General features: G+C 71.9%; 37 protein-coding genes, 1 pseudogene and 1 riboswitch (1 of these 39 running past the window's edge). Of the genes and pseudogenes, 14 read left to right on the top strand and 24 right to left on the bottom strand.

Annotated elements, in window-relative coordinates; genetic code table 11:
- On the bottom strand, positions 1 to 1,975 hold the 5' portion of the coding sequence (locus HKK74_RS20330) for an ATP-binding cassette domain-containing protein (RefSeq protein WP_187244847.1). The gene continues 359 nt to the left of window position 1, outside the view; 1,975 of the gene's 2,334 nt are visible here — the first part of the coding sequence; the start codon lies at positions 1,973 to 1,975; its stop codon lies off the left edge, out of view.
- 172 nt (positions 1,976 to 2,147) lie between these two features.
- Here HKK74_RS20330 and HKK74_RS20325 point away from each other — a divergent pair, with 172 nt between their 5' ends.
- Positions 2,148 to 2,915: a MerR family transcriptional regulator gene (locus tag HKK74_RS20325; RefSeq protein WP_187244846.1), complete on the top strand. Its 768-nt coding sequence runs from the start codon at positions 2,148 to 2,150 to the stop codon at positions 2,913 to 2,915.
- Here HKK74_RS20325 and HKK74_RS20320 read toward each other — a convergent pair.
- The 4 genes and pseudogenes from HKK74_RS20320 to HKK74_RS20305 form a co-directional block, all read right to left on the bottom strand.
- Positions 2,893 to 3,102, bottom strand: a complete 210-nt coding sequence (locus HKK74_RS20320) for an MbtH family protein (RefSeq protein WP_187244845.1) — start codon at positions 3,100 to 3,102, stop codon at positions 2,893 to 2,895. The genes HKK74_RS20325 and HKK74_RS20320 overlap by 23 nt on opposite strands.
- The gene (locus HKK74_RS20315; protein ID WP_312881637.1) at positions 3,099 to 8,807 is read right to left on the bottom strand and encodes a non-ribosomal peptide synthetase; all 5,709 of its coding nucleotides are present in this window, start codon (positions 8,805 to 8,807) and stop codon (positions 3,099 to 3,101) included. The genes HKK74_RS20320 and HKK74_RS20315 overlap by 4 nt, the downstream gene beginning before the upstream one ends.
- A gap of 206 nt (positions 8,808 to 9,013) precedes the next feature.
- Positions 9,014 to 17,797, bottom strand: a pseudogene (locus HKK74_RS20310) (amino acid adenylation domain-containing protein); the annotation flags it as partial.
- A gap of 149 nt (positions 17,798 to 17,946) precedes the next feature.
- Positions 17,947 to 18,981, bottom strand: a complete 1,035-nt coding sequence (locus HKK74_RS20305) for an iron-siderophore ABC transporter substrate-binding protein (RefSeq protein ID WP_187244843.1) — start codon at positions 18,979 to 18,981, stop codon at positions 17,947 to 17,949.
- Between the two features lie 179 nt (positions 18,982 to 19,160).
- Between HKK74_RS20305 and HKK74_RS20300 the strand changes: the two genes are divergently transcribed.
- Genes HKK74_RS20300 through HKK74_RS20290 form a run of 3 tightly spaced genes read left to right on the top strand, consistent with a single transcriptional unit; the run spans position 19,161 to position 22,161 of the window.
- The gene (locus HKK74_RS20300) at positions 19,161 to 20,228 is read left to right on the top strand and encodes a FecCD family ABC transporter permease (protein ID WP_246491802.1); all 1,068 of its coding nucleotides are present in this window, start codon (positions 19,161 to 19,163) and stop codon (positions 20,226 to 20,228) included.
- Positions 20,225 to 21,304, top strand: a complete 1,080-nt coding sequence (locus HKK74_RS20295; protein ID WP_187244842.1) for a FecCD family ABC transporter permease — start codon at positions 20,225 to 20,227, stop codon at positions 21,302 to 21,304. Before HKK74_RS20300 ends, HKK74_RS20295 begins: the two co-directional genes overlap by 4 nt.
- Before the next feature lie 2 nt (positions 21,305 to 21,306).
- On the top strand, positions 21,307 to 22,161 hold the full coding sequence (locus tag HKK74_RS20290; protein WP_187244841.1) for an ABC transporter ATP-binding protein: 855 nt from the start codon (positions 21,307 to 21,309) through the stop codon (positions 22,159 to 22,161).
- Positions 22,162 to 22,256: 95 nt separating this feature from the next.
- Here HKK74_RS20290 and HKK74_RS20285 read toward each other — a convergent pair whose 3' ends face one another.
- On the bottom strand, positions 22,257 to 23,597 hold the full coding sequence (locus HKK74_RS20285) for a lysine N(6)-hydroxylase/L-ornithine N(5)-oxygenase family protein (RefSeq protein ID WP_187244840.1): 1,341 nt from the start codon (positions 23,595 to 23,597) through the stop codon (positions 22,257 to 22,259).
- Positions 23,598 to 23,724: 127 nt separating this feature from the next.
- Positions 23,725 to 25,341, bottom strand: a complete 1,617-nt coding sequence (locus HKK74_RS20280) for an amidohydrolase (protein ID WP_312881636.1) — start codon at positions 25,339 to 25,341, stop codon at positions 23,725 to 23,727.
- A 127-nt stretch (positions 25,342 to 25,468) separates the two neighbouring features.
- Between HKK74_RS20280 and HKK74_RS20275 the strand changes: the two genes are divergently transcribed.
- From HKK74_RS20275 to HKK74_RS20265, 3 genes are all read left to right on the top strand, one after another.
- Complete coding sequence (locus tag HKK74_RS20275; RefSeq protein WP_187244838.1) at positions 25,469 to 26,416, top strand: methionyl-tRNA formyltransferase; 948 nt, start codon at positions 25,469 to 25,471, stop codon at positions 26,414 to 26,416.
- Positions 26,417 to 26,480: 64 nt separating this feature from the next.
- On the top strand, positions 26,481 to 27,245 hold the full coding sequence (locus HKK74_RS20270; RefSeq protein WP_187244837.1) for an ABC transporter permease: 765 nt from the start codon (positions 26,481 to 26,483) through the stop codon (positions 27,243 to 27,245).
- 98 nt (positions 27,246 to 27,343) lie between these two features.
- On the top strand, positions 27,344 to 28,114 hold the full coding sequence (locus HKK74_RS20265) for a S1 family peptidase (RefSeq protein WP_187244836.1): 771 nt from the start codon (positions 27,344 to 27,346) through the stop codon (positions 28,112 to 28,114).
- Between the two features lie 37 nt (positions 28,115 to 28,151).
- On the opposite strand, the gene HKK74_RS20260 is transcribed toward HKK74_RS20265, so the two are convergent.
- From HKK74_RS20260 to HKK74_RS20240, 5 genes are read right to left on the bottom strand one after another with little or no spacing between them, the layout of a single operon-like run.
- Positions 28,152 to 28,316, bottom strand: coding sequence for a hypothetical protein (locus HKK74_RS20260; RefSeq protein WP_222722519.1), 165 nt, complete (start codon positions 28,314 to 28,316; stop codon positions 28,152 to 28,154).
- Positions 28,317 to 28,338: 22 nt separating this feature from the next.
- On the bottom strand, positions 28,339 to 29,184 hold the full coding sequence (locus HKK74_RS20255; RefSeq protein WP_187244835.1) for an energy-coupling factor ABC transporter ATP-binding protein: 846 nt from the start codon (positions 29,182 to 29,184) through the stop codon (positions 28,339 to 28,341).
- The gene (gene cbiQ, locus HKK74_RS20250; RefSeq protein ID WP_187244834.1) at positions 29,181 to 29,918 is read right to left on the bottom strand and encodes a cobalt ECF transporter T component CbiQ; all 738 of its coding nucleotides are present in this window, start codon (positions 29,916 to 29,918) and stop codon (positions 29,181 to 29,183) included. Before cbiQ ends, HKK74_RS20255 begins: the two co-directional genes overlap by 4 nt.
- Positions 29,918 to 30,349, bottom strand: coding sequence for an energy-coupling factor ABC transporter substrate-binding protein (locus tag HKK74_RS20245; protein ID WP_187244833.1), 432 nt, complete (start codon positions 30,347 to 30,349; stop codon positions 29,918 to 29,920). Before HKK74_RS20245 ends, cbiQ begins: the two co-directional genes overlap by 1 nt.
- The gene (locus HKK74_RS20240; protein WP_187244832.1) at positions 30,346 to 31,035 is read right to left on the bottom strand and encodes an energy-coupling factor ABC transporter permease; all 690 of its coding nucleotides are present in this window, start codon (positions 31,033 to 31,035) and stop codon (positions 30,346 to 30,348) included. The genes HKK74_RS20245 and HKK74_RS20240 overlap by 4 nt, the downstream gene beginning before the upstream one ends.
- 34 nt (positions 31,036 to 31,069) lie before the next feature.
- Positions 31,070 to 31,273: riboswitch (cobalamin riboswitch) on the bottom strand.
- 42 nt (positions 31,274 to 31,315) lie between these two features.
- Here HKK74_RS20240 and HKK74_RS40945 point away from each other — a divergent pair.
- Positions 31,316 to 31,687 carry an ArsR/SmtB family transcription factor gene (locus HKK74_RS40945; protein WP_187244831.1) on the top strand — a complete coding sequence of 124 codons (372 nt, stop codon included), beginning with the start codon at positions 31,316 to 31,318 and terminating at the stop codon, positions 31,685 to 31,687.
- A 19-nt stretch (positions 31,688 to 31,706) separates the two neighbouring features.
- On the opposite strand, the gene HKK74_RS20230 is transcribed toward HKK74_RS40945, so the two are convergent.
- Entirely contained in the window at positions 31,707 to 32,702 is a 996-nt protein-coding gene (locus tag HKK74_RS20230) for a DUF6528 family protein (protein ID WP_187244830.1), read from the bottom strand.
- Positions 32,703 to 32,833: 131 nt separating this feature from the next.
- On the bottom strand, positions 32,834 to 33,892 hold the full coding sequence (locus HKK74_RS20225; protein ID WP_187244829.1) for an aldo/keto reductase: 1,059 nt from the start codon (positions 33,890 to 33,892) through the stop codon (positions 32,834 to 32,836).
- A gap of 135 nt (positions 33,893 to 34,027) precedes the next feature.
- Between HKK74_RS20225 and HKK74_RS20220 the strand changes: the two genes are divergently transcribed.
- The 4 genes from HKK74_RS20220 to HKK74_RS20205 all read left to right on the top strand — a co-directional run bounded on the left by HKK74_RS20220 (position 34,028) and on the right by HKK74_RS20205 (position 36,030).
- Positions 34,028 to 34,672 carry a TetR/AcrR family transcriptional regulator gene (locus HKK74_RS20220; protein ID WP_187244828.1) on the top strand — a complete coding sequence of 215 codons (645 nt, stop codon included), beginning with the start codon at positions 34,028 to 34,030 and terminating at the stop codon, positions 34,670 to 34,672.
- 18 nt (positions 34,673 to 34,690) lie between these two features.
- Entirely contained in the window at positions 34,691 to 34,834 is a 144-nt protein-coding gene (locus HKK74_RS20215) for a hypothetical protein (protein WP_222722517.1), read from the top strand.
- A gap of 404 nt (positions 34,835 to 35,238) precedes the next feature.
- Entirely contained in the window at positions 35,239 to 35,604 is a 366-nt protein-coding gene (locus HKK74_RS20210) for a histone-like nucleoid-structuring protein Lsr2 (RefSeq protein ID WP_187244827.1), read from the top strand.
- A gap of 30 nt (positions 35,605 to 35,634) precedes the next feature.
- Positions 35,635 to 36,030, top strand: a complete 396-nt coding sequence (locus HKK74_RS20205) for a histone-like nucleoid-structuring protein Lsr2 (protein ID WP_187244826.1) — start codon at positions 35,635 to 35,637, stop codon at positions 36,028 to 36,030.
- A gap of 182 nt (positions 36,031 to 36,212) precedes the next feature.
- Here the strand turns inward: HKK74_RS20205 and HKK74_RS20200 are convergent, their stop codons facing one another.
- The 10 genes from HKK74_RS20200 to HKK74_RS20155 form a co-directional block, all read right to left on the bottom strand.
- Positions 36,213 to 37,430, bottom strand: a complete 1,218-nt coding sequence (locus HKK74_RS20200; protein ID WP_187244825.1) for a threonine synthase — start codon at positions 37,428 to 37,430, stop codon at positions 36,213 to 36,215.
- 196 nt (positions 37,431 to 37,626) lie between these two features.
- Positions 37,627 to 39,687 (bottom strand): YehQ family protein, encoded by a 2,061-nt coding sequence (locus HKK74_RS20195; protein WP_187244824.1) that lies wholly within the window; start codon positions 39,685 to 39,687, stop codon positions 37,627 to 37,629.
- Complete coding sequence (locus tag HKK74_RS20190) at positions 39,684 to 40,832, bottom strand: VWA domain-containing protein (RefSeq protein ID WP_187244823.1); 1,149 nt, start codon at positions 40,830 to 40,832, stop codon at positions 39,684 to 39,686. Before HKK74_RS20190 ends, HKK74_RS20195 begins: the two co-directional genes overlap by 4 nt.
- Positions 40,829 to 43,150, bottom strand: coding sequence for a DUF5682 family protein (locus HKK74_RS20185; RefSeq protein ID WP_222722515.1), 2,322 nt, complete (start codon positions 43,148 to 43,150; stop codon positions 40,829 to 40,831). The genes HKK74_RS20190 and HKK74_RS20185 overlap by 4 nt, the downstream gene beginning before the upstream one ends.
- 20 nt (positions 43,151 to 43,170) lie before the next feature.
- Complete coding sequence (locus HKK74_RS20180; RefSeq protein ID WP_187244821.1) at positions 43,171 to 44,271, bottom strand: AAA family ATPase; 1,101 nt, start codon at positions 44,269 to 44,271, stop codon at positions 43,171 to 43,173.
- 141 nt (positions 44,272 to 44,412) lie between these two features.
- Positions 44,413 to 47,751 (bottom strand): DUF4132 domain-containing protein, encoded by a 3,339-nt coding sequence (locus HKK74_RS20175; RefSeq protein ID WP_187244820.1) that lies wholly within the window; start codon positions 47,749 to 47,751, stop codon positions 44,413 to 44,415.
- 51 nt (positions 47,752 to 47,802) lie between these two features.
- Positions 47,803 to 48,828: a DUF4132 domain-containing protein gene (locus HKK74_RS20170; RefSeq protein WP_187244819.1), complete on the bottom strand. Its 1,026-nt coding sequence runs from the start codon at positions 48,826 to 48,828 to the stop codon at positions 47,803 to 47,805.
- Positions 48,825 to 51,131 carry a hypothetical protein gene (locus HKK74_RS20165; protein WP_187244818.1) on the bottom strand — a complete coding sequence of 769 codons (2,307 nt, stop codon included), beginning with the start codon at positions 51,129 to 51,131 and terminating at the stop codon, positions 48,825 to 48,827. Before HKK74_RS20165 ends, HKK74_RS20170 begins: the two co-directional genes overlap by 4 nt.
- Positions 51,128 to 52,189 carry a DUF4132 domain-containing protein gene (locus HKK74_RS20160; RefSeq protein WP_187244817.1) on the bottom strand — a complete coding sequence of 354 codons (1,062 nt, stop codon included), beginning with the start codon at positions 52,187 to 52,189 and terminating at the stop codon, positions 51,128 to 51,130. Before HKK74_RS20160 ends, HKK74_RS20165 begins: the two co-directional genes overlap by 4 nt.
- 11 nt (positions 52,190 to 52,200) lie before the next feature.
- Positions 52,201 to 54,477 (bottom strand): magnesium and cobalt transport protein CorA, encoded by a 2,277-nt coding sequence (locus HKK74_RS20155; protein ID WP_187244816.1) that lies wholly within the window; start codon positions 54,475 to 54,477, stop codon positions 52,201 to 52,203.
- Positions 54,478 to 54,679: 202 nt separating this feature from the next.
- Here HKK74_RS20155 and HKK74_RS20150 point away from each other — a divergent pair, with 202 nt between their 5' ends.
- Positions 54,680 to 56,104: an amidase gene (locus HKK74_RS20150; RefSeq protein ID WP_246491789.1), complete on the top strand. Its 1,425-nt coding sequence runs from the start codon at positions 54,680 to 54,682 to the stop codon at positions 56,102 to 56,104.
- Positions 56,105 to 56,276: 172 nt separating this feature from the next.
- A complete protein-coding gene (locus HKK74_RS20145; RefSeq protein WP_187244814.1) occupies positions 56,277 to 57,608 on the top strand; it encodes a threonine/serine exporter family protein in 1,332 nt (443 codons plus the stop codon).
- The last annotated feature ends 63 nt before the right edge of the window (positions 57,609 to 57,671 follow it).

Raw genomic sequence — 57,671 nt, 5'->3', positions numbered from 1 at the left:
CCAGGCCGATGTAGCCGAGGCCCACGTCGGTGAGCCGGTCGAGGATGGTCCGGGCCTGGCCGGTGGTGAAGAAGTCGCGGGCCTCGGTCACCGACATGCCCAAGACCTCGCTGATGTCCTTGCCGCGCAGCTTGTGGGTGAGCACGTGCGGGGTGAACCGCCTGCCCTCGCACTCCTCGCAGACCGACGCCACCGCGGCCATCATGGCCAGGTCGGTGTAGACCAGCCCGATGCCCTTGCAGTTCGGGCAGGCGCCCTCGGAGTTGGCGCTGAACAGAGCGGCCTTCACCCCGTTGGCCTTGGCGAACGCGGCGCGGATCGGGTCGAGCAGCCCGGAGTAGGTGGCCGGGTTGCTGCGCCGTGACCCGCGGATCGCCGACTGGTCGACCACGGCAACGCCGTCCCGATGCGGAAGCGAACCGTGGATCAGTGAGCTCTTGCCCGACCCGGCGACGCCGGTGACCACCGTGAGCACGCCGAGCGGGATGTCGACGTCCACGTCCTTGAGGTTGTGCAGGTCGGCACCCCTGATCGGCAGGTGCCCATTGGGCCGCCGCACCCGTTCGCGCAGCCGGGCACGGTGATCCAGGTGACGCCCGGTCAGGGTGCCCGAGCCGCGAAGCCCGGCGACGTCACCGGTGAAGCACACCTGTCCCCCGGACGAGCCCGCCCCCGGACCCAGGTCGACCACGTGGTCGGCGATCTCGATCGTCTCGGGCTTGTGCTCGACGACTAGGACCGTGTTGCCCTTGTCGCGCAGGCGGAGCAGCAGGCCGTTCATCCGCTGGATGTCGTGCGGGTGCAGCCCGATGGTCGGTTCGTCGAAGACGTAGGTGACGTCGGTCAGGCTGGAACCGAGATGCCGGACCATCTTCACCCGCTGGGCCTCCCCGCCGGACAGCGTGGCCGACTCCCGGTCGAGGCTCAGATACCCCAGGCCGATCTCGACCAGTGAGTCCAGGGTGTCGCCCAGCGCTCCGAGCAGCGGGCCCGCCGACTCGTCCTCGATGCCGCGGACGAAGCCGGCCAGGTCACTGATCTGCATGGCCGAGCACTCGGCGATGTTGCGGCCGTTGATCCTCGAGGACAGCGCGGCGGCGTTGAGCCTGGCGCCGCCGCAGGCGCGGCAGGCGGTGAACGTCACGGCCCGGTCGACGAACGACCGGGCTTGGGGCTGCATCGACTCCCGCTCCTTGGCGAGGAAGAGCCGTCGTACCTTCACCACGAGGCCCTCGTAGGTGATGTTGGTGCCGCCGATCTTGACCTTCGTGGCGGGCTTGTACAGGAGGTCCTCCCACTGGGCGGGGGTGTAGTCCGCCAGCTTCAGGTCGGGATCCACGAAACCGGAATGGATGTAGGCCTGGACGTACCACGAGTCCACGGCGAATCCGGGAATGGTGATCGCGCCGTCGTTGAGTGAACGGTCGACGTCCACGAGCTGGTGGACGTCGATGTCCGATACCCGGCCGAGGCCCTCGCACTCGGGGCACATTCCGTCGGCGGTGTTGAAGCTGAAGGCGGTCGAGGTGCCCACGTGGGGGGTGGCGAGCCGGCTGAAGATGATCCGCAGCATGGTGTAGGCGTCGGTCGCCGTGCCGAGCGTCGATCGGGCGTTGACGCCCATCCGCTCCTGGTCGACGACGATCGCCGCGCTCAGGTTGCGCAGGGCGTCGACGTCCGGGCGGCCCATGCTCGGCATGAACGACTGGATGAACGCCGTGTACGTCTCGTTGATCAGGCGCCGCGACTCCGCGGCGATGGTGCCGAACACCAGGGAGGACTTGCCCGACCCGGAGATCCCGGTGAAGACGGTGAGCCGGCGCTTGGGGACGTCCAGCGAGACGTCCCTCAGATTGTTCTCCCTGGCGCCGCGAACCTCGATCACATCATGACCGTCGGCAGCGTGCCGCCCTCCGGCCGGCACCGTACCGGCCTCGGGAGCGTTCGATTGAACCTGGACCGGTGTGTGCTGCATGAGAACCCTTCAAAGATCGCAGGCGGAAACCGCCGACTGCTCGGTCGGGGGATTTATCCGCTTCAATTCTTTCATTAAGTCGCTCATAGAGGGTTTTCGGCGAAATACAGCGACCGTCCTGCGATTCCATCATCAAAAGGCTCAAATCCACGTGAAGCGATAAGCTCATCGCATGCCGAGCGGAGAGCCACCAGAGGGCGGCGGCCCCGAGGGCAGGTTGCGGGCCACCGATCTCGCTCGGACGGCCGGGATCTCGGTGCAGCAGGTCCGCAACTACGTGGACCAGGAGGTCCTCCCGCCGGTCCAGCGGGCGGCGAACGGCTACCGGGTCTTCACCGGCGAGCACGCCGAGGCGCTCGTCGCCGCCCGGCTGCTGGCCGAGGGCCACGGCTGGTCCCGTACCCGGGAGATCATGCGCGCGGTCCACAGGGGCGAAGTCGAAAGCGCGCTGGCGTCACTCGACCAGAGCCACGCCGAGCTGGACCGCGAGCGCGCCGAGATCGACAAGGTGCTCGGCGCGTTCGAGACCGTCGTCTCGACCTCCGCCGAGGTCGGGCCGGTCCCTCGCCGCGGGCTCCGGATCGGTGAGGTCGCCAGGGCCGTCGGCGTCCGCACGTCGTCGCTGCGGGTGTGGGAGGAGCGCGGACTACTCCGGCCGGGCCGGGAGAAGGGCACGGCCTACCGCGTGTACGACGAGTCCGAGCTGCACAAGGCCCGGATCGTCGCGCTGCTCCGGCGCGGCCTGTACCCGTTCCCCATCATCCAGGCCGTCCTCGACGAGCTGCGTACGACGGGCAGCCCCGAGCGCGTCCGCGCCGAGCTCGCCAAACGCGAGCAGGAGCTGCACCGTCGCAGCATGCGGCGGCTGCGCGGCTCCGCCGCCCTGTACGCCTACCTGGAGCGCGTCGCCCCGGGGGTCACTCGCCCATCGCCTCGATGAGGCTCTTCGGGCGCAGGTCCGTCCAGTTCTCCTCCACGTACGCCAGGCACGCCTCGCGGGAGTCCTCGCCGAACGCCACGGTCCAGCCGGCCGGCACGTCGACGAACGACGGCCACAGGGAGTGCTGGCCCTCCGCGTTGACGAGCACGAGGTAGCGGCCAGCGGGGTCCTCGAACGGGTTGGTCATGAGTCGTTCCTCCTGGAGTCGTCACCCGCAGGTGATCTTCTTGATGGGCCGGCACCGGCGGTGACCGCCGAGAGCGGGCGCTCCGGATGGTCGACCGCGGCCTCGACCGCGAGCACCAGGTCCGCGGCAAGGCGTGCCACGGTCGCCCGGTCGAAGCGGTCGACGGAGTACTCGAGCAGGCAGTGCACCGGCCCGTCGTCCGGGGGCTCGTAGAAGCTGAGGGTCAGATCGGCTCTGAGCGCCCCGGTCGGCACCGGCTCGAACCGCGCGCCGGCCCCGCCGAGATCGGCGAGTCGCGCCGCCTCGTGATGGACGACCATCACCTGGGGGGCGAGCGTGCGCGGTGCGGCCTCGCCCGCGCCGAGCGCCGCCACGACCTGGTCGAACGGGACGTCCTGCCGGTCGAAGGCGCTGAGGTCGGTCTCGCGCACGCGGGCCAGCAGGTCGAGGAAGCGCGGGTCACTGGAGGTGTCCGTGCGGAGCACCAGGGTGTTGGAGAAACACCCGACCAGCCCGCCCAGCGCCTCCTCGGTGCGGCCAGCGACCAGAGTGCCGATCGGCAGGTCCTCCCCCGCCCCTTCGCGGGACAGCAGCGTGGCCAGCGCCGCCTGCAGGACCATGAACATGCTCGTTCCGGTCCGCCGGGCCAGCCGGTCGACGCCGCGGTGCAGCCGCCGGTCGAGCACGACCTCGACGAAGTCGCCGCGATGGGACGGCACGGCCGGCCTCGGTCGGTCCGTGGGCAGCGCCAGCTCGGCGGGGACGTCCCGGAGGGCCGCCCGCCAGTAGCCGATCTGCCGGGCGCACCTGCTGTCGGGATCGGCGGGTTCGCCGAGGAGCTCCCGTGACCACAGCGTGTAGTCGGCATAGCCGACCGGCAGCGGTTCCCAGCCGGGAGCCCGCCCGTCGCCGCGGGCCGCGTAGGCGGTGGCGAGGTCGCGCACCAGCGGCACGATGGACCACTCGTCGACGCCGATGTAGTGCCCGGTCAGCAGCAGCACCTGCTCGCCGCAGTCGCCGGTCAGCAGGCGGGCGCGGAACGGCGGCTCGTGCGCCAGAGCGGGACCGGTACGGACCAGCGCGGCCAGCCGGTCGCCGATCGCGCCGCAGCGGCCGTCGCGGCCGCCGTCGCAGGCACCGTCGCACTGCACCGTCAGCACTTCCGCGCCCGGTGCGGGCGACGCGGCCGCCACCCGCTGCCAGAGCTCCGGATCCGGCCCGTCCGGCCGGTCCGGCCGCCGCGCCCGATGGGGCCGGTGGGGCCGGTCCGTGCCGGTCTCGGCGAAGACGGTACGCAGGGGTTCGTGCCGTTCGACGACATCGCGCAACGCCGCCCGCAGCGCACCGGCGTCCAGAGGCACGGGCGAACGCAACGCCACGGCGATGTCCCAGGGCGCGTTCCCACCGGCGGCGCGGTGCAGCGCCCACTGCCGTCGCTGGGCCGGGGCCGCCGGGAGCCGCTCCGGCCGTTCGACGGCCCTCAGCGGCGGGCGGCCGGCCGTGGCGCCGGCCAGCCGGCCGGCCAGCGCCGCCACCGTGGGGGCGTTGAAGACGTCGCGTACGGTCAGGTCCACGTCGAGCGTCGAGCGGATCCGCCCGAGCAGCCGCATCGCCGCCATGGAGTGGCCGCCCAGGGCGAAGAAATCGTCGTGGACCCCCACCTCGGGCAGCGCGAGGATCTCCGCGAACAGACCGGCGAGCAGGTGCTGCTCGGGTGTCGTGGGCAGATCCTCGCCGGTGCGGGCCGACCAGTCGGGCGCCGGCAGCGCGCGGCGGTCGAGCTTGCCGTTCGGCGTCAGCGGCAGCGGCCCCGGCAGCGCCACGATCGTCGCCGGCACCATGTACTCCGGCAGGAACCGCGCCACGTGAGCACGTACGTCTGCGGTGTCGACCGGCCCGGCCGCCGGGGCGGCGTAGCCGACCAACCGGATCACCTCACCGGCCCGGTGGACCACCACGGCCGCCTGCGCCACGGCCGGATGCCGGGTCAGCGCCGCCTCGATCTCACCGGGTTCGATCCGGAAACCGCGGATCTTGAGCTGGTCGTCCACCCTGCCGAGGAAGTCCAGGGTGCCGTCAGCGCGCCACCGCGCCCGGTCGCCCGTACGGTACATCCGCGCGCCCGGCGGGCCGAACGGGCACGCGACGAACCGTTCGGCGGTCAGACCCGGTCGGCCCAGGTATCCGCGCGCCAGGCCGCGCCCGGCGACGTACAGCTCCCCGGCCACGCCCTGCGGCACCGGGCGCAGGGCGGCGTCGAGCACAAAGGCGCGGGTGTTCGGGTCGGGACGGCCGATCGGCACCGCGCCCCGCCGGCCCCGCTCGGCCGTCCAGAGCGTGGAGTTCACCGTCGCCTCGGTCAGCCCGTACGCGACGAACAGGTTCAGCCGCTCGGCCCACCGGTCGACGACCTCCGGGGGGACGGTCTCGGTGCCGACCAGCACGGTCGAGCCCTCGGGCAGCTCGCAGCCGGCCGGCAGCGCCGACACCAGCGACGGGGGCAGGATCATGTGCGTGACGCCCTGCTCGCGGATGAAGTCGGTGAGCGCCGGGCCCGCGACCCGCGCCTCGTCCGGCATGAGGACGAGGCGGGCGCCGGTGCACAGGGACATCGCCAGTTCGAAGACGGCCACGTCGAAGCCGACCGACGCGAACTGCAGCACCCGGCTGCTCGCCTCGACGCCCATCCGGTCGACGGCGGTGGCGACCAGGCTGCCGATCCCCTCGTGCGGGACGACGACGCCCTTCGGCCGGCCGGTCGACCCGGACGTGTAGATGACATAGGCGGCGGAATCGAGCGGGACCTCCGCGCCGCGCGACTCACTCGCCTGGACGTCCCCGCCCTCGACGGCGCCGTACCCGTCCCCAGCGCCGTCCGGGTCGTCGAGCAGCAGCCGGCTCACGTTCTCGACCTCGGGGATCCGCCCGGTCACGCTCTCGGTGGCGACGACCAGCCGAGCACCGGAGTCGGCCAGCATGTACGCGATGCGGTCGGCGGGATGCGTCAGGTCCAACGGCAGGTACGCCGCTCCGAGCCTCAGCACGCCGAGCACGGTCGCGACCATCTCGACCGACCGGGGCACGGCGACGCCGACGACGCTCCCGGGGCCGGTCCCGTGCCGTTCCAGCCTCCGCGCCACACGCTCGGCCTCGGCGTCCAGCCGCGCGTACGTCACCGACCTCGCCCGGTCGACCGCGGCGATCGCGTCCGGTGTCTCGGCGACCCGCCGGTCGAACAGCGCCGGCAGCGACGCCTCGGGCACCGACCGGTCCGTCGCGTTGAAGACCTCGACCACGCGGTGCCGCTCGGCGGGGCCGAGCACGTCGATCCGGCTCACCGCCACCGCCGGGTCGGCCGCCACGGCGTCGACCAGCCGGCTCAACCGGTCACCGAGACCCTCGGCGGTCGCCCGGTCGAACAGGTCGGTGCGGTACTCCAGCAGGCAGGCGATCCGGCCCGTGGCACCGTCCTCGGCGAAGGAGAACACCAGGTCGAACTTGGCCGTCTCGGTCTCGAAGTGCTCCTCTTCGACGTCGAGCCCGGCCAGCTCGAACCCGCCGCCGATGCGGTTGCGGTAGCCGACCATGACCTGGAAGAGGGGGTTACGGCCGGGTGAGCGTGCCGGGTTGACCGCCTCGACGACCGCGTCGAACGGCACGTCCTGGTGGGAGAACGCGGCCAGGTCCGTCTCGCGCACCCGGGCGACGAGCTCGGTGAAGCTCGGGTCGCCCGAGACGTCGGTGCGCAGCACGAGCGTGTTGACGAAGAAGCCGACGAGGTCGTCGAGCGCGTCGTCGGTCCGGCCGGCGACCGGGGCGCCGAGCGGGATGTCCTCGCCCGCGCCCAGCCGGTGCAGAAGCGCGGCCACCGCCGCCTGCAGCACCATGAACATGCTCGCCCCGGTCTCGCGGGCCAGCCGCCGCAGTCCCCGGCACGACTCCGGGTCGAGCTCGACCTCGAGATCGCCGCCGTGCGACGCGGGCCGCGCCGGATGGGCGCGGTCGGCGGGCAGCTCCAGCTGCTCGGGGGCTCCGCTCAGAGTCTCGCGCCAGTAGTGGAGCTGGCGGGCGGCCAGGCCGCCCGGATCCGAGAGGTCACCGAGCAGCCGCCGCTGCCAAAGCGTGTAGTCGGCGTACTGGACCGGCAGCGGAGTCCAGCCGGGAGCGCCGCCCCTCCGGCGGGCGGCGTAGGCCTCGCCCAGGTCCCTGAGGAACGGCCGGTCCGACCACTCGTCCGTCGTGATGTGGTGCAGCAACAGCACGATGACGTGTTCGTCGGGGCCGGTCTCGGCGATCGTCACGCGCAGCGGCGGCTCGGTGGCCAGGTCGAAGGGCCGGGCGACGGCGTCGCGGACCAGCCGGGCCACTCCCCCGGGCTGCTCGGAAACCTCGGCGGCCGGGATCACCTCGACCACCGGCCGTGCCTCACCGGCCGGAAGCACGCGCTGGTACGGCACGCCCTCGCGTTCGCCGATGAGGGTGCGCAGGGCCTCGTGCCGTTCCATGACGTCGCCGAGCGCGGCGCGGAACGCGGGGACGTCGAGCGCCCCCCGCACCCGGGCGACCAGCGGGAAGTTGTACGCCGCCGAAGCGCCGTCCATCTGCTGCAGCAGCCACAGCCGGCGCTGCGCGAACGACAGCGGCGGCTCGGCCGGCCGGTCGGCGGCGGTCCCGCGGGTCAGCGCGGGGCGGGCCGGCCCGCCGTCCGCACCGGCCCGGACGACCAGCTCGGCGACGGTCGGAGCCTCGAACAGGTCGCGGATCGCGAGCTCGGCGGCGAGTGCCGTGCGCGCCCGGCTGATCAGCCGGGTGGCCAGCAGCGAGTGGCCGCCGAGGTCGAAGAAGCCGTCGTCGATCCCCACCCGGGCGTCGTCGCCGAGACCGAGGACCTCGGCGAACAGCTCGCAGAGGATCCTCTCCTGCGGTGAGCGCGGCGGGCGGCTCCGCGCGGACGCCGTCACCGCCGGCGCGGGCAGCGCGGCGACGTCGAGCTTGCCATTGACCGTCAGCGGCAGCCGCTCGACCGGCATGAGGGCGGCCGGCACCATGTAGTCGGGCAGGCGCGCCTTCAGGTGCGCGCGCAGCGCCGCCGTGAACGCGCCGTCGGCCGAGCCGTCCGCACCACCGGTCGAACCGGTCACACCGTCCGCCGTGTCCGCGAGTTCACCCGGATCGGTCCCCTCGCCCCGGCGGACCACGTAGCCGATGAGGCGCTTGACGGAGCCGGGGCCGGAGCCGTCGGCGATCACCGCGGCGTGGGCCACCTCGGGATGCTCGGACAGGGCGGCCTCGATCTCGCCCGGCTCGACCCGGTAGCCCCGGATCTTGACCTGGTCGTCGGTGCGGCCGAGGAAGTCGAGGTTTCCGTCGGGCGCGCGCCGCACCAGGTCTCCGGTCCGGTACATGCGGGCGCCGGGCACGGCGGCGAACGGGTCGGCGACGAACCGGTCCGCGGTGAGGCCGGGTCGGCGGTGGTAGCCGCGGGCCAGTCCGACGCCGCCGATGTACAGCTCTCCCGGGGTTCCGGGCGGCACCGGCCGCAGCCAGGTGTCGAGCACGTAGGCACGCGTGTTGAAGATCGGCCGCCCGACGGTCGGCGTGACGCTGTCGGCGGTCGCGGCGCCCAGCGTGTTGATGGTGTACTCCGTCGGCCCGTACAGGTTGTACCCGGCCGTTCCCTCTGTCTCGCGCAGGCGGGTCCACACCGTGTCGGCACCGCCTCACCGCCCAGCAGGACCAGCACGGGCCGGTGCCGCCACCCGCCCGCGCCGGCCGCGCCGACCGGATCGTCTGAGCCGCTCGAGCCGCCCGAGTCGTCGCCGGCGTCCGCGGCGTCCGGCCGGTCGTCGCCGGTCAGCAGGCCCTGCTCGATGAGGTGGTGGGCGTACGTGGGCGTGACGTTGACGACGTCGACGCGGTGCCGGTCGCAGTAGGCCACCAGCGCCTCGGCGTCCCGCCTGAGCTCCTCGTCGCAGATGTGCACCTCGTGCCCCTCGACCAGCCACAGGAGTTCCTCCCACGACATGTCGAAGGCGAAGGACACCGTGTGGGCCACCCGCAGCCGCCGCCCGCCGGCCGACGCCACCGCGGGATCGAAGATGGCCTCCCGGTGGTTCAGCTGCATGTTCGTCAGGCCCCAATAAGGCGTGACCACGCCCTTGGGACGCCCGGTCGAGCCGGACGTGTAGATGATGTACGCGGGGTGCTCCATCCGGCCGGGCCGGGTGCGCGCGAACTCCGCCCGCTCGACGCCGGTCAGCGCGCCGGCCGGGACCGCAGCCAGCTCGGCGGCGGTGGCCGGATCGTCGAGCAGCACCGGCCGCGGCACGTTGCCCGGGAGCGACGCGGCGACGGCCGCCGTCGACAGCACGCATGCCGGCGCCGTGTCGGCGAGCATGTGCGCGAGCCGCTCCGCCGGGTGGTCGAGGTCCATCGGCAGGTAGGCGGCGCCGGTACGGAGCACCGCGAACAGCGCCGCGACCATGTCGGCCGACCGCGGCAGGGCCAGCGCCACCACCCGCTCGGGACCGGCGCCGCGGGCCAGCAGCAGCCGCGCGAGCCGGTTGACCCGGGCGTCGAGCTCGGCGTACGTCAAGGTCTGCTCGCCGAAGACGAGCGCCACCGCGTCGGGGGTTCGGGCCGCCTGCGCCTCCAGCAGCTCGGCGACGGTCTCGTCCACCAGCGGCCGCGCGGTGGCGTCGCGCTCGGCGGCGAGCTCCCTGCGTTCGTCCGGCGTACGGAGGTCCAGCTCACCCACCCGCGCCGTGAGGTCGGCGGCCAGCCTCCCGAGCAGGGTCGTGAATCGGGTCAGCAGGGCCGTCGCGGTTCCGGCCCCGATGACGTCGGACCGGTGCGCGAGCATCACCCGCAGCCGCTCGCCGGGGGTCACGACCAGGGTGAGCGGATAGTGCGTGGCGTCCACGCCGCCGACCTCAATGACGCCGTGCCCGTCCCGCAGCTCCGCGAAGGTGTCCTCGCCGCCGACGTTCTGCAGGACGTAGAGCGTGTCGAAGAGCCGGCCGTGCCCGCTCTCGCGCTGGATGTCGCCGAGCCCGAGGTACTCATGCGGCATGAGCTCCGCGCGCTCGGCCTGGATCCGCCGCAGGAGGTCGAGTGCGGTCTCGCGCGGGTCGAGCGTGACGCGTACCGGGACGGTGTTGAGGAACATCCCGATGATCTGGTCGGCGCCGGGCACGGCCGCCGGCCGGCCGCCCACGGCGGTGCCGAAGACCACGTCGGTACGGCCGACGGCGTCCGACAGCACGAGCGCCCAGGCGGCGTTGAGCACGGTGTTGAGGGTGAGCCCGTGCCGACGCGCCTGATCGCGCAGGCGTTCGCCGACCCGCGCCGGAAGCTCGGCCGAGAGGCGCTCGGGAATGGTCGGCTCGAGGCCGCGGTCGGCCGGGTCGACCAGGGTCGGCTCCCGCAGGCCCGACAGCGCGCGGCGCCACGCGTCCGCCGCGAGGGCGGTGTCCTGCTCGTCCAGCCAGGCGAGGTGGTCGCGGTAGGAGCCGGGCCGGGGCAGTCCCCGGTCGTCGCCGTTCCGGTCGTAGAGGGTGATGAGCTGCTCGACGAACAACCGCGCCGACCACCCGTCCCACAACATGAGGTGGTGGGCGACCACGAGCCGGTCGCGTTCCGGGGCCAGCCGGATGAGGATGAGCCGGCACAGCGGTGGGTCGGCCAGGTCGAAGCGCCGGGTGCGGTCCTCGGCCATGATCCGCTCGGCGTGAGCCAGCCGGTCGCCCTCGGGCAGCGAGGTCAGGTCGACGACCTGCAGGGGCGGCTCCGGGTCGGTGCCGATGAACTGCACCGGCCGGGTAAGCCCGTCGCTGGTGAATCCGGCGCGCAGGCCGGCGTTGCGCGCCAGCAGCGTCGCGCACGCCGCGCGCAGCCGGTCGGCGTCGACGCGGTGCGCGAAGTCGAGGGCCACCTGCGCGGTGTAGACGTCGAGGGCGTGCCGGTCGTAGCTGGAGTGGAAGAACAGCCCTTCCTGCAGCGGCGACAGCGGCCAGATGTCCTCGACCGGCACCGGGCTGACGTTCCGTACCCGGTCGAGCTCTTCCTCGGTGAGGGTCACCAGATCGCGGGCCGGCCCGCTCGCACCGGCCGCTCCCAGGCGACCGGAGCCGGCCGGAGACCCCGTGCGGGCCGTCGCGGCGAGCGCCGCCGGGGTCCGCCGCTCGAACACATCGCGCGGGCTGAGGTCGAGGCCGCCGGCACGCGCCCGCCCGGCGACCGTGATGGACAGGATGCTGTCGCCCCCGAGCACGAAGAAGTCCTCGTCGGGACCCACGTCGGCCAGCCCGAGCACATCGGCGTAGATCTCGCAGAGCAGCCGCTCGCGCTCGTCGCCGGGCGCCCGGGTCACCGTGCGCACCGGCGCCGGGGCGGGCAGGGCGTCGCGGTCGATCTTGCCGCTCGGGGTCAGCGGCAGCTCGTCGAGGAGCACGAAGGCGTCCGGCACCATCGGTGCCGGCAGCGACGCCGCCAGTCCGGTCCGCAGCCCGTCGGCGTCGGGCCGCGTCCCGGGCCGCGGTACGACGTAGCCCACGAGCCGCGCCGCACCCGGGCCGTCGTGACGACCGGCCACCGCGGCGGCGGCGACGCCGGGCTCACGGGCGAGCGCCGCCTCGACCTCGCCGAGCTCGATCCGATTGCCGCGGATCTTGACCTGCCGGTCGACCCGCCCGAGGTATTCGAGGACGCCACCGCCGCCCGCCGTACCGTCGGCCGTGCCGTCTGTCGTGCCGTCTGTCAGGTCGGCCGCCCTGCCGTTCGGCTCCGTGCCGGCGCGCCACCGCACCAGGTCCCCGGTGCGGTACATCCGCTCGCCGGGGCCGCCGAACGGGTCGGCGACGAACCTCTCCGCCGTGGCACCTGGCCGGGCGTGGTAGCCGCGCGCCAGCTGGGCACCGGCGATGTACAGCTCGCCGGGCGCTCCGGCGGGCACGGGCCGCAGGCAGTCGTCGAGGACCCGCAGCCGGGTGTTCCACACCGGCCGCCCGATGGGCACGGCCGTCCGGCCGCCCTGGTCGTGCTGCCAGTACGTGACCTGCACCGCCGTCTCGGTCGGCCCGTAGACGTTGTAGAGCGGCACGCCGGTCAGATCGCGCCACCGGTCCGCGACCTCACCGGTCAGGGCGTCTCCGCCGGTGAAGACCCGCCGCAGGTCGGGCAGGCCGTCCACCTCGTCACCCGCCTCGCCCGCGTCTTCGCGGGCGGCGGCCCGCTGGAACGGGGCGAGCATGGACGACACAAGGGTCATCGTGGTGACCCGCTCGTCCCGGACGAGCCGGGCGAGGTACGCGGGGTCGCGGTGCCCGTCGGGGCGGGCCGGCACGACGGCGGCCCCCTCGATGAGCGGCCAGAAGATCTCCAGTATCGAGGGGTCGAAGCCGGCGGACATCTGGTGCAGCACGCGGTCGTCGGCGTCGAGCGGGAAGGTGGCCCGCATCCAGGTGAGCTGGCTCATGATGGCCCGGTGGGCGACCAGCACGCCCTTGGGCCGGCCGGTCGAGCCGGACGTGTAGATGAGATAGGCGGGATGGTTCGGCAGGGCCCGGCCCCCATGCCGGGGGGCGGGTTGTCCGGAGACCGGCTCCCCGGCCGTGGCCGCGTCGGCCCCGGCGTCCAGCAGGAGCCGCGCCGGGCCGCCCTCAGGGAGCCGCGCGGCGGTGTCCGCCGTGGTCACGGCGATGCTCGCCGCCGAGTCGGAGAGCATGAACGCCACCCGGTCGGCGGGATGGTCAACGTCGATGGGCAGATAGGCGGCACCCGCCTTCAGCACGCCGAGGAGCGCGACGATCAGCTCGGCCGAGCGCGGCACGGCGACCGCCACGACGGCCTCGGGGCCCGCGCCGCTCGCTCGCAGGCGCTCGGCGAGCGTCTCCGCCCGCCGGTCCAGCTCGGCATAGGTCACCCGCTCGCCACCGGACACGAGCGCCGTCGCGTTCGGGCACCGGGCGGCCCGGCTCTCGAAGGCGTCGGCCAATGTGGCGTGCGGAACGCGCCGTTCCGCTCCGGTGAGGACGGCCGACTCCAGCCGGCTCTCGTCCGCCGACAGGAGGTCGACGCTCGCGACCGGCCGGTCCGGATCGGCGGCCACCGCGGCCAGGATCCGGGTCAGGCGCTCGGCGATCCGCTCCACGGCGGCGCGGCCGAGCCGTCCGGCGTCGTGCTCGAACCGCAGCCCGAGCCGCCGCCCGGGCAGCACGATCAGCGCGAGGGGGTAGTGGCCGCTGCTGGTGAACTCCTGGCCGGTGATCTCCAGGGTGCCGGTGCGGTCCCGAAGGTCGCCGGCGCTCGCGTAGTTCTCGAAGACGACGAGGGTGTCGAAGAGGTCGACTTGGCCGGTGAGCCGCTGGATCTCCGCCAGCCCGAGGTGCTGGTGGTCGAGCAGCTCGACCTGCTCGGCCTGCAGCCGCTCGAGGGTGGCGCCGAGCGACCCGCCCGGCCGCCACCTCATCCGCACCGGCAGCGTGTTGATGAACAGGCCGACCATCGCCTCGATGCCGTCCACGTCGGCGTCGCGGCCCGAGACCGTGGTGCCGAACACCACGTCGCCGTGGCCGGTGAGCCGGCCCAGCAGAAGCCCCCACGCCCCCTGCACGAGGGTGTTCAGCGTCAGCCCGCGCTCGCGGGCGCGGGCGACCAGCCCGGCGGTGAGCTCCTCGGGCAGGTCGATCCGGATCCGCTCGGGGCGGGCGGTGCGCGCACCGCGCTCTGGACCGGCCGACACCAACCGGGTCGGCCCGTCGAGCCCGGCGAGCGCGGCCCGCCATGCCTCCCGCGCGGCGTCCCGGTCGCGAGACGCCAGCCGGCCGAGGTACTCCCGGTAGGGGGTGACCGGCGGCAACCGCGGCGTCTCCCCGTCCGGGGCGTAGAGCGCGAGCAGTTCCCTGAGCATGATCGGCACCGACCAGCCGTCGGCCACGATGTGGTGGAACACCAGTATCAGGACGTGCCGGTCCGGAGCATGCCGGACCAGGACGCAGCGCAGCAGCGGAGGCCGGCCCAGGTCGAAGGGGCGGGCCCGCTCCTCGGCGGTGAGTGCCTCGAAGCGCTGCGCCCTTGTCGGCTCGTCGCCGCCGGACAGGTCGGCCTCCCGCCACGGGAGGGCGACCGCGTCGGCGGTGAACTGCACGACGCGCCCGTCCGGATGCCGGCGGAAACCGGATCGCAGTGCGTCGTGCCGGGCGAGCAGGGCCTGCGCGGCCCGGCGCAGGGCCGGCGCGTCGACCGGCCCGCGCAGCTCGGCCGTCTGCTGTACGACGTAGACCTCGGCGCCCGACTCGTCGGCCACCGCGTGGTAGAAGAAGCCCTCCTGGAGCGGCGACAATGGCAGCTCGCCTCCGGGGTCCGGCGGGTCCGCGCCCTCGGCCCCGTCCACACCGCGCACGGCGTCGCCGCCGCCACCGCCCGCACCACGGGCGTCGCGCCGTTCGTCGACGGCATCGCCGTGAACGGGACGGTCACCGATCGCCGCGGCGAGTGCGGCGACGGTGCGGTGCCGGAAGACGTCCCCGGGGGTGAGCGACAACCCGGCGTTGCGCGCGCCGATCAGCAGCCGGATCGCGACGATGCTGTCGCCGCCCAGCGCGAAGAAGTCGTCGTCGACCCCGACCCGCGGCAGGCCGAGGACCTCGGCGTACAACGTGCACAGGAGTTCCTCGCGGGCGTCGCGCGGACGCGTCCCCGTGGTGAGCGCGGACAGGTCGGGCGCGGGCAGCGCCCTGCGGTCGAGCTTGCCGCTCGTCGTCACCGGCAGCCGGTCGAGCGGGACGAACGCCGAGGGCACCATGTACTCCGGCAGCCGGTCCAGCGCGTACGACCGCAGGGTCTTCATCAGCGTGCCCACGTCGCGGAACCCGGCGGGCACGTTGGCCAGCGACGACAGGTGCGTCTTCGCCGACGACGCGCGGCCGGGCCGGTACACCTCGTCGTATCCCAGGCCGTACGCCTCGTCGTATCCCCCGCCGTGCGGGTCGCCGTACCCCGCGTCGTCATCACGCACGTATTCGCGGCCACCCGCGTTGTGCTCGGCCGCGCCGTCGTCGCCGGCCCGCATCCCACTGTCGGTGAAGACGCCGTCGGTGAAGACCGCGTCGAGGCGGCCGTCGGCCGATCGGCCCGACCAGGTCACGGCCACCTGGTAGCCGAGTTCGGCACCGAGGTCGTACAGGTCCTCCGGATCGACGGCGGTCCAGGAGACTCCGCCGGACGAGCCGTGGGCATGGTCGTCGGGGATCAGCGCACGCAGCGCTTCGAGGTCCTCCGTCAGCCGCGCGTTCGGCACCTCGGTCAACCGCAGCCGGCCCGGGCGCCGCTCGGTCAGCCACGCGGCCAGCTCGGTCAGCCCGCCGATCCCCTGTGCCCAGCGCAGCACGTGCTCCGGCATCGCCAGATGCGGCCCGCGCCGCCGGCCGGCCGTGCCGGGGCGCTTGCGCAGGACGACGTCGTAGCGGTAGCGGGTCAACTCGTTGTGGTGGCGACCGCGCTTGACGCGCAGGTCGAGACCGTCGATGTCGGCCACGGCGCGCCGCAGGGCCGGGAAGAAGTCCGGGTCGAGCAGGAGTTCGCCCTCCCGGCTCACCGCCTGGTCGACCGCCGAGCGTACGGCGGGGTCGGCGCCCTCGGTCGCTTCGGCATCGCGCCGGCGCAGCTCGACCGCGCTGCGCAGGCACCGCAACAGCCGCAGGTTGCGAACGTCGCCGACGAAGACCGACCCGCCCGGGACGAGCAGCCGCACCGCCTCGCGAAGCACGTCGGCGAGGTAGCCGGCACTCGGGAGGTACTGCGCCACGGAGTTGACGACCACCGTGTCGAAGAACCCGTCCGGCAGGCCGTCGAAGACGTGCGCGGGCTGCGCTCGCAGCTCGACGCGCCCGGTGAGCTCGGGTACCTCGGCCACCTGCCGCCGCAGCGTCTCGATCGCCTCCTCGGACACGTCGGTGCCCCAGTAGGCGTCGCAGCCGGGGGCGACGCGCGACAGGATCAGGCCGCTGCCCACGCCGATCTCGAGCACCCGGCGCGGCCGCAGCGCCGCGATCCGCTCGACGGCGGCGTCGCGCCAGGCCCGCATCTCCTCCAGCGGGATCGGCATGCCGTCGTAGGTGCTGTTCCAGCCGGTGAAGTTCTCGGCGAGGCCCTCCGACCGCGCCGCCGTGTAGAGCAGCTCGTGCAGGCCCTTCCAGGCGCCGACCTGTTCCCGCTCTCGCCGCTCGTCCCGGTCCGGGCCGGATCGCCGGCCCGCCGCCGGCACGATGTAGGCGGTGAGGCGCTTCTCACCCGGCCGGTCCTCGCGTGCCAGCACCGCCGCCTGAGCGACCGAGGAGTGCGCCTCCAGGATCGACTCGATCTCGCCCGGCTCGATGCGATAGCCCCGGATCTTGACCTGGTCGTCGGACCGGCCGATGAACTCCAGCCGCCCGTCCGCCCGCCACCGCACGAGATCGCCCGTACGGTACAGCCGCTCTCCAGGCGTGCCGAACGGATCGGCCACGAACCGCTCGGCGGTCAGCCCCGGCCGGCCGAGATAGCCGCGTGCCAGGCCGAGCCCGCCGAGGTACAGCTCGCCCTCCGTGCCGGCGGGCACCGGTCGCAGGGCGGCGTCGAGCACGTAGACGCGGGTGCCCGGATCGGGCCGCCCGATGGGCACCGACGGGCCGGTCCGCGTGTCGGGGTCGCACTCGCCGAGCGTGGAGTTCACCGTCGCCTCGGTCGGCCCGTACGCGTTGAACATCCGCCGGCCGCGCCCCCAGCGGGCGACGAGTTCCGGCGACACCCGCTCGGTGCCGGCGAGCAGCGTGGCGTGCTCGGGCAGCGCGCAGTCCTCGGGCATCGCCGCCAGCAGCGCCGGAGGCAGGATCATGAAGGTGACGCCGTGCTCACGGGCGTAGTCGGCCAGGGGCGTGCCGGGCACCCGCCGCTCGGACGGGACGACCACAAGGCGCCCGCCGGACAGCAGCCCGAGGCACAGGTCCCAGAAGGCGACGTCGAAGCCGGGCGAGGCGAACTGCAGGATCCGGCTGTCCGGGCCGACGCCGAACCGCTCGGTCTGGGTCGCGACCAGCTTCGCCACGCCGGTGTACGAGAGCACGACGCCTTTGGGCCGCCCGGTGGAGCCGGACGTGTAGATGACGTAGGCGGCGTTGAGCACGCTCAGAGGGCCGAGGCGATCGGCGTCGGCCGGGTCCGCGCCGGGGCGGGCGGCCACCTCGGCGGCGGTCCGCGGGTCGTCGAGGACGAGGCACGGCGTCGCGGTGTCCGGCACGCGCCCCGTCAGCGCGGCGGTGGTGACCAGGCAGGCCGGGCCGGCGTCGGCCAGCATGAAGGCGATGCGTTCCGCCGGGTGGTCGTGGTCGATCGGCAGGTAGGCGCCACCGGCCTTGAGCACGGCCAGCTCCGCGACGGTCATCTGCACCGACCGCGGCAGCGCCAGCGCGACCACGCGCTCCGGTCCGACGCCCCGGCCGATCAGCTCGTGGGCCAGCCGGTTCGCCCGCGCGTTCAGTTCCGCGTACGACAGCTCGGTGTCCTCGAACACCAGCGCCACCGCGTCCGGGTTCCGTTGCACCTGGGTTTCGAACAGCTCCGGCAGGGTCGCCGGGGGCACGCGGCACTCGGTGTCGTTCCAGTCGACGAGGATCCGGTGGAGTTCCTCGCCGGTGAGCGCCCGTCGCCCGCCGGTCATCTCTTCGTCAACGGACACGCTTCGCCTTTCCGACACAGTGCCGATCGAGCACACTTCGCCTGTGGGCATGGTTCATCCACGACCCAGGGACATTTCACCGTTCATCGCGGTCCCGGCGGTGGGGTCGCCGCCGCCGGGACCCCGTGGAGTCAGCTCGCCGGGGCGGTGAGGAGCGGAATGATCTGATCGATGGCGTAGGGCACGCTGAGGACGGTGTTGAACGACAGCGCGGCACCGACGGGCGGGTCCTCGTACGGCGCGAACAGGGCCCGCTTCTCCTTGGCGACCTCGAGGGTGCCGAAGACCTCGTCGGCCTCGACCCGCTTCCGCGCCGTCGGATCGCCGGTGAGGAACACGAGCCGGTCCACGTCCACGAGGTCCAGCCGCTCGGAGCCGATCTCGGCCGCGTACTCCTTGCCGACCGCCTTGGTGACCTTCTCGGGCACGCTGAAGCCCAGGGACGTCATGAACACCACCTTGGGGTCGCTGGGGGCGAAGACCGCGTACTTTCCGGCCTCGTAGGGATCGACGACGGCAGTCGTCTTCCCGGCGAACTCCGGGTACTCCTCGCGCACCTGCGCGAAGCGCTGGTCGATCTTGGTGATCAGCTCGTTCGCGCGGGCCTCCATGCCGAGTGCGCGGCCGGTCATCCGGGTCATCTCCTGCCACGGAGCCGCGTAGTCGTCGTACTTCAGTGGCTGCCCGACCGTCGGCGCGATCCTGCTGAGCGCGTCGTACTGCTCCTTCTTCATCCCCGAGTAGAGCGCGATGATGAGGTCGGGCTCGAGGACGGCGATCTTCTCGATGTTGAAGTTGTCACGCTCCCCGACGATGGTCGGCGGCGAGGCTCCCCAGAGCCCCTGGGTCCACGCCCACTTGCCGTAGGGACGCTCCTTGAACCAGTCGACTGCACCGACCGGCTTGATCCCGAGCGCGAGCACCGCGTCCTGGTCACTGAGGCCGAGCGTCACGACGCGCTTCGCCTGCGCGCTGATCTCGGTCGTGCCGTACTTGTGGTCGATGCGCACCGGGAAGGCGCCCTGACCCTTGGCCGGCTCGGCCCGCGGGGCCGCGTCGTCGTCCCCGCTCCCGCAGGCGGCGAGCACCAGCGACAGCGCCAACACCAACGTCAGGACCAGGATCGGCGGCCGGACGCGCTCGGAGAGCGGTGCAGCAGTGGACATCGGCTTCCCTTCGGAGGTGCGGACCGAGGGCATCCGTCGCCACCACCCGGCGATCGCGACACTAAGGTAAGGCTTGCCTAATTACAAGACCACGCCATCCGCCGGTCGACCCAAGGCTGGCAGGGGGCGCGGACCTATGAGTAAGGTATGCCTAACCTAAAGATCAAGTTGGGGGCGTGATGCTCGACATGGAGCCGCCGGCCGGCGGGCTCACCCAGCGCCCCGAGGCGGCGCCCACCCGAACGCACGCATTGAGACGCCCCATCCTGCTGGTGCTGACGCTCGGGGCGCTCGTGCTTCTGTGCCTGATATCGATCGCGGTGGGCAGCCGCCAGATCCCTCTCGGTGAAGTCGTCGGAACGCTCCTGCACTCGCGCGACACGCAGGCCGACGCGATCGTCTGGGGCGTCCGCGTGCCCCGGACCGCACTGGGGCTGGCCGCCGGCGCCGCGCTCGGCCTGGCGGGCGCGGTGATGCAGGCGCTGACCCGCAATCCGCTCGCGGATCCTGGCCTGATGGGCGTGAGCGCGGGTTCGGCCCTGGGCATCGTCGTGGCGATCGGGGTGCTCGGGATCGCCTCGCTGTACGCCACGATCTGGTTTGCGTTCACGGGGGCGCTCGTCGCGAGCGTCGTGGTGTACGTCCTCGGCGGTCTCGGCCGGGGCGGCACGACCCCGGTCAAGCTCGCGCTGGCCGGTGTCGCCGTCACCTTCATGATGAGCTCGCTCACCGGCGCTCTGGCCCTGATCTCGCCGGAGGCGCTCAACCGCTACCGCTTCTGGTCCGCCGGCTCGCTCGCCGGCCAGGACATGCCGACCATCCTGCGGGTTCTGCCGTTCCTGGCCGTTGGAGCGCTCCTCGCTCTCGCCGCCGGCCCCGCGCTGAACAATCTGTCCCTCGGCGACGACGTCGCCGCCTCGCTCGGCCGGCGGCCCGGGCTGGTCCGTCTCCAGGGACTCCTGGCGGTGACGTTGCTCACCGGCGGGGCCGTGGCGGTCGTGGGACCGATCGTCTTCGTCGGTCTGGTGGTCCCGCACGCGGCCCGGATCATCACCGGGCCGGACCAGCGGTGGCTGCTGCCCTTCTCCATGCTGCTCGCCCCGTGCCTGCTGCTCATGGCCGACATCGCCGGGCGCGTCATCGCCCGGCCCCAGGAGGTTCAGGTCGGCATCGTCGTCGCGTTCGTCGGCGCGCCCTTCTTCATCGCGCTGGTCCGCCGGCGCCGGCTCGCGGAGCTCACCACATGACCGGCCTGATCCCCGGCGTCGAGCTGAGCCGGACGGCCGGCCGCACAGCCGTCCGCATCGCCCGCCCGCCGGTCTCGGGTCTGGTGCGGCCCCGGCTGCTGGTCGTCTGCCTGCTGCTGGCCGCCGCCACGTTCGCCGTCTTCTGCTTCGGGATCGCCACGGGCGACTATCCGCTCGCGCTCTCGGACGTCGTGCCGGCCCTCTGGGGATCGGGCGACGGGGGCACGCTGCTCATCGTCCAGGAGCTGCGCCTGCCGAGGGCGCTGACCGGGCTGCTGGTCGGCGCCGCCTTCGGCGTCTCGGGCGCGCTGTTCCAGACGATGACCCGCAACCCGCTGGCCAGTCCCGACATGATCGGGATCACGGCGGGGGCGGGCACGGCCGTCGTCGCGGGACTCGTCCTCGGCTTCGGCACCGGACTCGGTACCCAGACGCTCGGGCTGTCGGGCGCGCTCATCACCGCGCTGCTGATCTACGTACTGGCCTGGAAGCGCGGCACCACCGGCTACCGCATCATCCTGGTCGGCATCGGGGTGTCCTGGCTGTTCACCAGCACGACCGAGTACCTCATCGCGCGGGCGAGACTGTACGAGGCGCAAGAGGCGCTGGGCTGGCTCTTCGGCGACCTGGGCAACCGGAACTGGGGTCATGTGCGGCCGCTCGCGCTGACCATGGCCGTGCTGTTGCCGGCCGCCCTCCTGCTGAGCCGCTGGACGCGCACGCTGCAACTCGGCGACGAGGTAGCCGTCGGGCTCGGCATACCGGTGCAGCGGGCCCGGCTGGCCCTGCTGCTCACCGGCGTCGGGCTGGTCGCGTTCGGCACCGCGGCCGCCGGCCCGATCGCCTTCGTTGCCCTCGTCGCCCCGCAGATCGCCTTGCGCCTGGCCCGTACGGCCTGGCCTCCGCTGACCGCCTCGGCCCTCACGGGCGCCCTGATCGTGCTGGTCGGCGACCTGATCGGGCGGCGGCTCATCACCGACATGGAGCTGCCGGTCGGTGTCGTCACCGGCGTGCTCGGCGCACCGTTCCTGCTCTGGCTGCTCGCCAGGGCCAACCGCACCGGTTCAGGAGGCTGAAAGTGACATCGGAGTCGCCGAACGGCACGGCACCCCCGCGGGAAGCCCCCGAGTTGCGGGCCGGCGGGCTGCGCCTGGCCTACGGCGACCGGGTGGTCGTCGACGGCCTCGACCTGACGGTCCCGCCCGGCCGGATCAGCGTCATCGTGGGCGCGAACGCGTGCGGCAAATCCACCCTCCTGCGGGCACTGGCCCGGCTGCTCACCCCCCGTACGGGCACGGTGCACCTGGACGGCCGTTCGATCCACTCCATGCCGACCCGGCGGGTGGCGCAGCAACTGGGGATCCTGCCGCAGGCGCCGATCGCCCCAAAAGGGCTCACCGTCATCGACCTGGTCGGCCAGGGACGGGCACCGCACCAGTCGTGGTGGCGCCAGTGGTCGTCGGCCGACGAGCAGGCGGTGACCGAGGCACTGAAGGCGACCGCGATGCTCGACCAGGCGCGCCGTCCGGTCGACGAGCTCTCCGGCGGACAGCGCCAGCGGGCCTGGATCGCGATGGCCGTCGCCCAGGGCACGCCGGTGCTGCTCCTCGACGAGCCGACGACGTTCCTCGACCTGGCCCACCAGATCGACGTCCTCGACCTCGTCGTCGACCTGAACCGGCGGGAGAACCGCACGATCGTGATGGTCCTGCACGACCTGAACCAGGCGTGCCGCTACGCCGACCACGTCATCGCGATGAAGGAGGGCCGTGTCGTGGCGGCCGGCGACCCCGCCGAGGTGATCGACGCGGAGTTGGTCGAGGAGGTCTTCGACCTGCGCTGCCAGGTCGTCACCGACCCGGTCAGCGGCACCCCCCTGGTCATCCCGATGGGGCGCCACCACTCCGAGCGGTCGGCCGGGGCCGCGCGGTGACCTGAGCGCCGCGCTCCGAACCGGCCGCGCTTCGAATCGGCCGCGGCCCTGCCCCGGCCGGACGTGACGGCGTCGGGTGCGGGGCCGCGGCCGGTTCAGCGCGACATCGCGTACGGCGGTGGGGCGGCGGTCGAGCGCCCGGCGATCGAGCCGACGATCTCACCGGCCCGGACGGCGGTGTTGGAGAGCAGCGTCGAGGTGAGCCCGTGCGTGTGCTCGGTGGCGCCCTGAAGGTAGATGCCGCAGCGTACGTCGCCGGTGGTGGCCACCCGGTAGTCGCGCTCGACGCGCAGGCCGCCCTCGGCGCGCGTGCGGCAGTGCTCCCCCACCTCGCCCAGCAGGGCCAGCGGGTCTCCGGGCCGATAGCCGGTCGCGTAGACGAGGAGGTCGGCGTCGAGGACGGTGCGCGCGCCGGTGGGCAGGAACTCGACCGTGGCGCGGACGCCGGCCGGACGGGTGTCGAGATCGACGACACGCGAGGCGTTGAGGATGCGCAGCCGCTCGGCGCCGAGCACCTTCTCCTGGTAGACGCGGCGGTAGAGCTCGTCGATGAGCTCGAGGTCGACCACCGAGTAGTTGGTCGAGCCGTGGTAGGCCAGCAGCATCCGCTTGACCTCCTCGGGCGCGGCGTAATAGTGCTCGACCGCCTCGGGGTCGAAGATGCGGTTGGCGAAGGAGCTGTCGTCGGCGGGCGTGTAGCCGTACTTGGTGAAGACGGCGCACACCTCCGCGGCCGGGAAGGTGCTGTGCAGATGCTCGGTGACCTCCGCGGCGCTCTGCCCGGCCCCGACCACGAGGACGCGCTGCGGCTCGGTCAGCTCGGGCAGCCGGGTGAGCAGCTCGTGACTGTGCCAGACCTGCTCCCCGGCCACCACGCCGGGCGGTAGCACCGGATCGAGCCCGGCCGCGATGACGAGGTTGCGGGTCCGGCACGTCGTCAGCTCCGTGCCGGATCGCGCTCGCCCGGTCTGGCCGGCGCCTCCCCCGCGACGGACGACGACGTCGAGGTACTCGATCGTCCCGTCCACGGTGACCGGGCTGGCCGAGACCACCTCGGAGTCGTACCGCACCTGGTCGATGAAGCGGCTCGCGGCCCACTCCAGGTAGTCGTGGAACTCGACCCTGGAGGGGAACATCGTCTTGTGGTTGATGAAGTCGACCAGCCTGCCCTTGGCTTGCAGGTACGACAGGAACCCGAACCCGCTCGCCGGGTTGCGCATGGTGACCAGGTCCTTGAGGAACGACACCTGCATGGTCGTGCCCTCGATGAGCATGCCGCGGTGCCAGCCGAACGCCGGTTGCTTCTCGAAGAACACCGCGTCGATCGTCTCGTCCGCCTCTGCGTTGTGCTCGCGCAGCGCGATCGCGAGGGCCAGGTTCGAGGGGCCGAAGCCGATCCCGACCAGGTCATGGACATGCGGTTCCGAGACGGACATGTGCGCCCTTTCGAAAAGGTCGGGCCGAAGCAGCTCGCGACTATTTAGGTAAGGCTCACCTAACCAAGGCTAGCCTTACGTCACCCAACCATCGGGGTCGAAACGTGTCAAGAACGTTCCGCGCGGCTCAACCGAGGCCCGCCCGGTCGTGGACGAGGTCACCGCCGACGAGCGTCGCCAGCACCTCGATGTCCGCGATGCGCGACACCTCGGCCTTCCTCGGGTCGTCGGCGAGCACGACCAGATCGGCGAGCTTGCCCGCCGTCACACTGCCCAGCACGTCGTCGCGGCGGCAGGCGTACGCGCCTCCCCGCGTGTAGGCGGCCAGCGCCTCGTCCACGGCGACGCGTTCGCCGGGGCCGACGGCCCGGCCGCCGGACGAGAGCCGCTCGGCCATGAACTGGACGGCGCGGAGCGGCGCACCAGTGGCGACCGGCCGGTCGGAGCTGCCGGCCACGGTCATGCCGCGGTCGAGGAAGGAACGCCCGCGGTACATCCACGGCGCCCGGTGCGCGCCCATCACCTCGGCGTAGTCGTCGCCGTAGGCCCACAGGAAGCTGGGCTGGATCACCGGTATGACCCCGGCCGCGGCCAGCCGGTCGAGCTGGTCCGGGCGGACGAGCCCGCAGTGCTCGATACGGTGCCGCGCGTCCGGCCTGCGCCGCCTGCGCTGGGCCTCCTCGACGGCGTCGAGGGCGAGGTCGACGGCGCGGTCGCCGATCGCGTGGACGGCGAGCTGCCAACCCGCGAGGTGCCCGTCGACGATGAGCGCGGCGAGCGCCTCGGGCTCGTCCTGCAGCTGTCCCGTTCCGCCGACCCGCTCGTACGGGTTGGTCAGCGCGGCCGTCCGCGCCATCATCCCGCCGTCGAGGAAGACCTTGAGCGCGCCGATCGACAGGCGGTCGTCGCCGAGCCCGGTGCGGACACCGAGGTCGATCGAGCGGGGCGTCCCATCCGCCGGATGTGCGCCGGCCGGCCGCAGGAATTCGGCGGCGACCATCAGCTGCATCCTGATCGGCAGCCGTTCCTCCTCGGCCATTCGCTGGTAGACCGCCACCTCGACGGGGCTGTGCCCGACCAGCCCGCCGCCGACTCCCGCCTCCGCGCACATGGTCACCCCCTCGGCCAGGCACCGCCGGGCGCTGTACGCGATGGCCTCGTCGAGTTCGTCGGCCGAGTACGGCAGCCGCAGCCGGCGCGCGGCGGTCTGGGCGCCTTCGGACAGCCCGCCGGTCGGACGGCCGCCGGCGTCCACCTCAACGCCGGGGTTGCCCAGAGCCTCCTCGGGCAGCAGGTCGAGCACGGCACCGTTGACCACACATGCGTGACCGGAGAGGTCCTGTACGTACACCGGCCGGCCCGCGGCGACCAGGTCGAGGTCGGCGGCGGTCAGCGGGCGCTCCAGCCGCCGGTGGTCATAGCCCGACGCCTCCAGCCAGCCGTCGCCCGCGCCGCGGCGCGCGGCCCGCCCGATCGTGTCGAGTACCTGCTCGACCCGCTCGCAACCGGAGACGTCCACCGTCCGGGCGGCCAGTCCCTCCCACGCGAGGTGGGTGTGGGCGTCGATGAAGCCGGGGAGTACGGTCGCGCCGTCCAGATCGACGACCCGCGCCGCCCGCAGGCCCGCCACCTCGTCGTCGAGCCCGGCGATCCGGCCGCGCCAGATTCCGATCGTGCTCGCGAACGGACGGGCGGGGTCCATCGTGACGACCCGGCCCCCTTCCAGCCTCAGGTCGAGTATCACGGGAGCCTCTCGTCGGAGGGACATGAGCACCGTTCGGGCATTGCCTAGTTAGGTTAGCCTTGCTTTACTTCTCAGGGCCATGTCTCAAGGTCATGCTCAAGGCCATGTCCACGTGAGAGGGAGAATCATGCGGGTCGTCATGTTCGGTTACCAGACCTGGGGGCATCGCACGCTTCAGGCGCTGCTCGCATCGGAACACGAGGTCGCCCTGGCCGTCACGCATCCGAAGAGCGACCACGCCTACGAGAGGATCTGGAGCGACTCCGTGGCCGACCTGGCCGAGGAGCACGGCGTCCCGGTCATCCTGCGCGACCGGCCCGACGACGAGGAACTGCTGCACCGCCTCAAGGCGGCCGAGCCGGACATCATCGTGGCGACCAACTGGCGCACGTGGATCCCGCCGCACGTCTTCGACCTGCCGCCGCACGGCACGCTCAACGTCCACGACTCGTTGCTGCCCGCCTACGCCGGGTTCTCACCGCTCATCTGGGCGCTCATCAACGGTGAGAGCGAGGTCGGCGTCACCGCGCACATCATGACCGAGGAACTCGACGCCGGCGACATCGTCCTCCAGCGCACCGTCCCGGTCGGGCCCACCGACACCGCGACCGACCTGTTCCACAAGACGATCGAGCTGTTCGGCCCGATCACGGTCGACGGGCTCGACCTGATCGCCTCGGGCCGTACCGACTGGATCCCGCAGGACCGATCGAAGGCCGGCTTCTTCCACAAGCGGTCGATCGAGGACAGCCGCATCGACTGGACCTGGCCGGCGCGCGACATCGCCAACCTGGTCCGCGCGCAGTCCGACCCCTACCCCAACGCCTTCACCTTCCACCGGGGTGAGCGCGTCCGGATCCTGTCCGCGTCCACGTCGAAGGGCCGGTACGGCGGCACGCCCGGCCGGATCTTCATCAAGGAGGGCGACGGAGTCGTCATCGTCGCCGGTGCCGACGCCCGGCACGGGCGCAATCCGGGCCTGCTCATCGAGCGGGTCCGGACCGACGACGGCATCGAGTTCCCCGCCGGGGAGTTCTTCAAGACCATGGGCGGTTACCTCACCGGTCGGCCCTGAGCACCGGCCGAACGGTACCCCCGGCTTGCGCGCGAGCGTCCGGGGGGCCAATGTGAGAACGGAGATGACCGCCGCTCCCGCGACGCCCGGCGTCGAGCTGGGCCCGCTGCTCGCCGTGGTGCTGATCCTGCTGGCGGTGGGTGCCGCGCTGCTCGTACGGCTCGGTTCGCTCGGGGACGCCCGCGAGGTGCTCGTGGCGGCGGGGCGGGCCACGGTGCAGCTCGCACTGGTGTCCCTACTGATCACCGCGGTGCTGAGCAGCGTGGGGTGGACCTCGGCTTTCATCACCCTCATGGTGCTGGTCGCGTCGGCCACGGCCGGTCGCCGCGTGACCGGATCGGCCCTGCGCGGCCGGTGGGTCCTGGTCCCGATCGCGGCGGGAGTGGCACCGGTACTCGGGTTGCTCCTCGGCACGGGGGTCATGCCCGCACGCCCTGTCTCGGTGCTGCCGATCGCCGGAATCCTCATCGGCGGGGCGATGACCGCGACCGCGCTCGCCGGACGGCGGGCCCTCGACGAGCTGCGGACCCGGCACGGGGAGTACGAGGCGGCGCTGGCCATCGGCCTGATGCCCCGGGACGCCGCGCTGGAGGTGTGCCGCCCCGCCGCCGCGCTCGCCCTCGTCCCCGCCCTCGACCAGACGCGCACCGTCGGGCTGGTGACGCTGCCCGGCGCGTTCGTCGGCGTGCTGCTGGGCGGCGCCGACCCGGGGCAGGCCGGCGCGATCCAGTTGCTCGTGCTCATCGGCCTGCTGACGGTCGAGGCCGTCGCCGTCCTGGTCACCGTCGAGCTCGTGGCGGCCGGCCGCCTGCTCAGACCAGGCCGGTGATCGTCGAGATTCCGCCCGGCACCCACGCATTGCGCCGAAGGTAGATCTTTGTCAAGAATGTTCTATTTACGGGCTATCTGCCCTTAAAGTCCCGTTCCATGCGTTTTGTTCTCTTCATCACGGTTCTCGCTGCGGCGATCACGGGTGTGGCCTCCCCCTCCTGGGCCATCACCAACGGCTCCCCCGATCGCTCCGGTCACCCACAGGTGGGGGCCCTCATCGGCGATCAGTCCAACGATGACGGCACCTGGGCCTACTGCACCGGCACGCTGATCTCGCCGACGGTCTTCGTCACCGCCGCCCATTGCGGATCAGGCCAGAAGACCGCCCGGGTCTCCTTCGCCCACCGCTACAAGCCTGGGGCCAAGGTCCACACCGGGCGCTACGTGCCCAACGAGCGGTACGACTCCGAGTCGCACGACCACGACATCGCGGTGATCGTCTTCAGCTCCCCGATCCCCGGCATCCGGCCCGCCAGACTGCCCGCCGCGGGCCTGCTCAACGGCCTCAAGGCCAGCGGCGAGCTGAAGACGACGGACTTCACTCCGGTGGGATACGGCGCCCAGACCTCGGTCGACGGCGCTGACGGCCAGTTCACCTACACCGACACCCGCCGCCGCACGTCCATCTCCTTCAAGGCCCTCACCCGCCTGTGGCTCGAGCTGTCTCCAGACGGGTCCGGCCGCGAGGGCGGCACCTGCTACGGCGACTCGGGCGGCCCGAACTTCCTCGGCGGAGTTTCTTCGGACCTGCTCGTGGCCACGACGGTCAGCGGAGCGGACGACGCCTGCGCGTCGACCAACTACGACTACCGCCTGGACACGCCCTCGGCCCGAAAGTTCCTCGGCAGGTTCGTCACGCTCCCCTGAGTCAGGGCACGCCGCTGGGTCAGGGCGAACTGCAGGGTCAGGGCAGGCCGCACAGCCGCAGCACGGCCGTGGTGGCGGCCGCCGCGATGACCACCACCGGGAACGGCGCCCGTCGGAGCGCGAGGAACCCACCGGCCAGCACCCCGGCCGGCCTCGCCCAGCCGGCGAGGCCGTGCCCCTCGGTGAGCGCCGCGGTGGCCACCAGGGGCCGTTATGGCCAGGCCCTACGACAGGGCGCCCGGCGAGGAACCGTTTGCCACGAGCAGGTCCGCGGGCGTACGGGGGTCGGGCGCGTCGGCCGCGAGCACGCCGTGGGCGCGCAGCACCCGCCCGACGACGGGCCCCCAGGCCGGGCGGAGCCGGGCGGCCGCCAGCAGCGACTCGTCGGTGAGCAGTTCCGCGGCCGGGCCGGTGTGCAGGACACCGCCGGCGAGGACGGCGGCGTCCTGGGCCCAGCGGTGAGCGAGGTCGACGTCGTGGGTCGACGCCACGATCGTCGTGCCCTCGGCCTGCAGGCGGGCCAGGGTCATGAGCAGTGCCTCCACACCCGCCGGGTCCAGGCCCGCCGTGGGCTCGTCGAGCACCAGCACGGCGGGGCGCAGGGCAAGCGCGCCCGCGATCGCGACCCTCTTGCGCTGGCCGAACGAGAGCAGATGGGTGGGCCGGTCGGCCAGTACGGTGATCTCCATTGCGCTCAGCGCGTCGGCGACCCGGCCGTGCACCTCGGCGGCGGCCAGGCCGAGGTTGACCGGGCCGAACGAGACGTCCTGCCGGACGTCGGCGGCGAAGAGCTGGTCGTCGGGATCCTGCAGGACGAGCTGCACGTTGGTGCGCAGTTCGGTCAGCCCGGCACGATGGTAGGACACGGGCACCCCGCGCAACCGGATCTCACCGTGCGACGGGCGCAGCCCGCCGCACAGCAGCCGGAGCAGGGTCGTCTTGCCGACACCGTTGGGGCCGAGCACGGCGAGTGCCCGGCCGGGCCGGATCTCCAGGGTCAGGTCGCGGAAGACCGGCGCCGACCCCTCGTACGAATAACCCAGGTCGTGGGCGCTGAGCACGGGCGTCACCCTCTCTCCAGGGTGAGCGTGGCCACGACGGCCAGCAGCCCGGGCAGCGGAGCGACGGCGAGAAAGCGGGTGCGCAGGGGAATCTCCTTGATGGCGACGGTGAGGGCGCCCGTGTAGCCGCGCCCGGCCAGGCCGACCTCGAGCCGGCGGGCCCGGTCGAACGAACGGACGAAGACCGCCGAGCCGAGCCCGCCGAGCGAGCGCCAGGTCGCGCTGATCGACCGGTGACCGAGCCGGCCGGCCTGGGCGGTCCGGATCGTACGGGTGGTGTCGAGGACGACGAAGAGCATGCGGTAGATCAGCAGGGCCACCTCGACCAGGACCGCGGGGACGCCGACGCGGATGAGCCGGGGCAGCGCGTCGGCGACGGGCGTGGTGCTCGCGAACAGCAACTGGCACAGCAGCGCGGCGACACAGCGGGCGACCACGTCGGCCATCCTGCGGGCGCCGTCGGGAGCCCAGCCGATCCCGTCCGCGCTGATCGTGATCAGGAATGTCAGCGACCCGGTGAGCGCGAACGACACCGGCGTACGGGCCGCCCGCAGCAGCATGCCGGGTGGCACCCGGGCCCAGCCGAGGGCGACGGCGAGCGTGATGGCCGCGGTGATCGGAGCTCCGGGCCAGGGCGGCAGCGAGACTGCGCAGATGAGCAGCGTTCCGGCCAGCAGCGCCTTGGCGGCGGGGTGGTGCCGCCGCCAAGGGCTGCGATAGGCGGCCGCGTCGATGGCGAGCACTAGTCGCCCGCGGCGGGCGGCTCCGTCGGCGGCCGCATCGGCGGCGTCCGTGACGGCGTCGCGGTCGAGGTCGGGGCCGAGGGACCCGGCTGGACCGAGGGGCCCGAGCCGGGACGCTCTGCCGACACGGCCGCCGGGGCGAGCCTGCGCCGGGTACGGACGACGCCGAAGTAGTAGCCGAGCACACCCGCCCCGACCGCGGCCTGGAGTGCGAAGAGCGCCGACTCGATCTCACCGGACGGCGGTTCGTACAGGGAGCTGAACCATGGCTCGTAGTGCGGGGCGTTCTCGGTGATCGCCGTCTCGGCCTGGCCGTCGGATCCGGTGAACGGCTCCTCCTTTCCGTCGCCGGAGCCGAGGACGAGCGGCGCGACGGCCAGCGCCGCGACGGCCAGCAGGAGCATCAGGTTGACGGTGGTGGACCGCTTCATGCCGGCACCTGCTCTTTCGTGGCGACGTCCTTCTGACGCAGGACGCCGAGACGCAGCAGGTCCTCGGCGGCCGAGCTCCGCAGCAGCCGGACGACGAGCACCGTCAGCAGCCCTTCGCTGATCGCGAGCGGAATCTGGGTGACGGCGAAGATGCCGCCGAACTTCGCCAGCGCACCGGCGAAGCCGCTCTCCTGGTCGGGGAAGGCCAGCGCCAGCTGCACCGAGGTCACGCAGTACGTCGTCAGATCCGCGACGAAGGCACCGGCGAAGACCGCCGGGAGCAGTCCGAAGCCTCGGCACGCGCGGTAGACCGCGTAGCCGGCCCATGGCCCGACGATCGCCATCGAGAACGCGTTGGCGCCGAGCGTGGTCAGCCCGCCGTGCGCGAGCAGCAGAGCCTGGAACAGCAGAGTGATGGTGCCCAGCACGGTCATGATGGGCGGCCGGAACAGGATCGCGCCCAGTCCCGTCCCGGTTGGGTGCGAGCAGCTCCCGGTGACCGACGGGATCTTCAGTGCCGACAAGACGAAGCAGAACGCCCCGGAGGCACCGAGCAGCAGCTTGGCCTCGGGGTTCTCCCGGACCTCCCGGCCCAGTCTGATGACGCCATGGACGATGAACGGAGCGGCCGCCGCGGTCCACGCGACGGCGTGCAGGGGAGGCAGATAACCCTCGGCAATGTGCACAGGTGGCACCGGACCTTTCCAACACCTCGTGGACGATGGTCAAGTGCCGTGGCCGGTCTCCTGGCTGAGGGTTCGCCCTCCCGCCCGCCTTCCCAGACGCGACGTGCGCCCAGTGGCTCCCCGTGAGGGGGTGGCCGGGAGGAACCCGATCACAGTGGCGAGGGCCGCTCCGGACTCACACCGGTCTTCCCGATCACCACGGCGCGCACAGCCTAGGACCACTCCCACATATCTGCAAGACTGCGCAGGTATAGGGCTTTATGTCTGGCACGATGGAGCCGTGCATCTCGTTCCCGCTGAACGTGCCCACCGCAACACCATCGACGACCACAGGGTGTGCGACGCCATCGCCGGTATCGGTGAACCCACCCGGGTCGCGGGCTGGGCGCGCCGATTCGGCCTGCTCTCCGAACCCGGCCGGCTCACCCTGTTGCTGGCCGTACACGCCGCCGGCCCGATCAGCGTGACCGACCTGGCGATCGCCACCGGTATGTCGGACACCTCGGTGTCCCAGGCACTCCGGGTGCTGCGTACCGCCGGTGCGGTCGAGGCGCACCGGGACGGCCGGGTGATCCGGTACCGGCTGAGCGATCCGCAGGTGCACGACCTCCTGCACCGGCTGAGCCCCTGCCCCGCCACCACGTCCCACTGACCTGCCGGCCCTGAGGGGCTCAGCGGCCCGGTCTCGTCGGATCCACCCACCAGCGCGCCTTGTAGATGTGCGAGCCGTGCAGGGTGAGGGCGTCTCCTCGCCGGTTCAGCGTCGCGGTGTCGGTGCACCAGGTGCACAGGTTCCGGTGCTGCACCCGTGCCGTGAGGACCTGCCCGGAGCGCCGGTCGTCTCCGACGCTCTTGACCCCACCGACGCTGATCCGATCAGCGCCTGGGTAGTCCCGCAGGAAGATGCCCTTCGACGCGGAGTACTGATAGACGCCGCTCTCCGTAGTGATCCACAGCCGGTCCGGCGTGGCCGCCACCGGATGCAGGTCGTGTCCCCCTGGTGTGGGCAGCCGAGCCCGCCGTACCTCGGTGAGCTCGGGCCGCGCGGGCGTGCCGCCGAGCCTCAGCGCCACCAGTTCGTCACCGCCGAGCGCCCACAGCAGCCGGGCGTCGTCGTCCCAGAAGACGCCGTGGCCGCCGGTGAGCGGGAATTCGACGTAGGAATCGGATCGTGGTCCCTGCGAGGCCGTGTAGACGCGAAGCCAATTGCCACGGCTGGCGATGAGCGCCGCATTGCCGTCCGGCAGCAGTTCGATGCTGTGCAGATTGCTCTGCCGGCCCACGTCCGTCGCCCAATAGGGCCCGGCGTCGTCCGGGAAGGGCACGATCGCGGCCAGTCCGCGCGAGTCGACGGCGAGCAGATGAGGCCTTCCGTCGAGGTGCCGCAACTTGGCGTCCGAGGGGGCACCCCAGGCGGCCACCAGGTCACCGAGTCCATTCGCCTCGGTGGGCCGCCAGCGCCACAGCACCTTCGTCTCCTGCCAGCTCCGCCGGTCGGAATCGAGCAGGAGAATCTGGTCGGTGGCCTGCTCGGTCACCACGATCTTCTCGCCGCTGATCCCCGACGCCGCGTCCGCCGCCGTCACCGCTCCGGCGAAGAGCACCGCGGCGCACGTCAGCCCGGTCGCGCGGGCGAGGAGCCGGAGCCGGGTGAAAGGGTGGCGCACATCTCCTCCATCGCTCTGTACGGACTGTCGAGCACAACTGAAGGAGGCGGGCCGCACCCCCGGACATTGCGATTGATCTTCCGCTGACGAAGACACATTTCACGTCGGCCGGCGCACGCCCGTGGGAACCGTTACGCGGCAGGTACCGGCACGGGGTCGCTTGCGGACGGGTTGAGGCGGGCGAACCCTTCCTGCCGCTGGTAGGGAAAGTAGGGATAGGGCGCCGTCACGGCGCTCGCCGCGTCGAGTCTCGCGATCTGGTCGGAGGTGAGCGTCCAGCCGACGGCGCCGAGGTTCTGGCGGAGTTGCTCTTCGTTGCGGGCGCCGATGATGACCGATGAGACGGTCGGGCGCCGCAGCAGCCAGTTGATCGCGATCTGCGGGATCGCCTTGCCGGTCTCGGCCGCGATCTCGTCGAGGGCGTCCACCACCGTGAACAGGTGCTCGTCGTCGACGGGCGGGCCGTAGTCGGCGGTCTGATGGAGGCGGCTCTGGGCCGGCAGCGGTCGGCCGCGGCGCACTTTGCCGGTGAGCCGGCCCCAGCCGAGCGGGCTCCAGACGAGAGCGCCGACGCCCTGATCGAGCCCGAGCGGCATCAGCTCCCACTCGTAGTCGCGGCCGACCAGCGAGTAGTAGACTTGGTGCGCGACGTACCGCGGATGGCCGTTGTCGTCCGCGGTGGCCAGCGACTTCATCAGGTGCCAGCCCGAGAAGTTGGAGACGCCGACGTAGCGCACCTTCCCCGCCCGCACCAGAGCGTCGAGCGTGGACAGTACCTCCTCGATCGGAGTGCCGGCGTCGAAGGCGTGCAACTGCAGCAGGTCGATGTAGTCGGTGCCGAGCCGGCGCAGCGCGTCCTCGCACGCCTTGATCAGACGTGAGCGTGAAGAACCCGCGTCGTTGGGGCCGTCGCCCATCGGCAGGCTGGTCTTGGTGGACAGGATCACCTCGTCGCGGCGGCCCCGGACTGCCTCCCCCAGCACCTGCTCGGACGCACCGGCCGAGTAGACGTCGGCGGTGTCGAACATGGTGACGCCGGCCTCCAGGCAGATGTCCACGAGGCGGCGGGCCTGGCGCGCGTCGGTGTCGCCCCAGGCGCCGAACAGCTCTCCCCGGCCGCCGAAGGTGCCGGTGCCGAAGCTCAGCGCGGGAACCTTGAGCCCGGATGCACCCAATCGTCTGTACTCCATCGTCGATCCCCTTTGATGACCCGTTCTCGACCGTGGGCGAATCACCCACACTCACAGCTAACGGCACTACAGTTCCGTTTAACTGCCAGTGCCGACGGTACCATGAGAAGTGGCAAATGGAACTGGAGGCCCGTTTTGAGTGCTGAGGGCGCACAGCCGGGAACGGTTCGACCCGGGGGGCGCACCGCGCGGGTACGAGCCACGGTGCTGCGGGCGGTCGGCGACATCCTGGCGGAGCGGGGCTTCGCCCACCTGGACCTGTCCGATGTCGCGCGCCGCGCGGACGTGGGCAAGACGACCGTCTACCGCCGTTGGGGATCGGTGACGGCCCTGGTCGCCGACCTGCTGATGGACATGGCCGAGCAGTCATCGCCGCGCGCGCGGACGGGGTCGCTGCTCGGCGACCTCAAGGCCAACGCCCGGCTCGTGCAGCGGACACTGACCGACCCGCGCCAGGGGCCACTGTTCAAGGCCGTGATCGCGGCCGCCACGTGCGACGCTCGCACGGCCGAGGCCCTGCACCACTTCTATGACATCCGCATCCGGGAGTGGGCGCCCTGCGTGCGGCAGGCCGTCGACCGGGGTGAACTGCCCGAGGGCACCGATGCCCACGAGGTGATCCGCGCCGTCTCGGCCCCTCTCTACTACCGCCTGCTGGCCAGCGGCGATCCCCTCGACGAAGCCGCCGCGGACCGCGCCGCCGAAGCCGCCGCGGCCGCCGCGAAGGCCGGCGCGTACGTCAAGGACCGGAAAGATGAAAAGATCGAGCGAGACGCGTAAGCCGACAAGGCGAGCGCGGTGACCGCACTCGTGGGCAAGTACCACGACGAGGGCGCCGAACGCGGTCGGTCCCACCGCGTGGTCGTCGCCGTCCATCCCAGTGTCAAGCCCGAGCCGGCCCAGCGCGATACCGCCGCCGGGCCTGAAGCCGCGGGTTCCTGAGCCCTTCTCCCGAGCGTGTGGAGTCGCGCGGATCGACAGTTTCCGGGCTCCGGCGATGACCTTACCCATGCCCCCCTAAAGGCGTACCACCGGGTGGCTCGGTAAGATCCCGCCTTGACCGCCGGTGTCATTGTGACGTCACGCCACAGGAGCGGCGAGGGCGCCAATTGCCGACGCCATCGGGCGATCGGAGCCGGCAACGCTATTTGCGGCGATTGCGCGCCGCCGAGGGCATCCGCTGCCGAGCGCGCGCGGTCAACATGGCCACGACATGGTGTGGATCGGCCGGTCAGACCACGACGCCGATCGGCTCTCGGACCTCACGACTCCTGCGGATGGCAGTCGTCCGGCGCTCGATCCCATTACCCTATGCTGAGGCGGGGCCGCCGAGAAAGGAACGTGCAGTGGCGACTAAAGTTATCATGGTGGACGATTTCGATGGCTATGACGGCGAAGACGTCGCCAAACGGGACTTCGAGATCGCTGCGACCAAGTACACTATTGATCTCGGCGATGAGAATTTTAAGAAGCTGCAAGAGGTGCTAGACGCCCTCGCGCCGTATCTCGAGAAAGCAGCAGAGGTCAAGCAGGCGGGCCGGGCCCGCAAGAGCTCGACCGACGTTGGCCCGCGCGTGCGCGGCTACTCCAACAGTGATGTTCGCGAGTGGGCCGGCCGTGAGGGCGTCGAGGTCAGCGCACGCGGCAAGATCGCCGATGAGGTCTACGAGAAGTTCATAGCCGCTCATCCGGATGCCAAGCCGGGAGACTGACCGGCTACCAGGCTTGGGAGGAACACTTTCATGGCACAGAGAACGGTCGTCGAGCTGCTCGACGACATCGACGGCAAAGCCGCCGACGAGACGGTGACGTTCTCGATCGACGGCGTCACCTACGAGATCGACCTGAGCGCGAAGAACGCGGACAAGCTCCGCAACAACTTCACGCCCTTCGTGGAGAAGGCGCGCAAAGCGGGCGGGCGCCAGGTCGGCCGCTCCGGCCGGGGCACCACCACGCGGACCACGCACACCCGTGAGCGCTCCGCGGACATCCGGGCCTGGGCGAAGCAGCACGGCATCACGGTGAACGACCGCGGCCGGATTCCCGCCCAGGTCGTCGCCGCCTACGAGGCCAACGACCCGAGCAAGGCCAAGGACGGCGGCAAGAAGGTCCCGCAGACCAGGTTCCAGGGCGCCTGACCGCTTCGTCGTCCTCGGTCGCCAGGCCGCGAACACCGAAAGCCGCGAACAATCGTACGATCACGCCAACGAACACGGTCGTGGTCGTACGATTGTTCGCCGCGTTTCGGCCCAAGATCCTGCGCCACGTGCCCCGCGAAAGAGCTGACGCGACACCGCGGCCTTCCGGACCGGACGTCACCTCATCCGAGATGGCCGTCGACCGGCAGTACCGGAGCGTCCACCGGAACCGTCTGGGGGTACTTCAGCCCGGCACCGGTGTTGAGCACGACGACCTGGTCATCCGCGCCGATCCAGCCCGAGGCGCGCAGCCTGCGCGCCGCCGTGAACGCGGCCGCCCCCTCCGGGCAGACGAAGGCGCCCTCCAGGGCGGCGACCTTCCGCAGGTCGGCGAGCAGTTCGTCGTCGCTCACGCTGATCGCGGTGCCCGAGGTCTCGGCCAGCGCCTCCAGGATGAGGAAGTCCCCGATCGCCTTGGGCACGTTGATGCCGAACGCGACCGTGCGCGAGTCGGGCCAGAACGTGCTCTCCCGTTCCCCGAGCTCGAAGGCGCGTACGATCGGCGCGCAGCCCTCGGCCTGCACCGCGACCAGCCGGGGCAGCGGCCCGCTGATCCAGCCCAGCTCGAGAAGCTCGTTCAGCGCCTTGTGGATCCCGATCAGCCCGACGCCGCCGCCCGTGGGGTAGATGATCACGTCGGGCAGCCGCCAGCCGAGCTGCTCGGCGATCTCCAGGCCCATCGTCTTCTTGCCCTCGATGCGGTAGGGCTCCTTGAGCGTCGAGGCGTCGAACACCTGGCCGCCCGCATGGGCCACGAGTTCCCCGACGATCCGCCCGGCGTCGCTGATGAGGCCGTCGACCAGGTGCAGGTCGGCGCCCGCGGCCACGCACTCGCGGCGAGTGATCTCTGGGGCGTCCACCGGCATGACGATCGTCGCGGCCAGCCCGGCCCGCGCGCCGTACACCGACCAGGCCGCTCCGGCGTTGCCGTTCGTCGGCATCGCCAGCCGCTTGATCCCGAGTTCGGCCGCGCGTGAGACGCCGACCGCCGCGCCGCGCGCCTTGAACGAACCCGTGGGGACCAGCCCCTCGTCCTTCATCAGCAGCCGGGGCAGCCCGATGCTCTCGCCGTACCGGGCCATCGGCAGCAGCGGTGTCATGCCCTCGCCGAGGGTGGTCACCGCGTCCGCGCGGCGCACCGGGAGCAGTTCGTGGTAGCGCCACAGGTCCGCCGGCCGGGCGGTGAGGTCGGCCGGGCGCACCGCGGATCGGGCCGCCGCGAGGTCATAGCGCGCGAGCAACGGGGATCCGCACGCCTCGCACAGGTTCTGCGGTCGGTCCGCGTCGTGGCCGGTCCCGCACCGTCCGCACTCGAGATGGGACAGGTGGCTGAAACTCACCGGTGCTCCTTTCCGCAAAGGGTTCCGCCGTCGGCTCGGACGCTCACGTTCTCATGTCCACGGCGACCATCGGGCCCGCCTGGCCGAAAGCAGGCAATTCAGACCGGAAAAGTATACGAACCGCCCGAGGCAGGGCGATCGGGTTACGTACGTTTCAGGTCGGGCGGTCGTGACCTCTACTACCTCGTCCACCCGGTCAGCTGAGTTCGGCGGTCGTGAGAAGGCGGAGCTGGGCGTTCACCCAGGCATCGGCCATCCGGCCGGTGTCATCGCCGCCGAGTACCGCGCCGAGCTCGGTGAGGAGACCGGCGGCGGTACGCAGACCTGCCTTGTCCAGCTCGGACACGGACTGCCCGATGCGGGCGTGGAAACCGGCCGGGACATGCCGCAGTCCGCGGTGCGCGGCCTCGGCGCAGGTGGCGAGAGCGGTCTCCAGCGCGCTGCTCAGGGGGTCCGCCCGCTGCTCGGTGCGGGCCATCAGCGCGGCATCGCCGTCGCCGGGCGCCAGGTCGGGCGAGGCGACGCCGTCGGCGGTCATGACCGCGATCGGGTCCAATTCGACCGTCCCGCGGACACGGCGTACGGATCCGCTGAGGTAGAGCGGGTCCCCGTGCTCCCCGCTCAGCGCCGAGGCCAGGCGGTCCAGCGCTCCCGGGCAGTACGGGTTGTACGCGGCGGACATGACCGCCGTCGTCCCCGCCTGATCGGCGATCACCGCCTCCAGCCGCTGGCCGCCCGGGTCGTAACCGATGTCCCTGACCTCGGCGATCTCGATGACCCGGACGAGCTCGGCCTCGACCCGTGGCCGGATGAGGCGCGGCGGGAGCGCACCGAGCATCGCGCCGAGCGCCCGCAGGTCCCGTACGAGCACCGTGTCGGGCAGGTGCTCCCAGGCCGCGCCCAGCGGAGTGATCGTCGATTTCGCCACCCGGCCGGCCGCCAGCCGCACGACGCGGCTGGCGCTGCGGGAGGCGGTCTCGGAGACGATGTTGGCGGCGGCGAACTCGCGGAGGGCCGAGCCGGCGATCCGGCGCGTGGCGAGGTCGTGGCCGGTCACGATCTCTCCGTCGGCGACCTCCCAGGCGCGCTTCAGCACCAAGACGATCCCGGAGCCGGCGTGGGCGAGGTAGACCCCCACTGAACGCCGCGCGTCGGTGCCGCCGACGCGACAGCCGAGGGAGACGAGCCGGACCCGGCGCAACGGACTCTCGGTGGACTCATCGGTGCCCAGCACCTGCGAGCGCGGGCTGCCGCCCTCGTGCCGGCCGGCCCTGTGCCGGGCATGGACCTCGGTGAGCAGCTCCGCGAAGCGTCCGGGGTCGTAGCCGGCGTCGCGCTCCCGGTATGCGGTCAGTTGCCCGGCGAGGTCGTCCAGGGCGGCGGCGGGCCAGTGCAGGCCGTTTCCGGTGAGCTCGCGCCCGGCCCGGATCAGTGCGGTGGCCACCACCGGACCGGCGTGCATGGCGCCGTCGAGCAGCACCTGGTCCACGATGCTCAACGCGGCCTCGAGACCGGAGCCCACCGTGGCCCGGTCGGCCCCGCCTCCCACGTCGATCCGGACGTCCGCACCGAACGCCCCCAGTTCGTCCGCCGCCCGGAAGGACCACACGGCGAGTGCGATGACCTCGCCGCGGATCGCGGCGATGGCGTCGGTATGCACGTAGCCGAGCTCTCCCGGCACGAGGAACCGGACCGTGCAGGTCGGCAGCTCCACGGACGCGACCGGGTCGGCGGCGGTGGGCCGGTGGATCCGCGCCGCGTAGCCCGCCCGGTGGGTGCGCCGGGCGGCGGCGACCGCGCGTTCGCCCAGAACGCCGGCCAACGCGTCGTCGTCGAAGGCTCCGGGCGACCAGTCCGGCGGGGCGACGCCGATCGCCTGCGCGGGCGAAGCCGGAGCGGCGACCTCCGCCAGGGGCTTCGGAGCGGTGCCCTCCATGGGCTCCGTGGATTCCATGGGCGCTGTGGGCTGCGCCTGCGCCGCCTGGCGCTGGTAGGCCAGGATCAGGCCTATCTGGTGGCGGCATACACCGGTGGCCGCACACGTGCAGGACGCACCGTCGAGGCCTGCCCTCGCCGGCAGCGTCGTCTCGACGTCATCGGGGAACCTTCCTCGGACAGTGCCGTTCTCGCCGTGCTCCACCTCCGGCGCGGCCCCCGCGTCGAGTTCCTTGGCCGCACGCTTGACCAGGCCCCGGTTGGCGAGTGCGGCGAGCGCGTCCGGAGTCAGGGCGAGCAGGTCGCCGCGGGTCGGGATCATCGGCCGATCCGTTCGGCGACGAAGGCGGCCAGCTGTCCGGGAGTCATCGCGCCGACGTGCGCGCCGACGTCGGCCAGGCGCTGCGCCATGTCGCGGTCGTAGGAGGGGGTGGCGTCCTCGTCGAGCGCGGCGAGTCCGAGAACCTGCGTGCCCTGCTGCACCATCTGGCGTACTGCGGCGACGAGCCGGTATTCGTCGCCGCCCTCGTAGAAGTCGGTGACGACCGCGACGATCGCCCGGCGCGGGTTCTCGATCAGTCCGGCGCCGTAGTCGACCGCCCGCGCGATATTGGTGCCGCCGCCGAGCTGGACCTTGAGCAGCAGCTCGACCGGGTCGGTGACGTCGGAGGTGAGGTCGACGACGTCGGTGTCGAACGCGATGAGGTGGGTCTTGAGCCCGGGCAGTCCCCACAGGCAGGCGGCGGTCACGGCGGAGTGGATGACCGAGCCGACCATGGAGCCGGACTGGTCGACGAGCAGAATCAGCTGCCACTGGTCGAGGTGCCGCCGCGTGCGGGACATGAACCGGGGATGCTCGATGTAGACCCGTTTCTCCTCGGGCCGGTAGTGGGCGAGGTTGGCCCGGATGGTGCCGTGGAAGTCGAAGTTGCGCGCCTGACGCATCCGGCTCGGCCGCCGGGACCGGGTGCCGTGGAACGCCTGCCGGACCTCGGTGGCCATCCTCCGCATCAGCTCGCGCACGACCTCTTCGACGATGCGCCGCGCGAGGGCGAGCACCTGCGGGTTCATCAGATGCTTGGTGCGCAGCACGGCGCGCAACAGCGTCGGGTTGGGCTCGATCCGTTCCAGGACGGCGGGGTCGGTGACCACCTCGTGGATCTCGTAGCGCTCGACGGCGTCGCGTTCGAGCCGTTCGATGGTCTCTTTGGGGAACAGGCGGTGCACGTCGTCGAGCCAGTCGACGGTGGTGAGCGCCGACGGTCCGTCCCCGCCCTGGCGGTCACCGGAACGCAGGATGCCACCGCGCCGTACGCCCCGGCGCTCCAGGTCGGGATCGCGGCCGTACAGCCAGCCCAGCGCGGCGTCCCGGTCCGCGGCGTCGCCGGTCAGGGGACCGGTGCACCCCTCGGCGGGCGCGCCCAGGATGAGCCGCCAGCGTTCGAGCCCCGGATCCGGCGTCGTCATGCCGGATCCCTCCGTGGCACGAGGCCCTCCGCGACGAGCAGCCGTTCCACATTCGCCTCCAATGCCTTCGCCTTAGCGATCATCAAGGGATCGGCTGCGGTCCGCAGCAGGGCCCGTGCCGAGCCGCGCAGTCCCCGCCGGTCCAGCAGCCGGCCGGCGATGATCTCACGCTCGCGCGGCGGGAAGAACTCGAACGCCTGCCGCAGTGCGGGCAGCGCCACCAGGAAGTCGTCCTCGGCCAGCGCGACGATCATCTCGTCCAGCACGCCGAGAACGCCCGCTCCGTCGGAGCTCTCGACGGCCAGCACCTCGTCTCTGGCCAGGGCGAACAGCCCTGCGAGCCAGTCACCGAGGGTGTGCGGCCCGGCCGCGCCACGTACCGCCCGCACCGGGTCGACCACGGTGCCCAGCGACCAGCCGAGCCCGAACGCAGCGCCGCGCAGGTCCGGCGGCGCGGCGGCGTTGGCACTGATCCGCCCGGCGACGGCGAGCGCGGCCTCCCGGTCCAGGCCGAGCGGCGCGGCGGCGTGCAGCAGCGCATCCCGGGTCGCGGCGAGCGCGTGCAGCCGCGTCAGGTCCGCGGGCGCGGGACCGCCGCGGATCCCCTCGACCAGCCACAGCACGCGCGTGACACATCCCTCGATGACCGTGCCGAACAGCGTGCTGCGAGCGGTTCCCAGTAGCTCGTCATGGCGCCACAGGCCGAGGACGGTGCTGAGAACCCGGCCGAGGTCGCCCACGTCGACGGCGCCCGCGATGCCTGCGGCGATGGTCTCGGCGATCCGACCGGACACGTCCACGCAGCCGCACAGCGCGGCGTCGAACAGCACGGTGGCGAGCCGTCCGGCGGCGGAGCCCGCCTCGGTCGCCCGTTCGTCGAGCGCGGCGGCCGCGGCGTCGCCGAGGGTGGCGCCGTACGCGCCCGCCTCGATCAGCGCCGGTAGCCGGTGGTCGCCGAACGACAGCGTCCACCTCTCCTCCAGTACCGGCTCCGCGGCCGTGGCCGGGCCGGACTCGCGTTCGACACCGGGAATCCGCAGGACCCGCAACCGGTGCAGGGCGCGGCTGCGGCGCAGGCCCCGCTCGTCGGTGAGCCGCACGGTGACGGTACCCGCCTGGTCGAGCTTCAGGCGTTCGAGCTCTGTGGCGACGTCGTGAACGAGCGGCGGCGCCGGTGTGCCGGGATGCAGCCGGCCGACGCGGTCTCCGCTCAAGGCGGTGACCATCTCGTTCACCGCCGGGTGTGCGCCGGGGGCGAGCGGCCCCCGGGCGGTCCACGGCAGCGGCTGATCCAGGTCGTCGGTCACCAGGGCAGCGACGAGTCCGTCGAGGAGATCGGTGCGCGCCGGGCGGTGGTGGCCGCGCAGCCGGGCGAGCCCTTCGGTGAGCGTGCGCGCGGCGATCAGATCCGCGGTGGAGACGACCTGCCGGCGTTCGCGCAGCCGGGTCACGACGGTCTCGGTGAGCGCCGAGGCGGCCTGCTCCGGACCGCCCTCCCACAGCCGCTGGTAGTACTCGGGCGACGGCATGCCCGACTGGTAGCCGGTGAACGAGTCCAGCCGCTGGAAGGAGTAGGGCACGAGGAAGCTTCCGCCGGCCGCGCCCTCGGGGGGGCGCGGCACCTCGGGCCATCCGGTTCCGTGTGGTGCCGGGCCGGAGTCCTCCTGCCCGGCGAGGGCCTGGAGCGCCGGGCGGTGGAAGCCACCGGTCACCACCACGACCGGCCGGTCCCCCGCGTCGGCGGCGGCCGCCCGGATCCATCGCGCCATGTAGGCCTCGCGGGCGGCGTCGTCCGGCCCCGCCGACGATTCCCCGCGCACCAGGTCGAAGTAGGCCGCCAGCCTCTCCTCAAGGCCCTCGTCGTCCGCGACCTCGAACAGGTGGTCCCAGAGGGTGTCGGTGTTGTCGACGGCGAACGATCGGCAGAGCCGCCGCGTGACCTCGGCGTAGCGTTCCTCGGCGTCGGCGTAGCGGTTGCGCCGGTCCGCGAACGCGGGGTGCCAGGCGGGCAGGTCGATGAACCGCAGTTCGGCGCCGTACGCCCGGCCAGTGGTGAGGGCGACCCACTCGGGGGAGTACGCGCAGAACGGCGACCACGACGCGTGTACGCGGGTCTCGTCCCGGTAGTGGCTGAAGATCGCCACCGGCAGGTCGTGGCCGAGCAGCAGCTCGTCCAGCCGGTCGCCGAAGTCGGCGGGCCCTTCCACCAGCACATACGCCGGGCGCAACGCCTCGATGGTCTGCCCGACCAGCCGGGCGCAGGCGGGACTGTGGTGCCGGACCCCGATGAACGTGACATTTTTGCCCCGACCAACCAACCCCGACCGACCTCCCGCCATCAGCCGGGCAGAAGGTTACGGGCGGCGTGCAGCGCCTTCCACTGCGCACCGTCGCGGCGCCGTGCCTGCTGCTCCAGATAGCGGCGCAGCCGGGCGAGGTCGTCGGGGTTGTCCTTCGCGGCGGTTCCGGCCAGGCACTCGACGATGTCGGCGGGTGCGCCCGCCTCTCCGCGCAGGAACCAGCCGCGAATGCCGACGGCATGCGCGACCGAGACCGCCTCGGCCGTGCTCATCACCGTCGACAGCCGGTCCATCGCCTGGCCGCTCCCCGTCATCCCGGTGCGCAGCTCCCGGAACGTCGTGACCAGAACCTCCAGCACGTCCCGGCGCGGCGGGACCCCGACGCCCGACCGTTCGAGCAACGTGGTGGCCTCGGCCTCGACCAGGCCCAGTTCGGTGGCGAAGTCGGCGATGGGGAACACGGTCTCGAAGTTGAACCGGCGCTTGAGCGCGGCACTCATCTCGTTGACGCCGCGGTCACGGGTGTTGGCGGTCGCGATGACGTTGAAGCCCTCACGGGCGAACACCATCGCGTCCGGACCGGTCAGCTCCGGGACGGCCAGCACCCGGTCGGACAGCGGGGACAGCAGCGAGTCCTGTACCTCCAGCGGGCAACGGGTGATCTCCTCGAACCGTACGGCCCTGCCCTCGGCCATGCCCCGCAGCAGCGGCGCTGGCACCAGGGACCGGGTGGACGGCCCCTCGGAGACCAGGAGCGCGTAGTTCCACGAGTACTTGATCTGGTCTTCGGTGGTCGCCGCGCCGCCCTGGATGGTCAGCGTGGAGTCACCGCTGACGGCTGCAGCGATCAGCTCCGACAGCAGCGACTTGGCGGTGCCCGGTTCGCCGACCAGCATCAGGCCCCGGCTGGTGGCCAGGGTGACCAGCGCCCGGTCGATCAGCGACGGGTCGCCCACGAACTTGCGGCGGACGCCCAGGGCGTCGTCGCCGACGATGAACCGGCGGGCCGCCTCCATGCTCAGCGCCCATCCGGGCGGCCGGGGCCCGGTGTCGGCCTCCCGCAGCCGGTCCAGCTCCTCGGCGAACCGCACCTCGGCGGGGGGCCGCTGCACCATCTCTTCAGTGGTCTTCTCAGTCATCGTCTTTTCTTCCAGGTACGGGGTCAGACCGCGGGCTGTGCCGGCTCGGTGAGCACCTCGGACACGGTCACGGGATCCGGCTCACCAAGCGCGATGCTGGGGGCCTCCACCAGGATCCGCGGAACTCGATGCTCGCCTCGGTCATCGGGCGTCCACGCCGCCGGTCAGGCTGGTCAGGTCGGCGAGGATCTCGGAGGCGGTCGCCGGGTCGAGGTCACCGAAGCGGAACGAGGAACCGTGGCGTGCCGAGAAGTCCACGGCATGGTCGGTGAGCCAGATGCGGTCGAGCTTCTGCACGGGAACCTGATCCGGAGAGCCGAGCCCGAAGCCCGGGTCCAAGTCGATCATGATGCGGCGGTTCCCGGGAAGCTCACGGGAGATCCAGTCCCGTCCGCCATCCGGCGACCCGCCGCTCTCCCAGCCACGCCGATCCAGCCCAAGGATCTTCCCGAACGACGCATCGCGCCCCTCGAACCGAGTGAGCCTGTCGATGCGGGATTCCTGCTCGGTGAGCGCGTACACCCGCCTGCCGATCTGGGGAAATGGCTGTAGGACCTCGTAGTCCTCCAGCGTCCGCGACCAACCGGGGATGTCGTCGCCCAGATCGAGTGGGTGCGCGATGCCGACCTTCGCCGACTCGGGCAGGGTCAGCACGTCATCCTCGACATCGGCGAGGGTGCGGTCCTCGGCCAGCCGGAACGCCGTCGTCTTGCCGCCCTCCTCGCTCAGCCATACCAGCCGCCGCGCGATGTGCCAGACCAGAGGATGCTCCGCGAACAACATCCGGAACTCGGCGGGCGCCCACCGCCGCCGCATCACCATCGCCGACTCCAGCCGCCGAACCGTGTCCTCGGCGACCGTCTTGACATCCTTCTTCAACCCGGAAAACCGCTTGTACGCCGCGGTGGCCGACTCGTCGTCCTCAGCGCCCGGCTTCGGCAACGCCTTGAGCAGCCTGCCGTCCTCATCCGTCACGTACGGCCGAAGCTGCTCGTCGAAGCCCACGTGGAAGCGGCGCGGACCGTAGTCGAGAATCATGCTCCCGTCGGAATCCAACCCGAAGTCCGGAACGAGTCGGTCGGCGAGCCGCTCGGGGCTCAGCTCCAATGCGGCGGCGATCTGCTCGATCTTCTCCTGCGCCCGGGTCTTGAGCCCCTTGAACTTCGCCTTCTGCGCGATGCCGTGCAGGTGCATCAACGCCACGTCGGTCCCGATCGCGGCGAGGACGTCCACCCCGTCCACCGCCTTCCGGTGCGCGCCCTTTCCAGGCCACGCCCGGATCACCTCGGTGAGCCGGCGCACCGTCTCGTCATCGCCGAGCCGGCCGAGCTGAGTCAGCGCCCACCCGTTCTTGGGCGGCCCGCCCTGCTGTTCCCAGCGCTCGAACAACGCCCAGCCGAAACCGGCCAGCGAGACCGGATCGCACACCTCACGGATCACCTCGATGCCCGCGTAGACCTCACCCGGCTTCGACATCGCCAGCATGGTGAGCACGTGCCCGGTCGCCGCGGTCGGCAGCGCCTTCTTGCGACCACGCAACAAGATCTGCGGGAGCAGGACCGGATCCAGCCAATCTTCGATCCTCGGCACCCTGGCCGGAAGTATCTCCAGCGGGTCGGTCGCCAGCAGCGCTTCGATCCCACCTCCCGCCTCGTCACCGAGGTCCCGCGCGGCCGCCACGATCTCATCGGCACCGATCTTGGAAGCCAGCAGGCGCAGCGCTTCCTCCGCCTGTCTCCGCTCCGTGCCCACCGTGCCCAAGGCGGCGGGGAACAACATCCGCGCGGCGTCCGCACCATGCCGCCCGAACCACGCGATCGCCGCCTGCCTGACCGACTTGAGCCGGAGCCAGCCGGCCATCAGTCCCGCGATCTCCGCATTGAGGCACGGCAGCAACAGCGGGGCAGCGTCGGCCGGGTAATATCTCTCGATCCACGACATCACCGGAAGCGCGTCCGTTCCGAACCGGCCCACGATCGACTTCAGCGACGGAACGTCGCTGATCTCGTAGCGGAAACGGTCCCATTCGGCGAGCAGCGGCCGAACCAGGCGCTCGGGGCCCTGCGTCAGCAGGCGCGGGTCCCAACACCAAGGGACACGACCGTCCCGAAAACACGTGATCGCCTCTTCCCAGTCGGTGACCTCGGGAAGCAGCGGCCACCGTCGAGAGACGTGCGAGGCGGCCCATGCCTCTCGCTCGTCCGGAGCCCAGCGCATCCGCTGGTCACCGGGCGGTGTGAGGCCCGCGATGACGACCGGCTTTCTCGCCTTCCGCTTGCGGGTCCACGGAGGCTCCACCAGCAACCGGGGCAACGCGTCCGCCGGCGACTCCTCCACCCGCGCGTCAGCCGCCAAGACCGACTCGATGGCCGCACGGGCCTCATCCGGAAGACCAGGCAGCATCGCGGCGGTCAACTCCGGGTTGGCCCGAACATGATCGTTAAGTGGCTCGGTGGCGCCCGCCGCGGCCAGCAACCTCAACGCCCGCGCCGGGAACCTCCTCATCGCCGTGGTCAACGCGGGCTTGACGTACTTCTGGTCGATCCGATCCACCAGCGCCTGGAAGGCCTCATCGAAGGGCAGATGGGCGATCACCTCGAGCACCCGCCTGCGCTCGTCGCTGTCGAGGAGATCCTCATCGAGGGTCTGGACGAACGGAGGGAGGGCGACCGGGCCCGCGCCATCGGCCAGCGTGACGAGCAGGCCCATGGAGCAGTCGTTCCGCGGGCGCATCACCGTCCACGCGCTGAGCTGGTCCGCGGTGCTGAACGCATGAGATACCAGCCACCAGGGCTCCTCGGCGACCCGACCGGTGACGGCCCCGCCCGTGACCAGACGGGTGGCACGGCACTCGTCCAGCCAGTCCTGCCGCGTCGGCACCAGGTACGACACGATCACCTGCTGCACGGGACTCCGGCGGTGACCCGCGAGCCGATCGACCGCCTCCCGATACTCCCGGTCGTCGACCGCGGCCAAGAGGGTGCGCGTCCGCCGTAGGGTCTCGCGCCACACGTCGCTGTCCGCGACGTAGCCGTGCCGGCTCCGAGTCGCCTCCCAGCCGCCGACGCCGCTCCGAGTAGCCAAGATCACGCCGAGTTCCACCAGCGCGCACGCGGCGAACGCCGGCCCGTGCTCGACGATCCAGGAATCCACGAACGCGGTCATCTCACGGGCGGGCAGGACCCATCGCTCGTGCGTCCTCAGCGCCGTAAACACCACGCTCGCCGCCGCACGCTCCGGGCTTGCCTCGGCGGTCAGCTGCCGTCGTAGCTTGGCCAGCTCAGAATCATCGCCGAGCCGAATCGGATCGCCTCCGGCTCGCGCCTGTTCCACGAGCTTCCGCGCGATCTCGCCCGCGGTCTTGTCGACCTCGACCCGTGGCCCGGGAAGACCACCGTGCCGGGGATGCAAATGCCGCAGCAGCGAGTCCGGAAATACCAGGGTGTCCTCGTCCGGCAACGCGGGAAGTCGATCGGTCATGCCGCCACACCGTAACGGAGCGCTACGACAAACACCCGCAAACGACACGGTTCAGACTGCCGACTCGGCCAGCTCGGTGAGGTCGGTGAGGATCTCGGAGGCGGTCACCGGGTCCAGCTCGCCGAACGCGTACGGGCCGACGCGGTCCGGGTCGTAGTCACCCGGCTGCGCACCGAGCCAGACGTGCTCGAGCCGCTGCTCGGGGAGCATCTGGACATGGCCGGCCTGAATTCCCGGGTCCAGGCTGATCACAATGTGCAGGCCGCCTGGGGTCTCTCGGGAGATCCAGCATTCGACGCCGCCGTCCAGTGGTTCGCCGCGCCGCCAGCCGCGCCGTTCCAGCCCGAGGACCTTGCCGAACGGCACGGTGAGCCCCTCGAAGCGGTGCAGCCGGCCGCCCCGGGCTTCCTCGTCGGTGAGCGTGTCCACCGGCCGGCCGAGCTGCGGGAACGGCTGCAGGATCTCGTAGTCGGCGAACACCTCCACCCAGGCGGCGAGTTCCTCGCCCAGGTCCAGCGGATGTGCGATGCCGATCGACGCCGACTCCGGAAGGGTCAGGACAACGTCGCCGGCGTCGGCGAACGTGCGGTCCTCAGCCACCCGGAACGCTGTGACCTTGCCACCGTCCTCGCTCAGCCACACCAGCCGCCGCGCGATGTGCCACAGCAGCGGATGTGCGACGAACAGGATCTGGAACTCCGCCGCCGTCCACCGCCGCCGCGCCACCATGGCCGACTCCAGCCTGCGGATCTGGTCGCCCGCCGCCGCCCGGACATCCTTCTTCAACGCGGCGAACCGCTTGTACGCCGCATGTGCCGGCTCATCGTCGTCCTTGACGCCCGGCCTCGGCAGTGCCTTGAGACGCCTGCCCCGCCCATCGTTCACGTACGGCCTGAGCTGCTCATCGAAACCCACGACGAAGCGCCGGGAACCGTAGTCGAGAGTGAGACCGCCCTCGGGGCCCAGCCCGAAGTCCGGCACGAGGCGGTCGGCGAGCTGTTCGGGGGTGAGCTCGAGCTCCCGGGCGACCTCCTCGATCTTCTCCTGCGCCCGCGCCTTGACGCCCTTGAACTTCACCTTCTGCGAGATGCCGTACGATGCGTCAACGCCACATCGGTCCCAATGGCGGCCAGCACCTCCAGCCCGTCCACCGCCTTCTTGTGGCCCCCCTCCCCCGGCCACGCCCGGATCACCGGGGTCAACCGCCGCACCGTCTCATCGTCCCCCAGCAGGCCGAGCTGGGTCAGCGCCCACCCGTCCTTGGCCGGAGCACCATGGGCCCGCCACTGCAGGAACACCACCCACGCGAACTCGGCCAGCGACTCCGGATCGCACAACTCCCGGACGACCTCGACCCCCGCGTACGCCTCGCCGGGCTTCGACATCGCCAGCGTGGTGATCACATGTTCGGTCGCGGCGACCGGCAGCGCCAGGTCACCACCGCGCAGCAGCACCTGGGGCATCAGGCCCGGCTCCAGCCAGTCCGCCGCCTTCGGCGGTCTGGCCGGGAGGATGTCCAGCGGATCGGTCGCCAGCAGCGCCTCGATCGCCCCCGCGGCCGCCTCTCCGTTCGCCGCTGCCGCTGCCGCAGCCGCCACGATCCTCTCGGCACCGGCCTTCGCCGCGATGAGCCGCAGTGCGCCCTCGGCCTGGCGGCGCTCCTTCGAGAGCTTGCCGAGCGCGGCGGGGAACAAGAGCCTTGCCGCATCGACGCCGTGCCGGTCGAACCACGCGATCGCGATCGTCCGTGCCGACTTCAGCCGGGCCAGCCAGCCGGCCATCAGCGCGGCCACCTCGGCGTCCAGGAACGGAAGCAGGACGCTCCCCTGGGAGGCCGGCTGCGTCCTGGCGGCCTCCAGCGCGTGCGGCAGCGCCTCGAGCTCGTACCGGGCGACGAGCGCCTTCATCCACTCGACGGCGAACCACCAGCTTCTGGGCCGCCAGTCCGCGAGCAACGGGCGGACCAGATCCTCAGGGCCGTGGTTGAACAGCTTGAACGCCACGTACTGGTTGGAGGGTCTCTTCTGGAAGGCCGCAAGGTCCCTTTCCAGCTCCGACCGGTCCGCGGAGGCCACATAGCCTCTGCCGTCGGCCCTGGCCCACTCCTCCCGCTCACCCGGCGTCCACCTCAGGGCCCGCTCGACGCCGGCCGGATCGCCGGGCATGACAAGCGGTTTGTGCGCCTTGCGCTTTTGGGTCCACGGCGGCTCGACCAGCAGCCGCGGAAGGGCGTCCGCGGAAGCGTCCGCGACCCTGGCGCGCTGGACTGCCTCGATGACCGTACGCGCCACGTCGGGAAGCCTCGGAACCACCGCGGCGGTGAGCTCGGGCTCGTCCAGCAGATGCCTGGTCAGCAACTCCTTCGCCAAGACGGCCGACTTCGACCCGCTCGCCGCCACTGACGGCAACACGCGGAGCGCACGCACCGGGAAACGCCGTGCCATCGCCCGCATCGCGGGCAGGACGTACGCCTTGTCGAGCCGGGTGGCCATGAGCCTGAACGCCTCATCGCCAGGGAGCGCCCCGAGCACTTCGAGGAGCACCTGGCCAGTTCCCTCGCTGAGCCCCTCGTCGAAAGCACCGGCCAGGACCGGTGCGATGGCCGGCCCCACACCCTCGGCCACCGTGGCGAGCAACTCCAGGGAATGTTCCCCCCTCGCCAACCGCGCCCACCCACCGAGCCGCGCGAGCTGCTCGGCGGATCCCAGAGCACACCAGAGCATCGTGGCGTCGTGCGTTTCAGAATATTGGGCGCGGCGCGGCGGCTCGGCACAGCATTCCGCCACCCAGTCCTGCCGGGTCGGCACCAGGAACGACACCACGATCCGCTGCAGCGGAGTCCGCCGGTGATCCGCCAACCGGCCGACCGCCTCCGCGTAGTCCCGCTCGTTCGCGGCGGCCAGCAGAGCACGCAGCCGCCGCCCGGCCGATGCCCCCACCACCCCGTGCCATCCGCTGTGCCTGACGAGGTGGGGGAAGTCCTTTCGCCTCAGATCAAGGTCGACAGTGATCCCACCGAGCTCTGCGAACGCACACGCGGCGAAGGCGAGCCCATGCTCGACGACCCAGGCGTCCACCCACTTCTCCAAGGGGAGACAGGGCTGTGTGGCCTTGGAGTCGATCTTGCGGAGCACTGCGGCACCGAGCGGATTCGCCTCACCACTCAAGTGGTCACGTGCCCGCCGGACGAGCTCCCGCTCACTGCCTTCGTGATCGAGGACCGTCTCGAGGAAGGGACGGATGGTCTGGACACGCCTCCGCACCCGCGCGGGGGCGAGATCCTTGATCTTGATCTCGGAGACCGGAACGCCGCCGCGCCGCGGGTACAACCGCTCACGCCACGAGTCCGGGATGACCAGGGCGGTCTCATCGCGATTCATCGGGCGGACTCGGCCAGCTCGGTGAGGTCGGTGAGGATCTCGGAGGCGGTCACCGGGTCCAGTTCCCCGAACGCGTACGGGCTGACGCGGCTCGGGAAGTAGTCATACGGCTGGTCGCCGAGCCAGATGTGCTCGAGCCGCTGCTCGGGGTCCATGTCCACGTTACCGACCTGAATCCCCGGATCCAGGTTGATCACGACGTACCGGCCGCCGGGGACCTCGCGGGAGATCCAGCGCTCAGTGCCGTTGTCCAGTGGCACGCCCCGCCGCCAGCCGCGCTTCTCCAGCCCGAGCACCTTGCCGAACGGCACGCTCAGCCCCTCGAACCGCTCCAGCCGCCCGCTGGTGCGTTCCTCGTCGGTGAGGACGTGCACCGCACGGCCGAGCTGCGGGAACGGCTGCAGGATCTCGTAGTCGGCGAACACCTCCGACCACGCCCCCAGCGCGTCGCCCAGGTGCAGCGGATGCGCGATGCCGACCAGCGCCGAGTCCGCCGGCGTGAACACGTCGTCATCGATGTCGGCGAAGCTGCGATCCTCGGCGAGGCGGAACGCCGTCGCCTTGCCACCGTCCTCGGCCAGCCACACCAGACGCCGCACGATGTGCCAAACCAGCGGATGGCCGACGAGGTACTCCCGGAACTCGGCGGGCGTCCACCGGCGGCCCGTCGCCATGGCCAGCTCCATGCGCCGCAACTGGATCGGGGCGATCGCGCGCACGTCCTTCTTCAGCTCGGTGAACCGCTGGTACGCGGCGGGCGCGGCCTCGGCGTCGTCCTTGGCCCCCGGTTTCGGCAGGGCCTTGCGGCCCGTGCCGTCCTCGCCGGCCACGTACGGCTTGAGCTGCTCGTCGAAACCCACGATGAAGCGGCGCGGGCCGTAGTCGAGGACCATGCTCCCGTCGGCGTCCAGCCCGAACCCGGGGACGAGGCGATCCCCCAGCTGCTCCCCCGTCAACCCCAGCGCTTCGGCGACCTGCTCGATCTTCTCCTGCGCCCGCTGCTTGAGCGCCTTGAACTTCACCTTCTGCGCGATGCCGTGCAGCTGCGTCAACGCCACGTCGGTCCCGATCAGCGCCAGCGCGTCCAGGCCTCTGACGCCTTGGCGTGCCCGCCCTCACCCGGCCAGGCCCTGATGATCGGCGTCAGCCGCCGCGCCGTCTCATCGTCGCCGACGCAGCCCAGCGCGGTCACCGCCCAGGCGTCACCGGCCGTCTCTCCGCGCTCACGCCACCGTTCGAACAACGCCCAGCCGAACTCCGCGAGCGACTCCCCGTCGCACAGCTCCCGGACCACCGCGATCCCGGGGTCCACCTCCTCGGGCGTCGACATCGCGAGCATCGTGACCAGGTGCCGTACCGCTCCGGCCGGCAGCGCCCGCTCACGGCCGCGTAGCAGCACCTGCGAAAGCGCGCCCGGGGCGGCCCACTCCCCGACCTTGGGCACCTTGCGCGGAACGAGGTCCCGCGGATCCGCCGCCAGAAGCGCCTCGATGGCGGCGACCGCATCGTCACCATGAGCCCGTGCGGCCTCGATGACGGCGTCACCGCCGAGTTCGGACGCGAGGAAGTGCAACGCGTATTCGGCGCCCCGCCGCTGTGTCCCCAGCCTGCCGAGCGCCGCGGGCAGCAGAAATGGCACGGCCGCGGCCCCGTGCATCCCGAACCACACGGTCGCGATCTCCCGGGCCGTCTTGACCCGCAGTAGCCAGTCGGCGGCGAGCGCGGCCACCTGGGCGTCCAGGTACGGCAGCAGCAGCGATCCGAAGCGGGCCGCGTTCGACGTGGCGAATTGCACGGCGACCGGGAGCGCGTCCAGCTCGTAGCGCGCCACGACGTGCCGCATCCATTCCTCGGGACGGCAGGTGCCGTCGGAGCTGTTCCAGCCTCTCGGCCGCCAGTCCGCCAGCAGCGGGCGGATCAGCTGCTCGGGTCCCAGTGTGATGATCGGGACCTCGTCGTATCCGAGAAGCCGACCGGACCGGAGATCCTCGATCCGCCGCGCCCAGCCCGGGTCCTTGTCGTAGGTCGGAGGGCTCTCCCAGTGACGGCCTGATTCCAACGGCTCGTCCATCGGCCAGCGCGCAGGGTAGAAGAGGCCCGTGTGCAGCCATCTCTCCCGCTCGCCCGGTTCCCAGGCCATGCTCGGCCCGGTGGCAGGCGTCAGTCCTTTGATGACGACCGGCTTCGTCTTCGGCTTCTCCCGCGCCCACGGCGGGTCGACCAGCAGCGGGGGCAGGGCCTCGGCCGACGCCTCGGGGACGCGTTCCACGGCGGCCGTGATCCGTTCGATCACCTCCTGGACCTCGGCCGGGAGGTCCGCGACAACGGCCACGAGGAGCTCGGCGTTGGCGCTCAGATGCTCGTTCAGCAGCTCGGCGGCCGTGGCGCCGTCGGCCTGTGCGAGCAGCCGGATCGCCCGTACCGGGTAACGACTCATCGCCTCCAGCAGGGCGGCCCGGAAATGCGGCCGGTCGACCCGTTCCAACAGCAGCTCGAACGCCTCGTCGGACGGCAGCGCGGAGAGCACGTCGAGGAGCGCCCTGCGCCGCTCGGGATCGGGATCCAGCCGGTCCATCGCCTCGGCCAGCAACGGCGCGATGGCGGGGCCGACGCCCTCGGCCATCGTCGCGAGATTCTCCAGATAGCAGTCGGGGTAGGTCAGGTTCGCCCACCCACCGACCAGCTCGAGTTGCCCGGCCGACCCGAGCGTGCACAGCATCATCTGCCGCGGGTAGCAGTCGGGCGCGGCGCAGCACTCGTCCACCCAGTCCAGCCTGGTCGGCACAAGGTAGGCGGTGATGAACCTCTTCATGGGCGTCCCCCGGCGCTCCGCCAGGCGGTCCACGGCCTCCTGATACTCCTGATCTCCGATGGCGGCCAGCAGTGCCCTGAGCCGGCGGGCGGCCGGGGGCATCCGATAGATGTCCAGGACCTGACCCGGCTTGACGTCGATGTCGCAAAGCTCCGTGAACGCGCAGGCGGCGAACGCCGGCCCGTGGACGGCGACCCAGCCGTCCACGAACCGCTCGTGCTCCTCAGAGGTGGCGATCCGGCTACGCCCGATCATGACGGCCGCGAGCAGCGCCGCACCTCGCGGGTCGGCGTCGCCCGCCAGGTGCCTGCGGGTGCTCTCGGCCAGTTCCCGGTCGCAGCCCGGGTCGGCGATGAGATGTTCGGCCTCGGCCCGGCCGTCCTCCTCCAGCGAACGCAGCGCCTCGCCCGCGGCACCACCGATCGTGATCTTCGGACCGGGAACTCCACCCCGGCGCGGATGCAGGCGCCGCCGCCAGCCCTTCGGAATCACCAGAGTGTTCTCATCCGACAGCGGAGCGAGTTGATCAACCATGTCGCCACACCGTAGGGCAGCCAGACGACAAAACCGCCGGCTTCAGGACTTTCGCCCCTCAGCCGGCAGCGACGTGGCGGGGCCGACCGGCGAGAACCGCTGATCGCTCATGCCGCCGCACCGTAATGGAGGGAGACGACGAACCCGCTCGACACGGCACCGGGCACAATGGCCGCCAGAGGCTCCTTCAGGAGGGACTGCGTTGTCCACAGAGATCTGCTTCTCGTCGGCCCGGGACCTTGCGCGCCGCCTGCGCACCCGCGAGGTTTCGGCCCGCGAGGTCGTCGAGGCGCATCTGGCGCAGATCGAGCGGGTCAACCCGCGGGTCAACGCCATCGTGACCCTCACCGCCGAGCCGGCACTGGAGCGAGCCCGCGCCGCCGATGAACGGCTCGCCTCCGGCGCCGAGGTGGGGCCGTTGCACGGGCTGCCGGTCGCGCACAAGGACACCCACGACACCGCCGGGATACGCACGACGTACGGCTCTCCGCTGCTGGCCGGCAACGTGCCCGAACGCGATGAACTGATCATCGAACGGATGCGCGCCGCCGGGGTCATCACACTCGGCAAGACCAACGTGCCGGAGTTCGCGGCGGGCTCGAACACCTTCAACCCGCTCTTCGGCGCGACCCGCAACCCCTATGACCTGACCCGGTCCGCGGGCGGGAGCAGCGGTGGCGCGGCCGCCGCGCTCGCCTGCGGCATGCATCCGCTGGCCGATGGCAGCGACATGGGCGGTTCGCTGCGCAATCCGGCCTCGTTCTGCAACGTCGTCGGGTTCCGCCCCTCGCCCGGACGGGTCCCGACCTGGCCGGAGCAGGCGGGATGGTCGACCATGTCCGTGCAGGGCCCGCTGGCTCGCACCGTCGCCGACGCCGCGCTGCTGTTGTCGGTGCTGGCCGGTCCGGACCCGCGCTCGCCCATCGCACTGGAGGAGCCGGGCTCGTCGTTCGGCCGGCCGCTGGAGCGCGACCTCTCCGGTTTGCGGGTGGCCTGGTCGGCGGATCTGGGCGGCACCGTTCCGGTCGATCCGGCCGTGACCCGGGCGCTCGAACCCGCGGTCAAGGTGTTCACCGATCTGGGCTGCGTCGTCGACCAGGACTGCCCCGACCTGTCCGGCGCAGAGGAGGTCTTCCGCACGCTGCGCGCATGGCAGTTCGAGATGATCATGGGCCCGCTCCTCGACCGCGAACGCGAACGCATCAAGCCCTCACTGGCCCGGAACATCGAGGCCGGGCGGGCTCTCACCGGACGCGATCTCGCCACCGCCGAGACGCTGCACACCCGGCTCTATCACCGGGTACGCGAATTCTTCGAACGTTACGACCTGCTGCTGCTTCCGGTCAGTCAGGTCCCCCCGTTCGACGTCGAGCTGGAATACCCCACCGAGGTGGCCGGCGAACCCACGCCCAACTACCTGGACTGGATGCGCTCGGCCTACTTCATCTCCGCGACCGGCTGCCCGGCGCTGTCGGTGCCCGCCGGGTTCACCGCGGACGGGCTGCCGGTGGGCCTGCAGATCGTCGGTCCGCACCGGGCCGACTTCGACGTCCTGCGGGCTGGGCACGCGTTCGAGCAGGCCACCCGGTACGGCGAGCGGCGGCCGGGGGTCGTGGCGGCCCCCTGACGGAGAACCGACCCCGGACGTCCCCATGCGCCATGGTCGGAAAACCCAGTGATCTCGAACTTCCCGGGCCGGTACCGTGCCGGGTACCCTGCGCGGGATATCGGCTGATGTGGGGTCAGGTAGGGGCATAGTGGCGGCTACGGAGCGACTGCGACGAACCTGGCGTGCCCTGATGAGCGGAGCGCCGTCCGACGCGCCGCCCGAGCCGGAGCCCGGCGAGATCATCTCCTACCGTTCGATCGATCTCGTCCTGCGCGTCGGGGAACTGCTCCTGGCGAGTGGTGAGCCGACCGAACGTGTCAACGAGGCGATGCTGAGCCTCGCGGTGGCCTACGAGCTGCCGCGTTGCGAGGTCCAGGTCACCTTCACCGGCATCCTGGTCTCGGCGCATCCCGGCAACGGCGCTCCTCCGGTGACGGGAGCGCGGTCGATCCGCCGGCGTACTCCGGCGTACTGGCGACTCGTGGAGCTGAACCGGCTCGTCCATGACGCCTCGATCGGCCTGATCGATCTCGACGAGGCCCTCGAGCGGGTCAGGGAGATCAAGCGCCGCCGCGGACCGTATCCGCAGTGGCTGCTTGTCGTGGCCCTGGGCCTGATCGCCGCCTCGGCCGGTGTGCTCGCCGGCGGTGGCCCGCTCGTCGCCGGAACCGCCTTCATCGCGACGGTGCTCGGCGACCGGACCGCGGCCGCGCTGGCCAAACGCGGTATCGCGGAATTCTTCCAGCTCACCCTGGCCGCGGCCATCGGCACCACGAGCGCGGCGCTGGTGATCGCGGCAGGCGCGTCCGGCCAGGCGTCGACCATCGTCACCGGCTCCATCGTCGCGCTGTTGCCCGGGCGGCCGCTGGTGGCGAGCATTCAGGACGGCATCACCGGCGACCTGGTGAGCGCCGCCGCCCGGCTGCTCGAGGTGTTCTTCATCGTCGCCGCGATCGTCGCCGGTCTCGGCGTGTCCGTCTACCTCGCGGTCCGGCTCGGCGTGGCGATCGACGTCAACGATCTGCCGGCCGCTCCCCTGACGCTGCGACCGGTGGCGGTCCTCGCGGCCGCGGCCGTGTCGCTGACGTTCGCCGTCGCCCTGGCCGTGCCCCGCGACGTGCTGGTTCCCGCCGCCCTGGCGGGCGCCCTGATCTGGGTCCTGTACGTGCTGATCCTGCGCGCGGAGCTGCCACCGGTGCTCGCCTCGGCGCTGGCCGCGGTGCTCGTGGGCCTGCTCGGCAACCTCGTGGCACGCCGCCGCCGGGCGGCTGCGCTGCCCTACGTCGTGCCGGCCATCGCGCCGCTCCTGCCGGGGACGCTGCTCTACCAAGGCATGATCGAGCTCAATACCGGCGCCGCCACGACGGGCGTGCTCAGCCTGATCAGCGCCATGTCCGTCGCCCTGGCGCTGGGCGCCGGGGTCAACCTCGGCGGCGAGTTCGTACGCGCCTTCCAGCGGGTCGGGCACGGCGGATCCGGTCGAGGCGCCCGTCCCGCCGCCCGCCGCGCCCGAGGCTACTGACCCACCCATACGCCATGCGCACCTATACGCGGCCGTTTCGTTGAGTCGTGGCGTGTCGGGGCA

It is taken from the genome of Actinomadura alba, assembly GCF_014323705.1.
In the GTDB taxonomy this organism is placed as follows: domain Bacteria; phylum Actinomycetota; class Actinomycetes; order Streptosporangiales; family Streptosporangiaceae; genus Actinomadura_C; species Actinomadura_C alba.
Note: the sequence above shows the minus strand (reverse complement) of the source record. Positions and strands in the feature narration are given on the sequence as shown.

What these genes read in the sequence shown, in the direction of transcription:
- HKK74_RS20305 (WP_187244843.1), bottom strand. Translation starts at nt 18,981, where the DNA reads ATGTCCACTGCTGCACCGCTCTCCGAGCGCGTCCGGCCGCCGATCCTG.
- HKK74_RS20205 (WP_187244826.1), top strand. Translation starts at nt 35,635, where the DNA reads ATGGCACAGAGAACGGTCGTCGAGCTGCTCGACGACATCGACGGCAAA.
- HKK74_RS20270 (WP_187244837.1), top strand. Translation starts at nt 26,481, where the DNA reads ATGACCGCCGCTCCCGCGACGCCCGGCGTCGAGCTGGGCCCGCTGCTC.
- HKK74_RS20175 (WP_187244820.1), bottom strand. Translation starts at nt 47,751, where the DNA reads ATGACCGATCGACTTCCCGCGTTGCCGGACGAGGACACCCTGGTATTT.
- HKK74_RS20295 (WP_187244842.1), top strand. Translation starts at nt 20,225, where the DNA reads ATGACCGGCCTGATCCCCGGCGTCGAGCTGAGCCGGACGGCCGGCCGC.
- HKK74_RS20285 (WP_187244840.1), bottom strand. Translation starts at nt 23,597, where the DNA reads ATGTCCGTCTCGGAACCGCATGTCCATGACCTGGTCGGGATCGGCTTC.
- HKK74_RS20265 (WP_187244836.1), top strand. Translation starts at nt 27,344, where the DNA reads ATGCGTTTTGTTCTCTTCATCACGGTTCTCGCTGCGGCGATCACGGGT.
- HKK74_RS20225 (WP_187244829.1), bottom strand. Translation starts at nt 33,892, where the DNA reads ATGGAGTACAGACGATTGGGTGCATCCGGGCTCAAGGTTCCCGCGCTG.
- HKK74_RS20320 (WP_187244845.1), bottom strand. Translation starts at nt 3,102, where the DNA reads ATGACCAACCCGTTCGAGGACCCCGCTGGCCGCTACCTCGTGCTCGTC.
- HKK74_RS20195 (WP_187244824.1), bottom strand. Translation starts at nt 39,687, where the DNA reads ATGATCCCGACCCGCGGCGACCTGCTCGCCCTGACTCCGGACGCGCTC.
- HKK74_RS20155 (WP_187244816.1), bottom strand. Translation starts at nt 54,477, where the DNA reads ATGGTTGATCAACTCGCTCCGCTGTCGGATGAGAACACTCTGGTGATT.
- HKK74_RS20300 (WP_246491802.1), top strand. Translation starts at nt 19,161, where the DNA reads ATGCTCGACATGGAGCCGCCGGCCGGCGGGCTCACCCAGCGCCCCGAG.
- HKK74_RS20190 (WP_187244823.1), bottom strand. Translation starts at nt 40,832, where the DNA reads ATGACGACGCCGGATCCGGGGCTCGAACGCTGGCGGCTCATCCTGGGC.
- HKK74_RS20180 (WP_187244821.1), bottom strand. Translation starts at nt 44,271, where the DNA reads ATGACTGAGAAGACCACTGAAGAGATGGTGCAGCGGCCCCCCGCCGAG.
- HKK74_RS20165 (WP_187244818.1), bottom strand. Translation starts at nt 51,131, where the DNA reads ATGAATCGCGATGAGACCGCCCTGGTCATCCCGGACTCGTGGCGTGAG.
- HKK74_RS20145 (WP_187244814.1), top strand. Translation starts at nt 56,277, where the DNA reads ATGAGCGGAGCGCCGTCCGACGCGCCGCCCGAGCCGGAGCCCGGCGAG.
- HKK74_RS20245 (WP_187244833.1), bottom strand. Translation starts at nt 30,349, where the DNA reads ATGAAGCGGTCCACCACCGTCAACCTGATGCTCCTGCTGGCCGTCGCG.
- HKK74_RS20275 (WP_187244838.1), top strand. Translation starts at nt 25,469, where the DNA reads ATGCGGGTCGTCATGTTCGGTTACCAGACCTGGGGGCATCGCACGCTT.
- HKK74_RS20325 (WP_187244846.1), top strand. Translation starts at nt 2,148, where the DNA reads ATGCCGAGCGGAGAGCCACCAGAGGGCGGCGGCCCCGAGGGCAGGTTG.